This is a genomic window from Neptunomonas sp. ABH4_499, assembly GCF_056160565.1.
Genome location: NZ_JBSWXK010000010.1, coordinates 1 through 54,657, shown reverse-complemented (window position 1 = coordinate 54,657; position 54,657 = coordinate 1). Strand labels below are relative to the sequence as shown.

Here is a 54,657-nt window from a genome sequence, read left to right as displayed (position 1 = left end):
TCGGGTAGTGATTGCTCAGCATGATGAACAGCACAGGCAGCGTGGCGTAGTTGTTGTGGACAGAGCGCAATTTTGCGTTGTAACCAAACTTAGGATCGGGTGCCGTGCCGGCTTCGACGGCGCGCACCAGCTCGCGTTGGGATGGCATGATCACTGTCATCACATTGGCCGCCATGCAGGTACCGATTAAGGCGCCGATGTGGATGTAGGCTCCGCGATCACTGAACACCTGGCCAAGCCCCCACGCCAGTGCGGTCAGCAAGATGAGCATAACGATGCCGAACAGCAACGGCTTTTCCACCAGTGGGGATTTGCACGTAAGATCATACACAAACCAGCCAAGGACAAGCGTCCCTATGCCGATCATAATGGCAACACTTTGGCTGATCTGGGCCTTATTAGGATCGATTAGGTAGGCATCTGCACCGACGTAGTAGACTAACGTGAGCATCAAGAATCCGGTGATCCATGTACTGTAGGCCTCCCATTTAAACCAGTGTAAGGTGGTTGGTAAGGTCTCTGGGGCCAGCTTGTATTTCGCCACTTCGTAAAAGCCACCGCCGTGGACGGCCCATAAATCCCCCGAGATCCCTTTCTGTTTTTTCCAATCGGGCGGTGTTTGCAGCGTGTTGTCCAACCAGATGAAATAGAAGGATGCGCCAATCCACGCGATGGCAGTCACAACATGCAAAAAACGGATGATCAGGCTCAACCAGTCATTCAGGTATGGATCCATAAAGGTGCCTCTTTTTGAGCCATTTCGGATGGCTTTGTACGGTTACGGTGCGAAATCGTTTGTCATTGGGCAGGTTTTCGGCTGAAACCTGTCTTATTGGTCAACTTTTTATAGCATTGCACAAAGTTTGCCAAATGGTTTTGGTTTTTTGAAAAAAGAGGCGTGTAAAGGATGGCAGTCTAGGGCTAAAACACTGTCTGTTACTACGATCTGAAGTGTTACCCCGACTCCTTCGGAGCAATCACCGTGATCCACGGCAGGGGATGCTCGATGGTGATGGGCAATACTTGGGAGAGCATCGAGAGTGATTGTTGGGGTTTGGTCAGCGGGAATGCGCCAAATACGCGCGCGTCGAACAGAGTATCGTCCAAGTAAATGTAGCCCTTTTTAAACGGGCTCAGCTCATCGATCAGATCCTGAAGGCGGATGTCGTCGGCCACCAGCACGCCGTTGCGCCAAGAATCGCGGCGTTTATCGACCTGATGGCGTTGCGGCGTTTGATGGTGTTCTAAGTGGATCTGCTCACCGGCAGCAACGGTGACGCACTGGGCCTCTAAAGGCGTGGCCAGCACGTTGCCCTCAAACACCGACAGTTGGGTTTGATCATCCAGTTGGCGTACGCTGAACTCTGTTCCGATGGGGGTGAAGGTGCCTTGGGCGGTATCCACATGAAAGGGGCGATCATCCTGAGCGGTTTGGATAAACAGCTCCCCTTTGATCAGATGCACAGCGCGCTGAGTGGCATCGAAGTTTACATTGATGGCCGAATCGCTGTTAAGCCACAGGTGCGTGCCATCGGTGAGCGTAAGGGCTTTGATCTCCCCAGTTTGGCTTGCAAAATCCGCATCGCTTGCTGCACCGAGGGACGTTTCAGTAAAGCCATACCAGCTTAAAAGGCCTGCACCGGAAATACCCGCCAAGGCTCCGAGTGCCGCGCGTCGATTGACCCGACTGGAGCGTAAGCGGGTCAAGGCTTGCTCGCCCTGCTCTGGGTTGGCTTTGACGGGGTGAAAGCGCTGGCTGACTTGCTCGACCATACGCCAAGCGTGTTGGTGCTCTTCGCTTTCTTGCAGCCAGAGTTGCCAGCGTTGACGATCCTGATCCGTAGCCGAGGCGTCGTACAGCACCGAAAACCAGTTGGCCGCCTGAGTCAGCGCCTCTCGGTTAATGGGGTCATTCATGGTGGTGATCAAACGGGTTGGAGTTTCTGGGCTTCAAGCAGTAAGCATTCCAACATGGCGTTGGATAAGTAATTACGGACGCATCGTTCGCTGACCTGAAGTTCGTGGGCAATCTCTTTACCCGTTTTACCATACAGCATTGATAGGACAAATGTGCGAGCCACCGCTTCGGGCAGGCGCATTAGCATCTGATCTATCTCGTTTAAGGCTTCCAAGATGGCGACTTGATGCTCAGCCGACGGGACTTCCGCTTCCGGATGGTTGGCCAACGTATCCAGCCACGCTTGCTCAACTTGCCGACGTCGCCAAAGGTCAACGCACAAACCACGGGCGATCACACTTAAGTAGGCGCGGGTTTGTTGGTTGTTACCCAGAGCTTTGGGGCGGTTCCATAAGCGTAAAAAGGCATCCTGCGCCAAATCGGCCGCATCCTCACGGTTGCCTAAACGGCGAGTCAGCAAGCTGTGCAGCCAGTTATGATGGCTTTGGTACAGCTCTTTGAACTGATCGTGACTGATGGGAGTGGACGCGGACATGAAGAAACTGCCTAATTGTTCGCTTAGAGATAAAATGAAACTCGTAAACTAAACGATAATCGCTAGCATTTCAATGTTGGATTATTGATCAGTCCGCTTGGTTGCCCACTCAACCCCCTCGTCTTCCCATCACAAGGCCGGATAAGCGCCCGCCAAGCGCGATAGGTTATCGCGCGTCCACTCGATGGGATCTTGATGCGTCTCATCAGGTAAGGTGATCACCACAGGCGTTGCCCCGCCCTGCTCGATGGCTTGGGTGATGGCAGGCTCAGCAAAGCGTGGTTCCAGCAACACCACTTCGATCTCTTGATCGGTCAGCCACCGGCTTAACGTCTCAAGCCGTGATGCATCCCATTCACGGGTTGCCGCGGTTAAGGTGCCGACAAGCTCCAACCCAAGGTCCGAAGCCAAATAGCCAAAGTGTGGCCCCAAGGCTACGGTGGCTAAGGAGTCGGCATTGGCCAGTGCAAGGTCTGTCTCGGCTTTTTGCTGCATCAATTGATGCTTCAAGCTGCCCAAGTTGCTTTGGAGGGTATCCGCCGCCTCTGGCACCAGAGCGGATAAGTCCCGAGCAATCACATCGGCCATGCGTCCCAGTGCGGTTGGGGAGAGCCAAGGGGCGGATTGCTCACCATTGGCGGGCATGGGTTCGAGTTGGAATTGGGCGTACAAGTCTGGGTCGTTGTCCGGTGTCAGTAGCGCAATCCCCGCGAGCGCTTGATCCATCGGCTGTGTGGCATCAATGGGGACAATACGCAGGTTGATGCGGCGACTGTGTGGGTAGATGGGGTCCTCAGGCCATAAACCATTTAAGGTGATGACCGCTTCACTTTGGCTCGCCAACTGGGTCAGTGTTCGTTTGCCGCGGCCATTTAAGTAAGAGTACAAACGCGACGCCGGCAACTTTAACGAGGCAACCGGTGTGGCTTTGATGCTTGTCCCCTTTACCAAGGCTTCGGTGATCGCTTGCGTGGCGGGATGGGCCGTCAGTACTTGTGTGTCGGCACGGGCCGCTAAGGCGGTAAGCGCACAGCCTAGCAATAAACATAAGCGGAACAGCAGAGCGATACGCATTATTGGCCTCCTTTTAAGCTGGGCATCAAGGCGCGGGCCAGCACCGCGAATAGGAACAACACACCGGCACACAGAATAATGGCCGCGCCCGACGGTACGGGCAGTGCCATCTCCATCGGAATTAAGATGCCACTTAGGGTCGCCACTAAGGCAAACAGCACACTGAGCACCACAAACATGTGTAACGAGCGAGAGATGATCTTGGCTGCGGCAGCAGGGATCACCAACAAGGCCCCGACCAGCACCGCACCGATCACCTTCACCGAGGCAACGGTGACGATGGTGACCAGTAAGATGAATAGGTAATCCAGCGTTTTCACCCGCACTTGGCGCACCGTGGCTAACGCGGGGTTAAAGCTTGCCAGCATAAAGGCGTTATAGAGTGCCACCAGTGGTACCGTCACCAAGACCGCAACGCCCGCCAGCACCGCAAGGTCAGTGGTATTCACGGTCAGGATCGAGCCAAACAGCACGTTTTCCAGAATGTGGACGTTGATCTTCCCGGCCAGGATCAGCAATACACTCGCCCCAAGCGCCAAAGACAGGGATAGAAACACCCCAATCAGCGTATCGGCGGTTAAACCTGTGCGGTTTTTGAGGTAATTCAGCCCCAAACCAAACAGTATGCAGTAACCAAACAGCGCGCCGTACGGCCCTGTGTAGGGTTCGCCCAGCAAAATGCCGATCGCTACCCCGGTCAGAGCCGAGTGCCCGACCGCTTCTGAGAAAAACGCGTGGCGCTTGACCACCACCAAGGTGCCTAATAGCCCCAATACCGGGCCAATGATTAATCCTGCGAGCACGGCATTAAAGGCAAAACCGTATTCTAAGGAGCTTGGCAGATACCCCGCTAAAGCCCATTGCTGAACGGCCAATCGAAGAGACTCCATCATCACACTCCGTTAGCCACGTTAGAGGCATCAGACGCATTAGAATTAAAGTAGCTGTGGGTCAGCATCTGCATCGCTTTTTCGGGCGTAAGCTCCACCTTGGGGTCGCCATGAAAGAGCAAGCGTTGGTTGATCCCGACGACGGAATCGGCCATGCGCCGAACCGCCGCCAGATCATGCTCTACCCACAAGAGGGTCACACCGCTGGATTTAAGGGATTCGATCACCGACTGAAACACCTGAACACCGGCTTCATCGAGGGCGGCCATAGGCTCATCCAAAATCAGAAGGTCTGGCGATGGGATTAAGCTTTGCGCCATCAGCACACGCTGGCGCTCGCCACCGGAGAGATCCCCCATGCGACGATGCGCTTTTTGACTCAGCCCGACACGCTCCAAAGCTTCAAGCATCCGGCTTTTTTCGTCGCGGCTGAGTGGCCAAAAGGTAGGCTTTTTTGAGCTGAGCGCTCGCATAAAATCGAGCACGGTCATTGGCAAGGTGCGATCAAACTCCAACGCTTGCGGAACATAACCGATGACGCCGGGTTGATCGGGCCAGATCACCTTAATATCACCTTGGTGCGGCGCAAGCCCCAACAAACAGCGCAACAGCGACGATTTACCGCCCCCGTTGGGGCCGACAATCGAAAACAATGCGCCTTGGGGCACAGTAAAGGACAGATCGCTTAAAATTTGGTTGTTGCCGTACCGCAGCGAGACCTGATCAAACTGGATCAAAGGCCCGCATAAAGCGGTGGCCGGTGCTCTGGACTGTGTATTCATGGTGTCCCCTGCCCCGTCTGCGCGTTTGCGGACATCTCTTTGATCGCCCGCACCACTGTCTGGAAGTTGTCGGCCATCTCTTTTTCAAACTTTTCGGGGTAATACGCGCCGTAAATGATGTGCGAGAGCGGATAGAGCTGCACACCGGTTTCGTGGCGAATGGTATCGACGTAAGGAGATGGAAAATTCAGCTCCGAGAAGATGATGTCGACATCCAAGTTTTTGATCATATCGATGGTTTTGGCCAGCTGTGAGGGGCTTGGCTCGATACCGTGGGCCGGTTCCACCACGGCAGTGACCTCAATACCAAACTCTCGCAGCATGTAATCGTACGCACCGTGAATGGTCGCAACCCGTAGATCTTGCCCCGGAATGTCAGTCAGCTGCGCCAAAGCCGATGCGCGAATCTTACGCAGGGTTCGGGCGTAGTTGCGTGCGTTTTTCTGATAGAGCTTGGCGTTGTCCGGGTCCAGTTTACCGAGTGCTTTGGCAATGGTTTGGATCTGACGGATAGAGCCTGTGATCGATAAAAACGTATGCGGATTGACGATGTTGCCTGTGCCACTTCGAGACTGGTTCATCGCCCCAATGGCCGGCAGCAACGGGACGTTCTCGTTGGCTTCAATGACCGGGATATCGGGCTTTTCCGAGGCGGCGATCATCCGCTCAGCAAAATCATCATGACCAATGCCGTTCAGTACGACCACATCCAAGGTGCCAACCCGTTTGATCTCTTCGGCGCGTGGCTCGTAGGCGTGCGGGTTAAAGCCCTCGGGGATCATCGGGATCACCTCGGCGGCATCCCCCACAATGTTGGTGACGTAGCTGTAGTACGGGTGCAAGGTTACGCCAATTCGAAGGGGGGCGGCGTTGATGGCGGAACTGAACAGCGCCAGTATCAAGGCCAATGGCATCAGCAAAGTGGTTCGAAGTAGAGCGATGTTGAACAACACTTCGTTAGGTTCCAGGACGGGTCACACTGGCATCAAAGTGAGAGATCACCTCTTTCCAGTCATGAGCAAGCAGATGGGTTTCGATGTACGGATCAGCCTCTTGCGTAAACGGGGTTACCTCCCCTTTGTGATACCAGATCGATACCCTTGGGGCGGCTTCATCCTGATCATCCGTGCTGTTTTGGTGCGCGTGTGGCGTTGCTGTATTAGGCGCTGCGGTATTAGATGTGGCTATCACCGCCACAAAGCTGCCTGCGACCTCGCGCGCTTTTGTGTTCCCCCAAAAAAGCCAAGCGGTTGACGTTTTTTGTTCAGACCACTGATGACCGCCGCGCTCCTGGCTGACTGCATCCATGACAAAAGGCGGGATCAGATTGTCCGCTAACGTAGCCAGATCAATGGACTCATCGTCTTCAATGCGCCAGAGGATCTCCTCTGTGGCGGCCAGCAGATCCGCATAGAGGCCCTGTTCGGCGGGGTTCAGGTCGTATCGAGCATCGATTTGGTGATCGGCTTTCACAAAGGTGTCGGTGGTCGCCTCGCGATCAAAGTGGATGTAGATCGCCGCCAGTAATACGGTGACTAAAGCCACGATCAGGACACCGATGTTCTCATCGCGCACCCCTTTGGGCTTGATCAGCACCGTTGTGCTCATCGTTTAAGGCCTTCGATGTCGTGCCAATCCACTTCGACCGTGTGACCTGGGCCTGCATCCAGCAGAATGTAGAACTCCCCATCAAACGGGGTAAAGCGCACGGTGGATTGCTCGTTAAACGCTTGGGCTGTGATGATCTCCTCATCGTAGGAGATCAGATCCACCGAGACACCGGATGCGCTGGAACCATCGGAAAAGCCTGCCTCGCAGATGATCTCCTCACCTTTTAGGGCGCAGTTACAAAACGGATAGTGAGCAAACGATAACGGCGATACGGTCAAAAGCGCGACACCGGCCGCCAACGATAAACGACGAAGGGTAAAAGTAGCCATGTTATTGAGCCTGCTGATTTTTTAGGAATTCAACGGTGGCAGGTGAGGCTTCTGCCAACGACCAGGTGGTGTGATACACCGAGCCATCCCACCCCTCGGCGGTGAGCCAAAGGTCCGCATCCGGCGAGGTGTTTTCCGGCACAGGGATGTGCAGCATCATGCGATACGGCGTACCAAACCCTAGGGAGCCCGCTGTACGCAGGCTACGCGGTTTCCCGACGCGCAGGTACACCGCTTTTACCTCTTTGGTGCACGCTTCACAGACGGCTGCGTTAAAGAGCTTCATGTAGCCGGCCGGGCCGTTCATGGTGGGGCCGTATTCGAACTGCTCGGCCAAGGTGACCTCCCACGGGCCAACGGCTTTGGTACCGATGACGTGGGCACCTAGGCCGTTGTCACCACGGAACAGAGCCATGATCTCGATGTAATATGGGGCCAACACCACCGGGATTAAAATCAGCAAGCCACTTAAATGAAAACGCCAGCGAAACCACCAAGTGCTTTGCTTTTGACGTTTTTTCGCCGCTTTACTCAGTGGTGCGTCGGTTGCGGTTTGAGATGCACTGCTCATCAGGAGGCCTCCCCTTTGCTCATCAGCGTGGCGTTTTCATAACGCTCGGCTTTGCGTTCACGAATCACTGCTTGGGTGGATTTGTAGGTGCGTTTGGTCCAGATCATCATGCCGCTGAACACCATCATGGTGAGCAAGATGCCAAAGAAGAAGTACACCAGCTTCAGCGTTAAACCAACAAAGTCGCCGGTGTGGAGCGGGCGCATCGATTCGGTGACCAGCTCTAGGTTGCTGCGATCGGATAAGCGTCGTGCTTGGTCGATGGCGCCGGTGTATGGGTTCACATCAAAGTGCTCGATGATCAGCGGATAACTCTCGTTACGGGCGTTCACTGAATAGTGGTTGTAGGCACTGCCGGGTAACGAGACCTGCTCTGGGCGAAGCTCTGGATAGGTGTTAGCGACCACGGCCACCGCTTGGTCGGGCGATAACATTTGTGGGTCACCGTTGGTGACATTGGGCACCTCGTCACGGGCAATGTAGATCGGTGGTCCGTTGGTCGAGATGGAGATGGCGTTATCAAACAGCGCCGCTTGAATTAAGAACCAGATGCCGGTGACCGAGATGATTAGGATAAACGGGATCGACCAGATGCCCGCCAACCGGTGAAAATCGCCCCAAAACACACGAGCTCCGCGGTTAAAGCGCAAGCGAGGGCTAAAGAAACCGCGCCAGAATCGTTTATACACCACCAAGCCTGTAATCAGGGACATCAGCATCGGAATCCCGACAAAGCTTACGATGTACCAGCCAAAGCTGTAGAAGGTGAAGCCGTTATCAAACGGCAGCAGCAGCCAGCCATGGATGGCTCGGACAAACTGGCGAAAATCAAATCCAGCGGCCTTGCCTTGAATCTCCCCTGTGTAGGGGTTGATGTACACCGTCGCTTTGGTCGAATCGGGGTAGCTGACCACGGCGCTCAGTGCGAACTGGGATTTGACCGGGCGCGAGATACGTTCAATGTAGACCTCGGGCGAGTCTTTGTGGACGACGTCGATGATCTCGTCGTAGGTCAGAATGCGGGTCTTGCCTTCGGGCTGGTTGGCGCGAACGGCGGGGTCTGCCAGCCAGACAATCTCTTGGCTGACCGTCGCAATGGAGCCGGTTAAGCAGACAAAAAAGACGAAAAACCAGATGGGCATTGCCAGCCAGCTGTGCACCAAAAACCACAGTTTGGTGCGGCTTTTGGGCGGTTGGGCGTCATCGTGCGTCATAAAAGGAACCTGATATTGGGATGCATGCACTTAATGAAACGAATAACTCGGCAAAAAGGTGAAAGGCGAAGGCAAAAAAAATGAAAAAAATGTCACAAGCGCGTTTTGGAGGGCGTTTCGGTGAAAAAACCTATGTGTGTTGGGTCTGTGTTTGGGCGCTGATCGTGTAAAATGCACACTATCAGTGCGGTGATCCACACATCAGCCCTTCACAATGCGCCTTTCATCGAATCGTTAACACGGTCGGTGATGCTATAAACTTGACTGTGCAGTCAGGAATCATCGAGCGTACGCCCTCTTACCTGGGTGGTTGTCGTTCCAATCCTGACTTTTTGGCCAAGTTTTTGCTAACAACGGATGCATTCATCGCTGTATCGTGATCATCAGCAGCGCAACGATTACACAAAGGATACGAACAACGTATGTCTTCGATTGAAGTTAAGGCGTCCGAGACGGATCGGCTGTCTTTGCGAGGGATAACCAAGCAATATCCGGGCTGTTTGGCGAACGATCGAGTTGATCTGTCGATCAAACCCGGCGAGATCCACGCCCTGCTCGGTGAGAATGGTGCCGGTAAAAGTACCTTGATGAAGGTCATCTATGGGGTGGTGAAGCCCGATGCAGGCGAGATCATCTGGGAAGGCCAGCGCATCGAGGTCAAAGACCCAGCTCATGCCCGATCACTGGGCATTGGTATGGTGTTTCAGCACTTCTCTTTGTTTGAAACCCTGACGGTCACCGAGAACATCGCCCTAGCGCTTGGGGATCAAGCCAACGATTTAAAAGCGCTGGCAGACAAGATCCGCACGGTCTCTGAAAAGTACGGTATGGCGTTGAACCCCGATCGACATGTGCACTCACTGTCGGTGGGCGAGCGTCAGCGTGTTGAGATTGTGCGCTGTTTGGTGCAGAACATTAAGCTGCTGATTTTGGATGAGCCAACCTCCGTTTTAACCCCGCAGGAGGTCGACACCCTGTTTGTGACCTTGCGCCAGTTGGCCGCCGAAGGCTGCTCTATCTTGTTTATCTCCCATAAGCTCAACGAAGTAAAAGCTTTGTGTCATGCCGCTACGGTGTTGCGCGGTGGTCGAATCTCTGGTGATTGCATCCCTCAAGAGGAAGATGCCTCATCGATGGCGCGCATGATGGTCGGTGATGAGACGCCCATCACCATGGATTACGCCAAGCGCCAAGGCGATGCGGTGTTCTTGCAGGTACGTGGTTTATCCCGCACCAGCCATGATCCGTTTGGGGTGGATCTGAAAGGGGTCAATCTGGATGTTCACGCAGGTGAGATCGTCGGCATCGCCGGCGTTGCTGGTAATGGCCAAGAAGAGTTACTGGCTGCCCTATCCGGTGAAGATACGGTCGAAAACCACGATGCGATTCACTTCCCAAGTGGCCCTGTGGGGCATCTATGCCCGCAACAGCGCCGTGCACAAGGCTTAGCCTTTGTTCCTGAAGAGCGCTTAGGCCGTGGCGCTGTGCCGGATATGAGCTTAAAAGACAACGCGCTGCTGACCGGGTTTTTATCGGGCTTAGTGAAACGCGGCATGGTCGATGGTTGCTCGACGCAGAGCTTTGCGACCCGCATCATCGATACCTTTAAAGTCAAAACCCCAAGCAGCGAAACCCACGCGCGCAGCCTATCAGGCGGTAACCTGCAGAAATTCATCATCGGGCGCGAGATTCTGCAAAAACCACAGCTCTTGATTGCCGCGCACCCCACATGGGGCGTCGACATTGGTGCGGCGACGGCGATCCATCAAGCGCTGATCGAGTTGCGCGATCAAGGCGCTGCGATCTTGGTCGTGTCAGAAGACATCGACGAGCTGTTTTTGATCTCCGATCGACTGTGTGCCATCTGTGATGGCGAGCTTTCCCCGATCAAACCGACCGAAGACACCACCCTTGAAGAGGTTGGTCGTTGGATGGCGGGTATGTTTTCCACCGACGAAGCGCCGAAAAGCGCGTCGCTCGTTTAAGGAGTCCCTATGCTGAAGTTAGAACCTAGGGGTGAACACTCCAAAGCGATGGCGTATGGCTCGCCGGTGCTGGCTGGGGTGTTAACCCTGCTTACAGGCGCCATCTTTTTCTGGGCGCAGGGACACGATCCGCTGCATGCCTTGTACACCTTACTGGTGATGCCGATCTCCGATACTTATGGCTTGGCCGAATTGTGTGTGAAAGCCGCGCCGATTCTGCTGTGCGCGATTGGCCTTGCTGTGGTGTATCGCGCCAATGTCTGGAACATCGGCGCCGAAGGTCAACTGCTGATGGGTGGCCTTGTGGCCAGTGCGCTGGCTGTGAACATTCTAGAGGCCGAAGGCAGCTGGGTATTGCCAGCCGTTTTATTGGCCGGTGTGGTCGGCGGTGCGCTCTGGGCGCTGTTGGCCGCATGGTTGAAAACCCGTTTTAACGCCAACGAGATCCTAACCACCATCATGTTCAACTACATAGCCCTGAACCTGTTGGTGTATGCGGTGCATGGGCCGCTCAAAGACCCGCATGGGTTTAACTTCCCGGAATCAGCGATGTTCAGTGATGCGGCGATCTTACCCACGCTGGTGGATGGCACGCGTGTGCATGCCGGCATTCTGTTTGCGCTCTTGGCCGTTGCGGCGGTGTGGGTCATGTTAAGTCGCAGCTTTATCGGGTTCCAGATCAAAGTACTGGGTCTGGATGCGAGCGCAGCGCGTTTAGCGGGCTTTAAAGACAAAAAGCTGGTGTGGATCACCATGCTGATCAGCGGCGGTTTGGCAGGGCTTGCTGGGGCCTCTGAAGTTAGTGGCCCAATCGGCCAGTTGGTCCCGCAGATCTCCCCAGGTTACGGCTATGCCGCGATCATTGTGGCGTTCTTGGGGCGCCTGCATCCGGTCGGAATTCTCTTGGCTTCGCTTTTGATGGCGCTGATCTACATGGGCGGTGAGATGGCTCAGATGGAGCTCAATATGCCGCTTGCGATCACCGGTTTGTTCCAAGGGATGTTGCTGTTTTATCTGTTGGCGTGCGATGTGTTGATCACCTATCGCGTTAAATTTTCTTTCGCACGCAGCCGCGTTGCATCGTAGTTTGAGGTGAAACGATGGATCTGGATCTAATAACCAATGTGCTCTTTACGATGGTACGTATCGGCACGCCTTTATTGATTGTCGCCCTGGGCGAAATGGTCTGCGAGAAAAGCGGCGTTTTAAACTTGGGCCAAGAAGGCATGATGCTGATGGGCGCGGTGATCGGCTTTATCGCCGCTCTAACCACCGGCAGCCTGACCTTGGGCTTTATTGCCGCCATGGCCGCAGGCATCGTGATGTCGCAGCTCTTTGCAGTCATTGCACTTGGGTTAAACGCCAATCAAGTGGCCACTGGCCTTGCACTGACCATCTTCGGTACTGGTCTGTCGGCCTTTATTGGTGCGGGCTTTGTCGGCCAACCGATCAATGGTTTGGATGCGTATGCGATTCCGTTCTTAAGTGAGATTCCTGTGATCGGTAAGGTGCTCTTCTCCCAAGATTACATTGTGTATCTCTCTTTTGGTTTGTTTGCCGCCATTTGGTGGTTCTTCCGCTCATCACGTCCGGGTTTAGTTGTTAAAGCAGTGGGTGAGAACCCTCACGCCGCCACCGCGATTGGTCTGCCGGTGATGCGCACCCGCTATTTGGCGGTCGCCTTTGGTGGCGCGATGGCGGGGTTAGCGGGCGGTTATCTCTCCATCGCCTACACGCCGCTTTGGTCAGAAAACATGACTGCCGGTCGTGGCTGGATTGCCTTGGCACTTGTAGTGTTTGCCTCTTGGAAGGCGGAGCGTGTGCTGTTGGGGGCTTATCTGTTTGGCCTTGCCAGTATCTTGCACTTGGTGGCGCAGGGTATGAACGTTGAAGTCTCGCCTAATTTGATGGCCATGCTGCCGTACATCGCAACCGTATTGGTGCTGGTGATTCTCTCGAGCAATCAAGGCCGCAGCAAGCTGCATGCACCTGTGTCGCTGGGTAAACCCTTCCATCCTGCGGGGTAATTGAGATGAGTGAGCGTGTATGGCTTCAATCGCCGCTGGCGATTCTGTGTGCGGATGATCAGGACGCACGCGGCGGTGCGGTGGTCCAATCCGGTAAAATCGTTGAGCTGGTGGCGCACGGTCAGCAACCATCCACACCGGTGGATCGTATCTTTGATGCGAGCGCGCATGTGGTGCTGCCAGGCCTGATCAACACCCATCATCACTTTTACCAGACGCTCACGCGGGCGTATCCCGATGCGCTCAATAAAGAGCTGTTCCCTTGGCTTAAGACCCTCTACCCGCTATGGGCAGGGCTTGAACCGGAGATGCTAAAGCTGGCCACCACGTTGGCGATGGCCGAATTAATGCTTTCTGGTTGTACCTTGGCGGCGGATCATCATTACCTCTTCCCAGAGGGGATGGAAGAGGCGATCGACGCCCAAGTGGAAGCGACGAAAGCACTGGGGGTTCGGGCCATGCTGACGCGTGGTTCCATGAGCCTTGGCGAGAAAGACGGCGGCTTACCGCCACAAACCACGGTGCAAACTGAAGAAGCCATTCTGCGCGACAGCGAGCGCTTAATCGAGCGCTACCACGAGCGCGGTGACGGCGCGATGGTTCAGATTGCGCTTGCGCCCTGCTCCCCGTTTTCGGTCACGACCGAGATTATGAAAGCCAGCGCCGAGCTTGCTGAGCGGCTGGATGTTCGCCTACACACTCACCTTGCTGAAACCCTCGATGAGGAAGCGTTCTGCCAACAGCGTTTTGGTATGCGCACCGTCGATTACCTAGAAAGCGTTGGTTGGCTTAGCCAGCGTACTTGGCTGGCCCACGGCATCCACTTTGACGACGATGAGATCAAACGCCTCGGCGCGGCAGGCGTCGGTATTTGCCACTGCCCAACCTCCAACATGATGCTGGCCTCCGGCATTGCACGCGTAAAAGAACTCGAAGCCGCTGGTGCCCCAGTTGGTTTAGGTGTGGATGGTTCGGCATCGAATGATGGCTCCAATATGATCCAAGAAGTGCGCCAAGCGCTGTATCTGCAGCGTCTACGCTATGGATCATCCAACATGACGCACTTTGATGCGTACCGCTTAGCCACTGAAGGCTCGGCTAAGGTTCTCGGCCGTCACGATGTGGGCCGCATCGCGGTTGGGCAACAAGCGGATTTGGCCTTGTTCACACTCGATGAGATGCGCTTCTCCGGCAGTCATGACCCTTTGGCCGCCCTCTTACTGTGTGGCGCACACAAAGCGGATTACGTGATGGTTGCAGGAAACTGGACGGTCGAAAAAGGCGTGATTCCGGGGCTGGACACCGACAAACTGATCGCCGATCACTCGCAAATGGCGAGGAAGTTGGCGGGGAAACTGAGTTGATCAAGCGAGCTTGGCCATGCACCTTAAGTGCGATCGCACTGTTCGTGTTGCTGCTTAAGCTGTTCTCGACGGAAATTACCTTTCGTGATGATCCAACCCACATGCTGGCACTGAGGGCGGTGCCCTCTTTGGAAAATCATATACTGCTGGATGATATTAACAGCGGAGCCTACTACGTATTCTCTGTGGATGAGAATGATCTTCTCGAGAGTCCTTTTTACAGCTTCGTAGTGGATGATCTGGCTTACCTGCTGGTGTTTGTCTGTATTGGATTGTGGTTTATCTATTTTGAGCGGAAAAGACAACAGCCTATGCTTTAGAAGGATGTTGTCTTTTTGCGAAGAGGTTCGGTTATGTAAGCTCTGTAACTATAAGCAGGATTTAATTGTATCTTTATTTAAAAAACCGAAATAATTGACTGATTATTACATAAACGCTATTTTACTTTGATTTTTTATGTTTCTTTCCTAGTAAATAGCCAATTAATCCTAGAAAAATAATCAAGATTGAAGAAAAATAACCGTAAAGTATATAATTCTCCCCCATTTCAGAAATAAGAGGTTCAATAAAATATTTATCAGAGAAAAGGTTGTATCGAAGATATAATATTATTGTGGTCAATATTATTGAAACCCAAAGTCCTAATTTATGAAAGTAGGAAATAATTAGACAGACAATACCAAGTGTTAATCCCAGGGTCCACATGTTAAATACACTTGGAACTTTGTCTGAAATTTCTGCAAAGCACAATGAAGGTGAAGAAATAAAAATGATAGAAAATAATTTTTTCATTTTATAACCTGAACTAGAATATGATTTTTGCTAGACGAAATCATGTTAAGAATTGTATCAGTATTAGAATTACCCAATATCCCCCCTCCAATATCAATACAACCGGCGGAACCTTCAAGGCCACCACCATGAAGGAAAAAATTATCTCTACCAAATGTATTAGTCATTGGCTTGGGATGAAGCCTAACACGCCAATCGCCCCAGTCTCCTTGCGTGTTTCTGGCTAGGTCCTTTATGAAAGAAGGATCACTTATCTCACTAGGAACAATATAGTACTCACCTATAGGTAATGGCCCTTCGAACGGTGTCATCTGGCACGCAGCGGAAGGGTTATTCAAGCATCCCCCTCTACCACTAGAAGCAGGAATTGAAATTGACATGCATTTCGCCACTAGGCAAAGCATTTTGTTACTAATAGAAAATACTATTTTCATATAGTTATCCTTAAAGTTTTTATTGCACATGAATTAAACATACCAAATATACTAACCTTGTTTAAGCAGCTCAGCTATTTTTTCAAACATAACGGCTGGTTGCTTTGTAGTGATATCACACGAAGATCTTTCAAAAGCGCTTAGCGATTTTATAACCTGATACACCACCGATGACACAGCCTAAACCTAATAAGGCCATTGCGATTAAAAAGTTCCGATTCATTTGATCTTCTCCACCTGTAATCTCTATGGGAAAGTTCGATACATAGATCTCTATGACAAGGTAAATAAATAGCCCACCCAGTACAGATCCTAATAGTGTAGAGAGTAATGTCTTTGTCATTTTCATCAGTTACAGTGGCTATTGCGTCCAGTCACTGTACATCTCTTTTGCAGGCCAATATTTTTCATCAATGTTACTTCTGTATTGCTGTAATAGCACAACATCCAAATATCTCTTGATGTGAAGAATTCGTACTTGGATTCTCCATTTGGCCCTTCGGCATCCGGCTTGATCAGTCTTTTCTCATCGGGATGTCCATCCGTAAAGCCAACGGCTAATAGGTCATTGGGTAACACTCGGCTGTACTGATCGAAGCCTGCTTGCTCTTTGATCAAGCCTTGTTGGGTTTCTATGTGTTGTGGGCATGTAAACGGATCGGCTGACGATATATGCGGGTACAACACCGTAAATATCAGCAGCGTCTTGAGTGTATTTGCCAGTTTAGATCGCATTACCACACCCCCTCCCGTTGTCTTATCCACTGTTTTAAAAACACATAACGCCGTGTTCTGCATCTAAACTAAGATCTTTATGAACCCAAAAATTAAAGCTGAACGGCGATGGCCCAGTTTCTTTTCGCTGTGTGTCATAGGAATCGAACACTATCGAGCAGCTGAAGCCGATACCTTGCCAATGACAACTTTTGAGCATGAGTAGGCTCCTAGGTTCCATCATCATGTTGTTATGCAATTGATCAAACAGAGCTTTAAAACTGACGTTGCTATTTTGAGTCGAATCGACACAGCCATCTTGAAAAGTTTGTACTTGAGCATTGGACACAACTAAACCATAAGCATCCGGAGTAGGTGGATTGGCATGTGCTGCAATGGGAAGCGCGATAAAAGTAAGGATTTGAAGTGCTTTTTTCATATTCCATCCTTGTAAGCATAAGCTCATCCTGAGCTTGAATGGTTCAAGCTTAAACGCACGTTAGATTGTGATCAATCAAAACACCCCACCCTAATCAGTCCTTCCAGCCGCGTGGTGTATTGGTGGGACAGCCACTCTCGGCGCATCGCAAAGGTTTTTAAGCCGCTCTCTCGGGCGACGAAGGCGGTGTGTTTGCCAAATCGGCCGTTGATTTTATCCAGGCAGTGCATCACTTCGGGGTGTTCTTGGCGGGTGATGAATAGATCGGATTGATCTGGTCTGTCCTCCACCAGATCAACCAGTCCAACGCCGCATTTATAAAAGCGAACGTCCTCTCGGTAGATGCGCTCGATGGCTTGTGAAGCCGCGTGTGTCAGGGTACGAGTGTCGGCGGTGGGATGATCAAACTTCACCAGATGAGAGCGTCGGTAATACGGGGCGGTGTCGTGAGGTGAATTGTGAGCAAAGACAATCATGGCGCGTGCTTTGCCGTTTTGTCGGCGCAGTTTTTCGGCGGCGATGCCTACGTGTTGTGCGGCCGCTTGCTGTAAAGGGCCCAGCGTACTGACCCGCTCGCCAAAGCTTCGGGTACTGTAGATCTCTTTTTTGGGGGCTTGTACGGCATCCCACGTAAGGCGCTGCTCGCCGTTCAGCTCGTACACTAAGTTCGAAATTTTGATCGAGTAGTGTTTGCGCATTAACGCGGGGTTCGCGTTGGCCAGATCCCAGCCGGTGTGGATTCCGCTGGCTAAAAATTGCTTGGTTAAGCGTCGCCCAACGCCCCAGACCTTATCAATCGGGATCTGCTTTAAGATCTGCTCGCGTTTGATTTCGGAATCGATCACCGCAACACCACGAAAGCCCGGTAAACGCTTAGCGGCATGATTGGCGATTTTGGCCAGCGATAGTGTGGGGGCGATACCGACGCCCACCGGTAAGCGCACCTCTTTCCATAAGGTTCGGCGGATCTGCCATGCGTAGGGTTCAAACCCTTCGCTTGGGGTAAAGTGCAGAAAACTTAAAAAGCACTCATCGATGCTGTACACGTGAAGGTCTGGCGCAAAGCGCGCGCAGGTATCCATCATGCGCGCGCTGATGTCCGCGTACAGCTCGTAATTGCTGGAGCGAATCACCACCCCATGATTGGCCAAGTGGTCTTTGATCTGAAAGTAGGCTCCAAACATCGGGATATTGAGCTTTTTCGCCATCGGGCAAGCAGCCACCACACAGCCATCGTTATTACTGAGCACCACCACGGGCCGCTTACGTATGCTGGGGTCGAAGATCTTCTCGCACGATGCATACATGCCTGTCGCATCGACAAGCGCGAACATCAGCGCAGCTCCTTCGTGAGGGGTCTGAACAGCCGAATCGAGCGGGTGACCACGCCCTCCACCGAGAACTCATCCCCTTCGCGCAGTTGATAGTCACGAAACAGTTGGGAGGAGGACAGCAAGCGCTTGTTGCGGGTATCAGCAATTTTGCAGACGAATGCGCCGTTTAAGGTAGCAACGATCACATCGCCATCGCGTACGGTTTCTGCGCGGGACACGACCAGAATATCGCCTGGGAAGATGCCGACGCCGGTCATGGATTCCCCTTCGACAATACCAAGGTAGGTTGCACTGGGGTGATCAATCAGAATGTTATCAAGCGACAAGGCAAGCTCGGCATATTCTGCCGCAGGCGACTCAAAACCGCTGATGCCTGCTTGTGCTCTAAGAGGAATGAATGGCAGCATAGTGACACCAGATACTGTTTATATATACAGCATTCTAGGTTGATTTTTAGAAAGATCAAGCACTGTGCTGTGAGGAGGCCCATCCATGGAAGATTTAGGGGTGGCAGCATAAAAAAAGGCGCCGAAGCGCCCTTTTATATCGATCAAACGATCAGTTCATTTCCATCACGATACGGCCGGTGATCTCACCTTTCTCCATATCCGCGAAGATCTCGTTGATGTCTTCAAGTTTCTTCGTTTCGATGGTCGCGCGCACTTTACCTTCGGCGGCAAACTGCAGGCACTCTTTTAGATCTTTACGGGTACCGACAATGGAGCCGATGATGCGCACACCGTTCAGCACGGTATCGAAGATTGGCACTGGCATCTCTTCAGGTGGCAGACCAACCAAGACGCAAGCGCCGCCACGACGGATCGATTTGTATGCTTCTGAGAACGCAGGCTTAGACACCGCCGTGCAGACAACGCCGTGTACGCCACCGTTGGTGAGTTCGGCGATTTTCTCGGATGGGCTCTCTTTCATAAAGTCGATGCAGTGCGCTGCACCCAGCTCTTTTGCCAGAGCCATTTTGGCATCACCGGTATCAACCGCAATCACGTTCATACCCATCGCAACCGCGTACTGAATGGCCAAGTGACCCAAGCCACCTACGCCCACAATCGCCATCCACTGACCGGGTTTCACTTCAGACACTTTCAGCGCCTTGTACGTAGTCACGCCCGCACAGAACAGAGGTGCCGCTTCGACATAGCTTAAACCGTCTGGGATTTTAACTGTGTAGTCACCGTTAGCTAGGCAGTATTCCGCAAAGCCACCGTCAACCGAGTAGCCTGCGTTGTGCTGTTCCAGACACAGGGTCTCTTTACCTTCGAGGCAGTAATCGCAGTGACCGCAGGCGCTGTACAACCAAGGAATACCCACGCGATCGCCTTTTTTCAGGTGGCTGATTTCACTGCCAACCTCAACAATTTCGCCCACACCTTCGTGCCCAGGTACCAGAGGCATCTTTGGTTTGACCGGCCAGTCTCCGTGGCAGGCGTGTAAATCGGTATGGCAGACGCCGCACGCATGAATCTTTACCAATACATCGTGTGCTTTTACCTCAGGTAGCGGCATCTCTTTGATTTCTAAAGGACCTTTAAATTCGCTAACAACAGCAGCTTTCATATCAATCTCTCCTTGATACGCTGTAAACAAAAATCATTATCATGTGTTATGCGATCTATTAGACCCGATGTGAGCAGATAGTTTTTAGACGCAGGTCAGCAATAGGTCGTGATTTTGTAGTACTAAAGTACTGTTTTTTTACTGAAATTGATCGAGGGCAAAAGAAAAAGAGGTAAAGAAGAGTGAGGAGGGCTCCTCACTCTTAGATCAAGAGAGGTTACTTCACGAGGGCTTTGGATAGATCCAAAAGCTCTTTTTTCTCTAGAGTAGACTGATCTAGATAATGCGATAGCCCATTCAGATCTGCGCAATATAACCTACACGGCGCTCAGTGGGAGTGTTCCTAAGGTGGGCATAACGACCCGCAATTTTTCATGTAAAAATCTTTAATGTCCTGTGGTAAAGGTATTTTCAGATATCCGTAGGAAGATAAATCATCGGTTTCTTTTAATTTGTCGGTAATTCTAAGAATGGGTTGAACACCTACGGGTACGTCTGTACCGGTATAAAGATATACGGCTTCCACATCTGGTCCAGGAATGGCTACTTCAATGAGGGTATATCCCGGAAGAATAGTATTAGAGTAACGTAAAAAAGATGCCGTACCTGCTAGGTTCTTTGAGTAAGTAAGCACTCGACCAGCGTATTCATCACTTTGGCGTTTTTCTTCAATATTATGCTTTTTCAGTTTTTCTTTATCTGAAAACCCCCTAGCTTGGGAGAAACTTAAGAAACCATACGTTGAACTTTCATAAGCCAGAAATGTTTTATCAGGTTCGGTAAAGTTTAGATTAATAGGGTCTGTAATAAATAATTGAAGGTTAAACTTTTCTGCATGCAGTGTGTGAGATTTAAATGCTTTAACTGCATGTATACCGTCAGGTAAGTCAACAGGAGTCCCACTCACTGTTTTCAAGGTTTGACTAAAGTTTTCATCATAAGCAAAGGCATAGTCTTGATCGGTTTTATTACTAGTGCTTTGATCACTGCCTGATGAACAACCAATAAAAAATAAAGTAGATAAAATTATATATTTTTTAAGCATTACTAAATCGTTTTGTTCTTATATATAATATGAACAGTTATTTATCTATAAATAACTGTTCATAAATATCCTCAAGGGCATACCGTTCCACAATTTTCCATGTAGAAATCCTGAATTTCTTGCGGAAGCGGTATTTTTAAGTACCCATCGGAAGATATATCATCCGTTTCCTTAAGTTTTCCTGTAATTTTTAGAAGGTTTTTGATTCCCGTCACTGGTTTATCGCCAGTGAATAAGTAAACAGCAGTATCTTCTGGGCCGGGAATAGCAACCTCGATCAAGGTGTGATTTGGTATTACGTTTTTAGTATAACGAAGAAAGATAGCTGTTCCAGCCATAAGTTCTGAATATGACAAGACTCTTGTACCATATTCATCACTTTGCTGTTTTTCGAGCCTATTCTCTTGTTCCTGAAGGGAATCGTTGGTGTAGGATACCACTCCTTCAAAGTGAGCAAACCCATAGGTTGCATTTTCATAAGACAACAATGTCTTTTCTTCTTCCTTAAAGCCTAAGTCTATATCGTTACTGACATAGATTTGTAGAATGAAGCCCTCAGCTAACCCCGATTTTGACTTAAAAGCTCTAAGCGCATGAATTCCATCTGGTAGTTCTACTGGAGATCCTTTCATGTTATACGTTTTTTCAAAACCTTTACTATAAACAAAGGCGTAGTCTTTTTTATCATCAGCATTAATGTTTAATGAGGTGATTGATAAAAGTACCGCTATTAAAAAATATATATTATTCATACCATTGAATCTCATCGTTCAGTTCTGTAATACTAGCAAGAACGTTAGCTAACTTTGATATTTCATGAGCACAAAGTGTTCTCAAAGCAGCACGTTTTGCTCTGGTTATAGATAATAGGGAATAATCAGTCTCGCAACTTTTATTTTCTAGGGTAATAGAGTTTTTTACTATTTTAGGGCCGGCCCCTATTGAAACGATATCCCATTCGCTGCGAATGTGTAATACATTTCTATATGAATCCATATAAGTTCTGATGCCATTTTTATTTTTTATATAATTTGTGATATTAGATATTGTGCTGGAAAATACAGAGGTAAATAAAATGTTTCTATCAGAGGCTAGTGCTGTTCTTCTCATTCCGGGCGCATTAAAGGTAACAACAGGATAGTTTTTCCTAGATGAAAGTAATGCAGCTAATCCACCACCCAAAGAATGTCCTGTAAGTGTAAGCTTGTTTCTACTTTTTAATTGCAATTTATATAAAACAGAGTTTAAAGTTCTCTCTGCTGATTTATATTGGTCAGGTGTTATACCTAAAGTTAATTGGATATCGCTTTTTACATCACCTGTTATGGCATCCGTTCCTCTAAAAACAACAACATATTCATCTCCCTTTTTTAATAAGGCAGCAAAAAAGCCTTTTGTACTAAAAAAATCATATGTAGGTTGTACTAATTCCCAACCATCGACATGCGGGTGGTCATCATATGAGGCTTCGCAAATTTTAGCCAGTTCGTATACGGAAGGCATAATATTTCCTTTTACTATTGATTGATTTACTCATCCTGAGCAAACGCGACTATACAAGACTGAGCATTCTTTAGCCAGTACGCAAAAAAGAGCGCCGAAACGCTCTTTTCCGTGATCAACGGGGTCAATTACCCCAGTTTCTGGGTGACTTCGGCGATGCGTTTGCCGTATTCGACGGCGGTATCCAAGTCCCCCTGCGGGATCTCGTCGGTGCTGGCATCCGATGGGGATTGCACCAAAAGGCCAACCGAGCCGCCCAAGTTGTTGATGTCTTGGCGAGTGGCCGCTTTGGTGTTGCTTGGCGGTAAGCCCAAGCTCACCCAGATGCCGCCGTGTTGAGAGGCCAAGGTTTGTATCGCAATCAAAGAGACTTGCTTATCGCCATTTAGGCTTGCGCTGTTGGTAAAGCCGCCAAATACCTTGTCTTTCCAGCCTTGGGTAAACCAAATTTTAGAGGTGGCATCGGCAAACTTTTTAAACTGCCAGCTCGGTGTGCCCATGTAGGTCGGGGCGCCAAAGACGATGGCTTTAGCGGCGTTTAGAGTATCCCAATCGCTGTCGGCGATGTCGCCGTTTTCATCAATGGCGATCAGAGCACCGTTTGCGCCTTTGGCAACGTGTTCGGCCACGACTTTGGTGTGTCCGTACCCAGAATGATAAATCACGATAACGTCAGACATTCGCTTTCTCCTTGTCGGTTTTCTGTGTAGAGCGTTTTGAAAAGCATCGGTTCACTGTTATTGGCTTAGCGCGTCGCGCACGCTCTGCTTCATTGACGTGGTTGGGCGTCTCAGTAGCGTTGAAAGCGTCTGGCTATCATCAAACAGCGCACCGTGAGAGGCACCTACGTCGGAGTCAGCCAGAATGTGCGCAAAGCCCTCCGGCAGTCCGGCTTTAACGAGTAGCTCGCGGTACTCCGCTTCGGATAGGTTGTTAAAGGTGACGGTTTTGCCGCTAAATTCGCTGATCCATGCCGCAAAATCCGCCAAGGTGTAAGCGCTATCACCTGCCAGTTCAAACACTTGGCCAGATGCGATGCTCTTATCCAAAAGGACGTTGGCTGCTGCTTCGGCGTAATCGGCTCTTGGAGCTGAGGCGATCTTGCCTTCGCCGGTCGCGCCAAACAGCACGCCGTGCTCCAATGCTGTTGGTACGTTGCCCAGATAGTTTTCGCTGTACCAGCCGTTTCGAAGGATCACATACTCAAGGCCTGACGCTTTTAGCGCCGCTTCGGTGGTCTTGTGCTCATCGGCCAAGGTTAATGGGGATTGATCCCCGTGCAGTAAGCTGGTGTAGACCACACGACGAACGCCAGCGGCTTTGGCGGCATCGATGACCGCCTGATGCTGAGCGGCGCGCTGGCCCACTTCGCTGGAGGAGATCAACAACACCTGATCCACCCCTTCAAATGCGGTGGCCAGAGTGGCTGGTTGATTGTAGTCGGCTTGACGCACACGCACGCCTTTGGCTTTTAAGTCGGCGGCTTTCTCAGGGGAGCGTACGGCTGCTACTAAAGCGTGAGCGTCGGTTTTGTTGAGCAATGATTGGATGACGAAAGCACCGAGTTGTCCGGTTGCGCCTGTAATGGCCAGCATGGTGAATCTCCTAAAGTAGGTTGAAAGATGAGGGATCAATCGTGCTCGTTGATCCGTTAAAACCATGCTAAGCTTTAAGCTAACTAAAAGTAAGTACATACAAAAAGGTAAGTATGGATAAAAAAGCGACTAATTCAGGATCAAATCGTTCCGATTCTGCATCAGCCGGCTTGCCGACCTCGTTACATCAGGGCACGCCGCTGTCGATTCAGATGGATCGGGGGAATGTGTTTGCCGAAAAATGCCCCTCTAGGGAGATCCTCAAACACATGACCAGCCGATGGGCGGTGCTGGTGTTTGTGGCTTTATCCAAAGGCACGCATCGGTTCAGCGATCTGCGCCGTTGCATTGGGGGCGTGAGTGAAAAGATGTTGTCACAAACCTTGCAAGCGTTAGAAGCCGATGGGTTTGTAGATCGGATCGCCTATCCTGTGGTGCCGCCGCATGTGGAATACAGCCTTACCCCGCTGGGGTCGCAGGCGGCTGAACATGTGGTGGCGATGGCAGATTGGATCGAATTGCACCTCGGTGAGATCTTAGAAGCGCAAACCCTCTTTGAGCAGAACAACGCGCGCTAGAGGGGAAAACAGTGCAAACGAGGCTCCCGTTGCTCATTTGCACTGCGGTGCTCCATCCAGTCCATTATTAAGCGAGAAGCCGACATAAGCGATGTGGCACGTTGTCGCAGAGCTTTACAGTGACCTGTCTACGGCAGTGGGTACTGCTAAAAACCTGACTTTTGGGTTATGATTTCGCCATTCCGTTAGGGTGATGCGCCTTAACGCCTCTGATTGAAAGGAAAGACTATGTCCCAACACCCTTATAACCGTGATTTTCCCGTATCGTGGGAAGAGCTGCATCGTAACTGCCGTGCCCTGTCGTGGCGTTTGCTGGATAAAGGTCCTTGGAAAGGGATCATTGCGATCACGCGTGGTGGTTTGGTGCCTGCGGCCATCTTGGCGCGTGAGTTGGATATTCGCTTGATCGATACGATCTGCGTCACCAGCTACGGCAAGTCCAAAGCCGGTGAAGCGGCGATGAAACAAGGCGAGCTGAACATCCTAAAAGGCGTGGAAGGCGATGGCGACGGCTTTCTGTTGGTGGATGATCTGGTCGATACCGGTAAGACCGCCAAAGTGGTGCGTGACCTGCTGCCCAAAGCGCACTTTGCGACCATCTATGCCAAACCGGCCGGTTGCCCGTTGGTGGATACCTTTATTACGGAAGTGAGCCAAGATACCTGGATCCGCTTCCCGTGGGATATGGAGTACACCTTCTCGACGCCATTGGCGGAACGCTCCCTCCCCTAGCTTGTATCTTCGTCATCTTAAGGATGCGCTAATGCCCTCTTTTAGCGCATAATGGCGATCGTAACGCGCTGCTTGGGTGCGATGTCGGTGTCCGACATGGTGCGGTGACCACTGAACCCTGCAAAGCGGCGTACCAAAAAGCTGACCGTCCGTAAGTTTTGGCGCGAGTGTGCGTTTAATCTTGTCTTTCTGGTCAGCTTTTTGCATTCTGATTTCGACAAAATGATCGGTCAGGACAATAACGACGAACGCCTGATCGCCCAATATCAGACCAATGAGGACTCTATCCATGAAAAAACCCGCGCTGAAATCACTCCTGACGGGCATCGTTGCCGGCCTTGGTTTGGCCGCTTCCATGACAGTCGCAGCGGATGATCCGATGAAAGTGGGCTTTGTCTATGTAGGACCAACCGGGGATTTTGGTTGGAGCTACCAGCACGATCAAGGTCGTAAGGCCGTTGAAGAGCACTTTGGCGACAAAGTTGAGACCACCTTTGTTGAAAACGTTCCTGAAGGCGCGGACGCTGAGCGTGTGATTCGTAACTTGGCCAAGTCCGGCCATGAACTGATCTTCACGACCTCCTTTGGTTTCATGAACCCAACGCTGAAAGTGGCTAAGCAGTTCCCGAAAGTGACGTTTGAACACGCCACCGGTTACAAGCGCGCTAAAAACGTCGGTACGTACATCTCTAATACTTACGAAGGTCGTTACATCGCAGGTTTCGTAGCGGCGAAGATGACCAAGTCCAACAAAGTGGGCTACATCGCCTCTTTCCCGATCCCAGAAGTCATCCGCGATATTAACTCTGTGCAATTGGCGCTGAACAAGTACAACCCCGATGCCGAGCTGAAAATCGTGTGGGTCAATACCTGGTTTGATCCGGGTAAAGAAGCCGATGCCGCCAATGCGATGATCGACCAAGGCGTTGATGTGATTCTGCAGCACACCGACTCTCCTGCAGCGATGCAAGCGGCGGATCGTCGTGGTGTCTTTGCGGCCGGTCAAGCGTCTGATATGTCCCGTTTTGGCCCTAAATCGCACCTGTTCTCAGTCGTGGATAACTGGAATCCGTACTACATCAAACGTGTACAAGAAGTGATGGATGGCAAATGGACCTCCGAAGATCACTGGGGCGGTATGGCTGAAGAAGAGATCGTGATCCCTGAATTCAGCGCGACGGTTCCGGCTGAGGTCGCGAGCGAAGCGCAAGCTCTGATCGATGGTATCAAAGCCGGTACGGTTCATCCGTTTGCTGGCCCAATCAAGAACCAAGCCGGTGAGCTGATGGTGAAGGACGGTGAAATCCTGCCTCACGAGCAGATCGCAGGCATGAACTGGTACGTTGAAGGCGTGAAAGGCGATATCCCTAAATAAGCTGACACCCCCAACGTCTGGGCTGTGGTGCGGCCCAAACAAATAACACACTGGGCCTTGCGCATGGCGTAAGGCTCCCTCTTTTAACCCAATAAAGGAGGTGTGTTATGACACCCGAACGCCCTTTTGAACACGCCGTTGAATCCAACGCGCACTCGACTCATCCTACCCAAACGCAATCTGGCATCGCCGAGATCCCGTTGATCGACATCGCGCCTTTGTTCAGTGATGAACCAAAGGACTGGACCGCGGTGGCGGAACAGATCGATCAAGCGTGCCAAGGCAGTGGGTTTTTCTACATCAAAGGACACGGTGTTTCACACGAAACCATGCAATCGGTCATGAACATGGCCAAAACCCTGTTTGATAGCCCGATGGCGCTGAAAAAAGCGATCGATATCACCCAAAGCGATCATCACCGCGGCTACGGCTCCATTGCCACAGAGCAACTGGACCCAGAGCGCCCAGGGGACTTTAAAGAAACCTTCGATATGGCGCGCAATCTGGGGGCTGATCATCCCGATGTAATGGCCAACAAACCATTGCACGGACCCAATCGCTACCCTGAAATTGAGGGATTTCAAGCGATGATGGAAACCCATTATTGGCGCATGCTGGAGGTGGGTAAAACCGTGTTGCGCGGTATCGCCATAGCGTTAAAGATTGAGCCGGACTTTTTTGATCAGCGCTTTGCTGAGCCGATCTCCGTGCTACGCTTTATACATTACCCGCCCGACAGCGGTCGGACCGATGAGGCGCAGATTGGCGCAGGTGCACATACCGATTATGGTTGCATCACAGTGCTCTACCAAGACGCCGCTGGTGGTCTTCAAGTGCGCAATCGCCAAGGTGAATGGATTGATGCCCCACCGATTGAGGGTACGTTTGTGATCAACATTGGCGATATGATGGCGCGTTGGAGTAACGATCGCTACACCTCGACACCGCACCGCGTGGTCAATCCAGAGGCTGGGCACCGTTACTCATCGCCGTTCTTTGTTGAACCCAACTTTGATACGGACATCTATTGCTTACCCGGCTGCAGCGATGACGCACACCCAGCCAAATACCCCGCCATTTCAGCGGGTGAGTATCTGTTGTCGCGCTTTCGAGATACGTACGCCTATCGCAAAGAGAAATAACGCATCTGTGTGATCTGTGATCAGAAGGAGCCTCTTATGAGTATGCAGGATTTTATCCACACCTTACCCAAAGCTGAGTTGCACTTGCACCTTGAGGGCAGTTTGGAGCCGGAGCTGATGTTTGCCTTGGCCAAACGCAATGGCATTGAACTGCCCTATGAGTCGGTCGATCAGATTCGCTCGGCGTACCAGTTCAGTAATTTGCAGGACTTTTTGGACATCTACTACCAAGGCGCGGGCGTGCTGCAAACCGAGCAGGACTTCTATGATCTGACCTTTGCCTACCTAAAACGCTGCCACGAGCAAGGTGTGGTGCATGTGGAGCCGTTTTTCGACCCGCAAACCCACACCGATCGGGGCATTGCGTTCGAGGTAGTGATCAATGGCATTGATGCCGCGTTAAAGGACGGCATGCGGGATTTTGGCATCACCAGCTACCTGATCCTGTCCTTTTTGCGCCATTTAAGCGAAGAAGCGGCGTTTGACACCCTTGAACAAGCGATGCCGTTTCAGGATCGCTTTATCGCGGTGGGACTCGATAGCTCCGAGCTGGGTAACCCGCCCGAGAAGTTTGCTCGTGTGTTTGATAAAGCCCGAGCCGAAGGGTTTAAAGCCGTTGCGCATGCCGGTGAAGAAGGCCCGCCTGAGTACATTTGGGACGCTTTGAACCTATTAAAGGTGGATCGGATTGATCACGGCGTGGCGGCTTTTAAAGACCCGCGCTTGATGGAGCACCTGGCCGAAACGGGTACTACGTTAACCGTGTGCCCGCTCTCCAATACCAAGCTTTGCGTCTATAAGGATATGCGTGAGCACCCCATTCTGACCATGATGGATCAGGGGGTACGTGTGACCGTCAACTCCGATGATCCGGCCTATTTTGGTGGTTACGTCGGTGAGAACTTTATGGCACTCTATGACGCCCTAGGCCTCACCAAGGTGCAAGCACGTAAGCTTGCGATGAACAGCATTGAAGGCAGCTTCCTACCGCCTAACGAACAGCAAGCGCTGATAACCTTGATCGAGAGCCGATAGTTTACTCACAGTAAGTAAGGACTCACTTTGATCTATCTGGTTGGCGTTACCCTGCTTTGGGCTTTTTCGTTTAGTTTGATTGGGGTGTATCTGGCAGGCCAGGTCGACAGTTACTTTGCGGTGTTAACCCGCATCGTACTGGCAGGCTTGCTGTTTTTACCGTTTCTGCGCTTCTCGGGACTCAAACCTACATTCGTATTGGGCGTAATGGGCGTTGGCGCGCTGCAATTTGGCGTGACCTATGTGTGTTTGTATCGCTCGTTTGAGTTTTTATCCGTCCCTGAGGTGCTGCTCTTTACGATCTTCACGCCTTTGTATGTGTCGTTGATCAATGATCTTTTGGTACGTCGCTTCTCTAGTGCGGCGTTAGTGTCCACCGCCATTGCCGTGATCGGTGCGGCGATTATCCGCTACGATTCGGTCAGTGACGATTTTGTGCTGGGCTTTTTGATCTTACAGTTGGCCAACCTCACCTTTGCGATGGGTCAAGTGGGTTACGCACGCTTGGTGGATCGCTTTAAGCCGAATGCACCGCTCTACAAGAGCTTTGCGCTGTTCTTTTTAGGCGCATTGCTGGTGGTGCTTCCCGCGTTTGTGCTGCTCGGTAACCCCGAAAAACTCCCGTCGACGCCAACGCATTGGGGCGTATTAGCATGGCTTGGTATCGCCGCATCGGGTCTTGGTTTCTATTTCTGGAATGTGGGGGCCACTAAGGTGGATGCAGGCACCTTAGGCATTATGAACAATGCGCTGATACCGGCCGGTTTGATCATTAATGTTTTGATTTGGAACCGCGATGCCGACCTTGTGCGCCTGTTGATTGGCGGTGCCGTGATTATGGCATCCCTTTGGGTAAACAGCGCGTGGCAGCGCAAAGAGAAACAGGCCGCTCAATCCGCGGCCTAATCGGAATCAGCCTTCCCAGCGTTTGAAGATCAACGAGGTGTTGATCCCGCCAAAGGCGAAGTTGTTGCTCATCACATAATCGGTCGTGATGTGGCGGCCTTCGTGCTGAATGTAGTCCAGATCTCCACACGCCTCGTCAACCGTTTCTAGGTTGGCGGTGGCGTGGAACCAGCCCTCTCGCATCATCTCGATCGCGACCCATGCCTCTAACGCGCCGCACGCTCCAAGCGTGTGGCCTGTGAAGCTTTTGAAGGAGCTGATCGGTGTCGTGTTGCCAAAGACATTGGCCGTTGCGGTGGATTCTGCGACATCGCCTCGTGCGGTTGCCGTGCCGTGGGCGCTCACGTAGCCGATCTGATCGGCCGATACGCCCGCGTCTTCCAAGGATAAACGGATCGCTTGCTCCATGGTTGCCGCCGAAGGCTGAGTCACATGCGTACCGTCGGAGTTGGAGCCATAGCCCACCAGTTCCGCATAGATATGAGCGCCACGGGCTTTAGCGTGCTCAAGTTCCTCTAAAATCAGAGTCCCTGCGCCTTCACCGATTACCAAACCATCCCGTGCGGCATCAAACGGACGTGGCGAGCGCTCTGGGTGCTCGTTCATCACACTGGTCGCATACAGGGTATCAAACACCGCGGCTTGGGTTGCACACAGGGCTTCACAGCCACCTGCGACCATCACGGTTTGTTTGCCAAAGCGGATCAACTCATAGGCCGAACCAATCCCCTGACTGCCCGATGTACAGGCACTGGAGGTGGTCACAACACGTCCTGTCAGACCAAAGTGGACGCCAATATTCACCGGGGCCGTATGCGCCATCATGCGGATGTAGGAGTTGGCGTTTAGCCCATCGGACGACTCGTTCAGAATCATGTTGCCAAACTCCCCAAAGGACTTGGTATCGCCCGAGGAGGAGCCATAGGACACGCCGGTCTTGCCGCTGGTTAAGATCGGGTGATCCAGCAGATTGGCATCCGCCAGCGCGCGCTCGGTGGCGGCAACGGCGTACTGCGCCACCAGTCCCATGCTGCGCAGCGCTTTACGTGAGTAATGCTTAGGCATCACAAAGTCGTTTACTGGCGCACCCAAGCGGGTGTTAAGGCCGTCGTAGGCGTCCCATTCTTGGATGTATTCAACGCCCGTATCAAGGCGGCTTAGACGATCACGGATGGTGGGCCAGTCGTGGCCGATCGGCGAGTAGCCCGCCATCCCTGTAACTACAACTCGTTTCATAAGCTTCTATCGTGTTGGATCAGAACATGCCGCCGTTTACGGAAATCACCTGACGAGTGATGTAAGCGGCATCGTCTGACATTAAAAAACTCACTGTACCGGCGACTTCACTCGCCTGCCCTGCGCGCTGCATCGGGATCATCTTCATCGCTTCCTCCATGATCAGATGCTCGGTCATGTCGGTTTCGATAAACCCAGGGGCCACACAGTTAACGGTGATCTTGCGTTTGGCCAACTCCACTGCCAGCGCTTTGGTCGCGCCGATGATGCCTGCTTTGGCGGCACTGTAGTTGACCTGCCCACGGTTACCCATCTCACCAGACACGGAAGACAGGGTCACAATGCGGCCGGGTTTGCGACGGCGCACCATCGGCATGATCACGGGGTGCAGCACATTATAGAAGCCATCCAGATTGGTGCGCAGTACCGCGTCCCAATCTTCGGCAGGCATCGCAGGGAAGGCGTTATCACGGCTGATGCCGGCGTTACACACCACCCCGTAATAGGCGCCGTGGGTTTCGATGTCCTCTTCGATGATCGCTTGCGCGGTGTCTCTCTCCGCAACGTCAAATTGCAGAATGCGTGCGGTACGCCCAAGCGCCGCGATCTCTTGCGCGGTCTGCTCGGCTTCGTCGTGGCCAGAGCGGCAATGCAATACCAAATCAAAGCCATCGTTGGCCAAGCGCAGTGCGATGGCTTTGCCGATGCCTCGGCTGGAACCTGTGACCAGCACGGTTCCTTTTGTCGATGCGTCCATAAAGATCTCTATCGTTGGCGCTTACTGCGCTTTTACACTGTTCATATACTCGGCAACGTCATCGGGTTGATAGACGTTAAGCCGAGCACTGGCGTGGATACTTGGTTCGGTGTCCTCGGGCAGTCGCCCGCTTAATTCGCACTGAAAGACGCTCAGGCCGTTATCGGCGATCATCTCGCGCTCGGCGCGGATGCGAAGCTCAGCCCCTTTGGGAAACCACTCCACGTTGCAATCGTACTTGCGGGTACCCACCAAAAAACCGATTTTAGGCTCACCGCCCTTAAGGCGCTCTTGAAGCCCCGCAAACGCCCCAATCGCTTGGGCAAGATACTCGATGCCAATCCACGCAGGGACGCCCTGTTCTGTAACAAACACGGTGTCATTGTGGATGGTAAGGCCCGCTTCTAGGTGCTCGTCACCGTAACCTAGTAATTGCTCGAGCAGACTCATGCGCCCGCTGTGCGGGACTAATTGATCAATCGTGTAGCTCATTGTACACGCCCCAAGAGTAAGGCGATGTTGTTGCCACCAAACGCATAGGAGTTACTGAGCACTGTATCGACGCTCTGTGTCGGCAGATGCGTTTGTACCCAGTTGAGCGTTGGCAACTCAGGGTCGGGCGTATCGAGCTTCGCTTGTTGAGGCACTTCGCGCAGTTGATCGGTCAGGAGTAAATAACACAGCGCAGCCTCTAGAGCGCCTGCCGCACCCAAGGTATGGCCTGTGTAGGGCTTTGTAGAGCTACAAGGGGTGCTTGGCGGAAACACCGCCGCCATCGCGCGCGCTTCCATCTGATCATTCAGGGGTGTGGCGGTGCCGTGTAAATTAACATACCCGACCTCATCGGCACGGCAGTTGGCATCCGCTAGCGCCTGTTCCATACAGGTGCGCGCGCCGTGCCCTTGTGGGTCTGGGGCGGAGATATGATGCGCATCGCTGCTCTCGCCAACGCCCAAAATGGCGACCCCGTGTGGCTCTTTGGACACGATAAAGAGCGCCGCGGCTTCACCAATGTTGATGCCGCATCGATCTTGATCGAACGGACGGCAAGGCGCATCGCTGACCGCCTCTAATGAGGAAAACCCTTGAACGGTCAGCTGGCACAAGGTATCGACGCCCCCTGCGATCACCACATCGCACAGGTTAGCTCGGATCAGACGGCGCGCACTGGCAATCGCTTTGGCACCGGATGAACACGCGGTGGAGATGCCAAACACAGGGCCTTTGACCCCAAGCTCCTGAGCAATGAACTGCGCCGTCGCGCCCATCTCTTGTGTGGAGTAATGGAAAGAGGCTGGGAAAGAGCCCTCTTTTGCCAGAGCTGCATGCCCTTCTTCACTTTCGGCAATGCCCGAGGTACTGGTACCGATTACCACACCGATGCGATGCGCACCCAATCGCTCAATTAAGCCATCAAGGTCGGCTCTTAACGGCGCTAGGGCATGGAAAGCCGCACGGTTATTGCGGGTATCCCATTTGGCATCGTGAGTGGGCAACGCCGGCAGTGGCTCTGGCATACGGCCAAGCGGTAAAGGGTGATCTTTCAGGTATTCGCACTGTGGTAACGAAGGCTCCAACAAGAGCGTATCGGCAAACGCCGCTGCATCGGCACCTGCTGAACAGATCATCCCCATGTTATTCAGGTAACAAGGCGTGCTCATTGTGAAGACTCCAACGGTTCAATACGGACGGTATAGCCCGCGCTTAGGTGATCGATCTCGATGCGCTCGGCATTGATCTGGCGCATGCGAAGGATGGCTTGTCCTTGATACGACAGGTTTCGGCTCCCCTTATCGATCATCACAGCCCAGCCTGAGTTGGCTGGATAAGCGTCGTAAAGCGCGTGCTCAGGCCATAAGGCCCACTGCAAAAGCGAAAGTATAGCGTCACTTGGCAACTGGGGCGATGCTGCTGGGGTGGAAGCAAAGCCATTGGCATCGTAACGTATCTGCACCAAGGTTTGCCCCGTGGGCGTTAAGCCCGCCATCGTGACGGCCGAAGCGGTTAATCGGGTGATGGCGATCATCTCTTTTTGCTGGCCGTGTACACTGAGCGTCAGTTTTTGCTTCAAAAGCGCTGGGTGCGGCCCATCGGCGGGCGATAACCACGCCAATGGAGGCACGGGCTTGGTTGGGCCTTTAAGCACGCTGCAGCCAGCAAGCGTTGCCAGCATTAGGATCGCCAGAAACGCTCGAATCACGCCGTAACCTCGGCTTGTTCACACAGTCGTGCCAAGGTGGCTAACCGCTTGGGCGAGGCAACATACGGGTTGCCGGTGTCCCACGCATAGCCTGCCAAGATAGAGCTGATCATGCGTTTGATCTGCTCGCTTTTGTCTTGGGTAAAGATCACGGTTTGCAGATCTTGGTTGTACCAGCCTTCCACAAAGGCGCGGAAAGTGTTCACACCCAGCTTCAATTGCTCGGCGTACTCCTGCTCCCAATTTACAGCTTCGCCTTTTAGGTTTTTATCCAAGGCTTGGCTGGCCAAGTGCGCCGATTTTAAGGCGATGGTGACACCGGATGAGAACACCGGGTCCAAAAACTCGCCGGCGTTGCCGAGCAGTGCAAAGCGCTCGCCGTAGAGCTGAGTCACATCGCACGAGTAGCTTTCAAGCTTGCCGACGCGGGTATCAAACACAGCATCGGCCAGTACCTCGGCCTTCCAACCGGCGGCTTTGATCAAGGCTTTGAGTTGATCGGCCTCGTCCCCCTCCATGTTGGCCAGATGCTCGCGCGGCACGACAACACCGACAGAGGCACGACCGTTACTGAACGGGATCAGCCAGTACCAGATCTCTGGGTGTTCTGGGTGGACGGTAATCAGAATCTTATCCCGATCAAAGTCGGGGTGGCTGATGCGGTCTTCCACATGGGTGAAGAGCGATGCGCGTGATGCCAGAGTAGAATTACGCTCAAGGCCTAAGAGTTTTGGCAGTACGCGGCCAAAGCCGCTGGCATCCAGCACAAAGCGTGCGCTGACGGTACGCTCAAGGCCGGCTTCATCCTGTACTGTTAAGCTTACGCCCTGTTCGGTCTCTTGGTAGGCGGTGACGGTTTGGCCGTATTCGATCACGGCGCCAAAGCGTGCGGCTTCATCGGCCAGAATTTGATCAAACCGGTTGCGTTGCACTTGGAAGGTAGTGCCCCAGCCTTCGGAGAATTTCTCCCGAAAATCAAAGTAATCGTAGCGCTCTTTGTGACTGAACGCGGCGCCATTTTTGAACTGGAAGCCTTCTTTGATCACGGCATCCAACATACCGGCTTCTTCAAGAAACTGCATCGATTGCGGCAGTAAGCTTTCACCGATCGAAAAGCGCGGAAAGTGCTGTCGCTCCAGCACCAGAACCGAATGGCCTGCTTGCACTAAGCGCGCCGCCGAGAGTGCCCCAGAAGGCCCTGCGCCAATGATGATGACATCCGCTGCGAGGTCCGCGTGCGGTTGTGTTAAATCCTTATGTGGGGTCACGGATAGATCTCCTTAATCATGACGCCGTAAAAGCAATCCAAAGCACCACACGGCCAATAAGCCCAGCAGTACCGTTTGGCCAAAGGCCGCTAACATGGGGGTCGCGCTAAACGCTAACAGACCAAAGGCCAGTACGCTGGTCATGACCGACAGTGTGACGGCCAGCCAAGTGTAGGCGTTCTGCTGCGTTTCGGTGAGTAAAATGCCCATATCCAATCCAATACCCAGCACCAAGACGAGCGCCATTAGGTGGAACAGATTAATGTGTCCAAGCCACCAGCTGAGTAGGGTCAGTGTGGTACAGACTGATAACACCACCGGAATCAGCACCTGCGGGCTGGCGGTGCGATAACGGCCCACTAAAACACAGGTGATCAGTATCGCACCCACCAAAAGCCCTAGGCTGAACTCGGTACGGTAGTGGCTTAGGAGCTGACTGATCCGGTCCACCCGGTCCACCCAAACCACGCCCTCAGGCAGATGCGGGGCGACCGCTTGTTGTGTCAGCGGTGTGGTCGCTTGCAATTTGATTAAGCTGATAAAGCCCAGTTCGGTTTCGATCAACAGCGGCCGAAACGCCTCGCTACTGGGAAGTGTTTTCCAGATATCGAGCGTTAAGTAAGGTGCCTCATTCAAGGCTGCCATCGCTTCGCTTTGTTGTTGATCGGTCAGTTTTAGGGCTAAGGCAAGCTTAGGCAGTGCCTGAACATACAAGGCAGCGGTTGCGATTTTTAACGCCGCTTGGTGCGATTGAGAGGGCAATGATTGGCTAAGGCTCTGGTAACCGGTCAATGCGCCTTCTCGCTGTGCCTTATCCAGCATCGGGACGACCGACTCTTCGCGTTGCAACAGGGTCTCGATGTCGGGGGCTTCCACCAATAAAAATTGCGCTTCGGAGCTTAACCCCAACCATCGGGCAATCGTTTGGTCATTCTCGATCAAGGATGCGGGCGAGGTTTGCAGTGCGCGTAAGTCATCTTTGGCCGGATGCATCGCCAACGTGATCGCCGTAACAATCATCATCGCAATGCTGATCAACCCCATCGTTTTAACCGAGAGCCTTGGCATACGCCCTACCGCCCGAAGCAAGGCCGCTGGGCTGTTCAGAGGCTGCCAGCGTCCCCATTGAGTCAGGTATGGATACCACAGCACCACCGTTAACCAAGCGCCGATTAAGCCAAACACGCACAAAAGCGCCATCTGCTTAAGGCCTGGAAACGGCGCAACGCCGAGCGTTGAATAGGCCAGCACACTGGTGATCAAACCCAAGAGCAGCCCAGGCAATAAGCGCGCACGGGTGTGTGCCGGTGTGTGTTGATGCCGATCGGTCAGAAAATGCAGGGCGTAGTCGATCGATACGCCGATTAAGCCTGCGGCAAACGCCAGCGTGACAAGGTGGATCTCGCCTAAGATCAGCGCGGTCACACCGATGCCAAATACCGTACCTGCGGCTGTCGGCACCAGCGAGAGCAAAAACGGCCGTATTGAGCGAAATGCCCACACACTCAGAATCAGAATCCCCACCAAGGAGCCAACGCCGATGCTGCTGATCTCCGATTTAGCTTGCTCGGTTCCGGCGGCGGTATGCAGCAATAGGCCTGATACTCGCAAAGCCCCACCTACCTGATCGGCTTGGGCTTTGGCCTCGGTGATAAGGCGCATAAGCGTGGCTTGGGTCGCAGCGTCAAACGCAGAGCCAGAAAGCCGGGTTTGCATCACATAATGACGAGCCCCCTCCGCATTTACGCTCAGTAAGCCGTTGTGTATTTGAAGATGCGTAAGCGTTGGCGGCGTCGTGCTTGAGAGTAGAAACGGGTCTTGAATGGGGTCAAAGCCACCGGTGGGCATCCAGCCAAACAGACGTTGCAGGGCGCGCTCTTGAAGTGTTTCCCACTCTTGAGTCATCAAGGGCGCAAGGGCATCTCGACTGATGCGTGCGTATCGGTATTGCTGCTCCGCCGCTTGTGCTTTGGCAAGGTCCACATCGGGTGCATATCGGATCTGATCCACCAGGCCTGTGGCGGTTAATTGAGCTTCAAGGCTCTGCCAAAACGCCGTGACCTCGGCAGTGGTGTGCTCCGTCGCAGGGCTCAGAACCCAGATCAGATTATTCGCATAACGCTTGGCCGTCTGCTCAGTCGCCCGTTCGATGGCTGGATTTTGATGGTCACTTGGTAACAGCGCCATCAATTGCGTGTTGAACGCAGGTGGCCTGATCAGCGCGGCTGCCAAGACGCCGCACCAAAGGACTAACCACACAAGGGCCAGTACGTGAGAGGTAGGACTTAGGTTAGAACGGGGTTGGTTCAAGGTGATGTGGCCTCACTTTGGACCTCACTGGGTGTCAGATCCATAAAGCGGATGGCGGTGCTGTCACCGTTGACCTCGTTTAGGGTGACCTGATCCACATACGCGCCGCCCGATAAAGAGAGTGTGCTGAACACCTGCGCGAATACCGGGTCCTTAGGCGTTAAGGTCGCATGCCATTGCGGGCCTTCGGTGGTGCCGCTTAGCTCAAAAGTGCTTTCCAATACCTGCCAGTTGGAAGTCATCAGAGCAAAGAACAGCTCAGTAAACACCGCCACCTGGGGCGTTTGAATGGCGGGGTCCGTAACATCTTGGCCTTGGCTGTTGAAGGTGGTTAGTCCCTGTGGGGTCAGCTCAACTCGGCTTTGGATCGGGGTTTGAGTGACCCAGTTCAGCGTCTTTCCTTTGGTGTAGTCAAACTCCCCGGTGCTGGTCAGCTCTGTTTCTAGAGCCGCTAAGTGTTTGGTTTGCTCAAACTGGCCACTGAGTGTGGCAGGTCGTGCGGTGAGCGAGGCCAACTGCGCGTAGGTTAGGTTATCCGCCAACGCGTTAAGGCTAAACAGGCTGCAAGTCAGCGCAACCCAAACCGCGCGCGTGAAGATCAGTGTACTGACAACCCCTTTCATCGCTGTGCTTCCTCTGGCACCGCTAATCCGAGCTTCTCGAACAGTACCGGTGGTGACATAAACAGCATCTCTTGAGTGCTCATGTCCACCGCGACCTGCACCGTGTGCGCTTTGGTTAAGCGCTTGCCGCTTGCGGTATCTAGAATTTGATAATCCACTTTTAAGCGGTTTTCCCACTCTTTCAGGGTGGCACGAACCGTCACTTGCTGCTGAAAGCGCAGCGGTTTGGCGTAACGCACATGTAACTCAATAACCGGCCATGCAAAGCCGGAGGCTTTCATTTGCGGGTAGTTGTAATCGAGCTTATCCAACAGCGCGCAACGAGCGATCTCTAGGTATTTTACGTAGTGACCATGCCATGCCACTTCCATCATATCCACGTCGTGGAATGGGACTTCCATTGTTATTTCGGTGCTGATCATGATCGTTCGTTATCCTTAGATGCGCGGGCCGAGTTCGGTGATTGATGACGCCAAAAATCGTAAAAGTTAAACCACTGTAACGGCGCTTTCTTGCAGTAATACGCCAGTCGGTTGGCGTAGTCTTGCACCACATTATCCAGCGCTTGTTGTCGCTCCTGTCGCTTGAGCGTGACCTTCTCGGCAAAGGTTTCTACATAGATGTGGTAACGGCTGGACTGCTTTAAACAGAACATCAGGTACACAGGGCATTTGAGTAAGCTTGCCAAGATAAACGCCCCTTGCGGCATCGGCGCTTGCTCGCCTAAAAAGTCCACGTAACTGATTCGGGCATCGCCTGTGACCGGGGTTCGATCCCCCGCGATGACGATCAACTCGCCCTGCTCGACTCGCTCGTTCAGCAGCATCGCGGTAGCCGGCGACATATCGGTGACCTGTAAAAAGTTGATCTGCGCATCGGGGCTGACCCGCTTCATCATCGAGTTAAACTTATCCGCATGTTGGGTATAGACCAGCAAGGTTAAGCGGATATTGGGGAGCTGGTGGGCCAGCGCACTGCAGATCTCGGTGTTGCCAAGGTGCGAGATCACAATGATACCGCCCTGCCCGGTTTGGTCGATGTGATTGAGAAGCTCACGGTTTTCGAAGATCACATCTTCGCGGGCGATGTGCCCCATCCAAGCCAAAAACTTATCCAAGAGGGTTTCCCCAAAGGACATAAAGTGGGCAAAAGGCGTCAGGCGGGGCTGTCCTTGAGTGTTCGAGGGTGAGTCCAGTTGTGTTTGAATGCGATCCAGATACTGTTGAGACGCCGCTTTTGCAGAGGGCTTCACCGTCACGTAATAGAGCATCACCGGAGCCAGCACCCAGCGAAAGACGCGGCGGCCCAACAAACGATACACCCACAGCAGTATCTGCATGCCAAGCACGGTGCCGGACTCGCCGATGTTGGACCAGTGGGAGCTACGCGACTGACTCATGAGCCGCACTGCTTGCACTTGTGTGCCAAGAGTTTTGGCAGACGAATCAACATGCCAAAGAACAAGCGCGTATGCATCCATGAGATCAACACATTGTCTTTAAACACATCAAAATGGGACACGCCATCCAATGGGTAATGCACCTTGGTGGGCAAGTTGATGACCGGATGTCCGCGCCAAAACCAGCGCACCAGCACCTCGGGGTCAAAATCCATCCGATCCCCCATGGATTCGGAGCGGATCAGCTCAACAACCGGCGTTAGCGGGTACACGCGAAACCCACACATGGTGTCCTTGATGTGGAACGACAGCGTGTTGATCCATACCCACACATGGGTCAGGTATCGGCTGTACAGGCGCACTTTGGGCACCGAATTGTCATACACTGGATAACCGGTCACCAGCGCATCAGGGGCCGCTTTGGCGTGCGACAGCAGGGTCGGTAAGTCGTCTAAGTTATGCTGACCATCGGCATCGACTTGGATGGCATGGGTAAAACCTTTGGCGAACAAGGCTTCAAATCCTGCTTTGACCGCGCCACCTTTGCCGCGATTTTCCGGCAAGGTGACCAAGTGCACATCGTCGTTTTGATTGGCCAGGGCGTTAAGCACGGCCGCACAGTCGGCATCGGAGCCATCATCAACAAGACAGATGGGTAAACCAAAGGCGTTTAGGTGCTCTACGGTAATGCCAATCGCTTCGGCATGGTTGTAAACCGGCACTAAAATGGCGGGGTTGAACGCATCAGTCGACATAACAGATTCTTCCACTTGAGTGCTCACCGGCCTTTGATTGATATTTAAAGGTCAGCTTTTGCTTATCAAGGTTGTAACTCAGTGCCAAGGTGATCTGCTCGTTGGGCGTGATGATCCGCTGAAATTTGATCACCTCCAAGTGCGAGAAGCGTCCCGTTACGCCAAGGAGCGCCCGCCCGTAGTGTTCGGCCCAGTGCGTTTGAACCACACCTGGCAACACCGGATTGCCCTCGAAGTGGCCCTCGAAATAGAGCAGATCCTCTGGGATCTCGATCTGAAGGTTCGCCTCGTGCTCGTTCACCTTTTGGGAGGTAACCACGGGCCAAGTACGGGAGTGGTCAGGGGCTAAGTCGGTCATAGGGCCTCGCGTAATTGGGGTTCGGCTGGCGTCTCGCCATCAAACAGTGCCTCTAAGGCGTGCTGGGTGATCTTACCCTGCTCGTTTGTGGGAAGCGATGTCACAAAACGCCAGCGCCTTGGTCGAGCGATCGCTTCAAACTGATCCATCAAGGGGCGCATCAAGTGCTGGGTAAACGCGCGTCGGCTCTGGCCGTTCAGTGCGACCAAGCCGCTTGCGGTCAGTTGTGCGACGATGGCGATCTCGTCCCGCTTGCGTTTTAGGATCAGGGCTTTGACCTCAGCGATCTCAGGGTGTGCCAGTAAGGTGCGCTCAATCGCGGTGAGCGAGATCCGCTTCCCTTCCAATTTAACGATTCGGTCTGCGCGCCCTTGCAGGGTAAAGGCGTGCGGTCTGTCTTCGCAGAACGCAATCTGATCGGCCAAACTCAATACCCCTTCGCGAATGAAGGGGGCGCGCACACGTAAACGACCATCGTCCTCTTGATCAATGAGGCTGCCTGGGGTCGGTTGCCACGGTTGGTCGGCGCGCTCTTCCTGTTGCACACGCCATGCGATGGCACCGGTTTCGGAGCTGCCGTAGATCTCATTGACCGGACACCCAAGGTAGCGCGCCGCACTTAAGCTGTCTTCCCGAGTAAGCGGAGCCGCGGCCGAGACAATCATGGAGCAACGCCCTTGGCGTGAGGGCCAATCCAGCTCTGGGTTGATGCGACTTAGGTGGGTTGGGCTTGAGACCAGATGGTACTCATCGTAAAGCCCAGACCACTGAAAGATATCCTCGGTAAAAGTGCACATCGCCCGTTCGATCGGTCGGCTAGAGCACAAAGGCCACAGCACACGGAACATTAAGCCATAAAAGTGATGATGGCTGACGCTGCCAAGCACTACCGTCCCTTCGTGTGTGGGCCAAAGGGTCTCAAGCGCTTTGATCTCATCAAAGAGCTGCCCTAAGGTTTTTTGGATCGGTTTCGGTGCGCCAGTCGAGCCGGAGGTGTAGATCTCAATTGCTGGGTACTCAGGCGGCCAAGCGTGATTCAGCGGCTCGCAAGCGTCGCCCGCGTTGGGCGCTGCGCTTGGGTGTTCGCTGAACGTCCCCACAAAGTGATCCACCGTTTGGCTTAAACGCTGCTGAGTCACTTCGCAGGCATCCCCTGGTATGCACGCGGTGGCATGGCTTGCCCAGACGGCCATCAAGATGGCCAAGCATTCAAAAAGATCGGTGTGGTAGACCGCAACCCGTGCGCCGGGCGTTAATGCCATCGCCTTTGCCCAATCAGCCGCGCGTTGGCGAAGCTGATCTGCAGTGATCGGCTGGCCTTTGTCCATCAATACAGGGTGGGTGGCGTGTTCGGCCCATTGCCACAACGGGATCAATAGGGGCTTGGCCAAATGCGAAGTATCCATACGTGCGAAACCGTTCTTGATTAAACGCGGGCGTTGCGCTGCTTAACTTTGCGGCGTACCAGCCACTCAGCGCTCATCAAGGTGCCCATCAAACCGTAGGCGATCAAGCCGTTGTACAGCGCCCACGTCGCCTGATCGGCGTACAGCGCTGTCCATGCTGAGATGGCAGCGTTCACGATGAAAAAAACGCACCACACCTGTGTAACGGTGCGGGTATAGCGCACCCCGCTTTCGGGCAGATCCGGCTCTTGAAGGCGCGCCAAGCGCTCCACCACGGTGGGTGGGCGTATTAAACTGAACGCGAACAACCCCAAAAAGCCAAGGTTCATCAGTACAGGGTACGCCTTGATGCCCAGTAGCGTATTGGTAAACACGCTCACCATCAGCAAACCTGCGATCACCCCGAGCATCAAAAGACGCTCTGGTACGGTTGCTTTCAGTGCTAAACGCACGCACAGCACCATCACAACGGCGCACAATACCCACAATGGGTCCCATACCGTTAATCCGGCATAGACCAAAAATGGATAAAGAATCAGGGCGATCATCATGATGATCTTAAGCGCAGCTTTCATCGCTTAGGCCATCAGTTTCTCAACTTCGTTCACGACATCGGAGACGGTGCGAACGTTTTTGAAATCTTCCGGCTTGATCTTCTTACCGGTCATCTTCTTGAGTTCAACCACTAAGTCGACCGCATCGATGCTGTCGATGTCGAGGTCTTGATACAGGTTGGCCTCGGGCGTGACCTCGGATGGGTCGATCTCAAACAACTCTTCTAACAGGGCCACCACACGGGTGTAAATTTCAGTATTCATATCGGCTCAACGGGGGTTAGGCGCTTTTGTGCGCATGTACAAGCTCGGCCAAGGCATTGATGCTGGCAAAGTGTTGTCGGGTCTCTTCCGAGTCGGCTTTAAGTTTGATGCCGTACGCTTTTTGCAGCGCAAGGCCAATCTCCAAAGCATCGATGGAATCCAACCCTAATCCTTCAACAAACAGCGGCTCGGCATCGTCGATGTCGTCCGGTGTGATGTCTTCCAGATCAAGAGAGTCGATAATGAGTTGTTTCAATTCGGTATTCAGGCTGCTCATGCCTTGATAGCTCCTTGGTAAAGTAACCCTGCAGATCGGACGTTAAGCGACGTGCCTGAATCGGTGCGGCGGCTTGGCTGTTTAGATACGGTGACACGGGCAGCGTTTTGTTCACGCATAAGTGCATGTGAACGCGCTCTTTGGGCACGTGATACCAGCGATCCTGCTTGGTCAGGGTGGTTGGGGTACAGGAGATGATCACAGGGGTGATATCAGCGCCTGTTCTCAGTGCAATTTGGGCCGCACCGCGTTTGAATGCGAGGTCTTCACCCGGTGTTGTGCGGGTGCCCTCAGGGAAAATAATCAGAGACTGGCCTTCCTCAAATAAACGCGAGGCCGCGCCGATCACATCTTCGCCTTCCTCGTTCAGGATGTAGCCTGCGGCCTTGACGGGGCCTCGTGTGAACGGGTTTTTCAGTAAGCGACCCTTCACAACGCAACTGGAGTTAGGGATCAAGGCCAACAAAAACACCACATCGATCAAACACGGGTGGTTGGCCAGAATCAGCTTGGCGCCTTTGAGGTTATCGATCTGATCAATATCGTAGGTCAGAACCCCAAGGCCTTTCATGATGCGAATGTAGGTACGAAACGCATGATGGATCAAGGTGCGGCCGCGTTTGCGACGGCATTGATCGTTGCCAGGTAGTAGATAAATAACGGGTAAAATCAGCGGGATGATTAAGCCGCCGATACCGAAAATCAAAAAGCTCAACGCTGTGCCAACAAAACGCCAAGCACGGCCTATTTTATTCATGATATCCATCAGTGGAGTGCCTCGAACCGTACCGTCCATGTGTGTTGGTTGATGCAGGTGGTATGTGATCCACCGTTGAGCAGCAGTTGTGCAAATGCCATCAGAGACAGCTCTTGTGTGGCTGCTGCTTCATTATCGCGATCCTCGCTCTGGATCGATAATACGCCCTCGCCGTCACCGAGGGTACTGTCATCAGCACGAGCCAGCTCAAATGCGATCGCCATTGGGCGCTCAATGCTTTGGGCGTACGCTTGGTATGGCTCTGGCAGCGGGTGGTCGTAGACGACGCAGATGACCCGCTCGGTTTCCGTTAATTGCCCCGCCGCCTCGAACAGCGCTTGTAACGGCATGGCCTCCATGGCCGCGATGGCGGTCATTGGCGCTGTGTTCTTTTGTGCAATCGAGATCACGCCACCAATGGCGTTGTGCACCGCTAAGCTGAACTGCGTCGGGGACATCGGCTCCTCTTGGGCGATGCCATTAAGAAGGCTTGACGACAGATGCGTATCGCCATGTCGAGATGCGTAGATGATCGGGCTTGGGGTGTGCTGCGTAGGTAGACTCAGAAAGGCCGCCGCCGCACAGCGTCCTAACGCGCCAAGTCGGCGCCTTAGCATCGCAGGGATCGGTTTGAGTAAGGCCGTGTCCAGCGTATCACTGACGGGCAATTGACCGTTAAACACCCCTTGCCATTGTTCGCGGGTGTGGATACCCGGCGACACGCAAGCAACGGAGACTACGTTAAACGAGATCATCAGTGTTCATATCCTTGGCATAGCCATCACAAAGTCCATCTCTCTTTTTCGGTCAGACAGGGAACTTTCTTGAGTCTTTTTGATCTTCGGGTGATTTTACTGTCTGCGAAAAGGTATGCAACCTTACGTTGTGAACGTTTGTTTGGCTCTTTATAATCGCGCGTAACCAAAATCGAACCTAAAAAGGATTTTTACGATGCGTTTACTCCCTTGTCTATTGGCTCTATCGTTCACATTGGCTGCACCGAATGCCTTCAGTCGTGACACAAAACACCTGTTATCCATCGACGAAGCGATGGCTTCGAACACCTTCCAAGAGCGTTTGGACCCTTCCATTAAGCTCTATTTCGGCGATCAACGCAGCGGCGGCGGTAAAAGCCTAGGCGTGTTCACCACCAACAAAAAAACCAACGCTTTTAACAAGTCTGACGAAGACGCTTGTCGTTGGGTGTTCCTATCTGCGCTGTTAAGCCTGCAAGAGCGTGCCCGTACAGAAGGCGCGACCAAGGTGGCTAACATCACCAGCTATTACAAAAAGAACACCTACAAAAGCAATACTCAGTACGAATGCCACGCTGGCGCTATTATGGCGGGTGTTGCGCTGCAAGGCGAGATGCTGAAATAAACGATGTTATGCGTCTGGAGTGTTGAATCCAGCGCATGGGAAGCGCACGACGATGATTGTGTGCTTCCTTATCTCTCGGCCAGCGAACATCACCAGCTGACCAAACGAACCCACCCGACCAAGCACCGCGAATACCTAAGAAGCCGTTTCTTTATGCGCTATGCGTTGGCCAACACCCAAGAGGCCGGTTGCTCAAGCGATTGGCGTACTTTAAGGCTGTATGACGAGGGAAAAGGCCCATCTCTGCCAGAGCGTGAGGTGTATCTGTCATTATCCCACACCCGGTCTGGCTGGATGGCGTTGGCGATCAGCGATCAGCCGGTAGGCATTGATATCGAGGCGCATCGTTCGGGTATCCGCGTCAGAGAGCGTCTTGAGATGATCCTAAGCGATGATGAGATCGCCGCGTTAACGCCCGAAGCCCTAAACGATGAGCGCTTTTTTTATCGCCAATGGTGTTCAAAAGAGTCTGAGTTTAAGTGGGCCAGTCACAAAAGTGCTGTAGAAACAGAACCGAAGATCTGCCCCCCTCTTACGGGTGTGTGGCAGCACGAGGGGTACTGGTTGGCAGTAACGGCGAGAGAAGCGCCTCACCCTACAATCAGACACATCAATGCCTTTTCAAAGGGCGCGGCTAGGTTCAACGATGAATCTAGGGCCGCGCAACCTTACTGGCAGCCCTCTTAACGCCAGATGTCTCAAGCTGAATAAGCTAAGGGGCTAGGCGCTAAGGGATTAGGCGACCGTGAAGTTTGAGATACGACGCTCTGCAATGTAGAAGAGCACATCGCCTCTGAAGACATCGGCGTCTAACGGTGGGTTTAGCGTAATCTCTTTTTGGTTTTCCGTACGAACCCCAATCAGCGTCGCGTTATGATCCTTTTTGATCTGATTAAACAGGTGCCCAAACTTGATGGTTTGACCTAGGTATTCCGTACTGAATTGGGTCATACCGTCGGTGCTGTCGAGCAGCTGTTTGTGTAACTGACTGGAACCTGGGTCTGTCGTTGATTTGGCCAGCATCTCGACCGAGACTGACGGGATAATTTCGATCCCTGGGCAGTGAGTCAGTAGAAGGTCACCTAATGACTCGTCTTGGAAGTAAGCGGTCTTGTGGCTTTTAGGGCTGACTTTCTGGCAGTACAGAGCCGTTGTCAGAGTGACGTCATCCAAGGGTGTATCGATGATGATGCGGGCCGCGTCTTTCAGGTTAGCGCGTGCCATGGTCTCTTCATGGGAAAAAGACTCAACTTTCACAAAACCAATGCGGTCGGGCATCGGGTTTTCGATGTCTTTCGCCACGCATAACACGACATCACGCTGTTGACCGTTTTGCTTGTTCAACAGTAATTCAATCAAACGAACCGTACGTTGGTCGTTCCAACCGATGATCACGGTGTGATTGCTGTCTGTCACTTTCCTAAGCCCTCTTCTTCCTTTAAATGCCCATTCGGATAAGTAGAAACTGACCCGGGCGATTAAAAACGCAAAAATACTCAATCCAACAGGGATGACCCAAAGGCTGACGACCATTTTCCCCATAAAGGTGGTTGGGGAGTAGTCGCCATAGCCTACCGTAGAGGCGGTAACGATCATCCAATAGAAAAAGTTATCGAGATGGGTGATGTCATCCTCTTGGGCGGCTGATAGCAATGCATAGCTGATCAGCATGTAAGCCAGCGTTACGACAATGGTCGTGAAAAAGTTGGCTTTGAAGAACAGCGAAAAGAGGATACGTTGTATTTTATGAATAACCATAAGGCGTTAGCTTATCCCAAAATGATATGAGGTAGGTATCGACTCATGTCTTGTGTGATGGCGCCTTCGTCTTCGCGAACCGAGATACCGGCGGCTTCACCATCCACAAGCCAGCTGCCGATCAAGGTGTAGTTGTCGCCAAATTTGGGCAACATGCTCGCCTGTTGATAGATAAAGCCTTCCTCGCCGTACGGGCCATCCGATGCCATCAAGGCCTGATTGCCCTTGATGATAGAAACGTTAGCACCTTCTCGGGAAAAGATCGGTTTCTTGACCCACGTTTGCTGAGGGTCGGCTGTGTGAAACTCATCCTCAAAGTAGGAGGCCAGCAAATTCGGGTGGTTTGGAAACTCTTTCCAGAGCATCGGCAACAGCGCTTTATTGGAGATCAAACTCTTCCAAGGCGGCTCGATAAAGCTGACCGGATGCTTGCCTAGTAGATCACCGTAATCCTCATCAAACATGAACTCCCAAGGGTAGAGTTTGAAGATCCAAGTGATGACCTGATCTTTCAGGTCGGTGAACTGGCCATCAGCATCACGACCTATGTCCTCGACAAACACAAATTCGGTGGCGATGCCGGCTTCGGCCGCACAATCTTCAAGGTACTGAACGGTACCTCGATCCTCAATGGTGCCTTTGCAGCAGGCAAAGTGGAGAAGCGCATGTCCTGGGTTCAGCGTTTTGAGTTCGGCAAAACGTCGGATCAGCTTTTCCTGAAGGCTGTTGAATTGGTCACTTTGACGGCTTAACTTGCCTGAGTTTACGTTGTGCTCAAGCCAAAGCCATTGCCAAAACCCCGTTTCGTACAGGCTGGTAGGGGTGTCCGCGTTGTTTTCATACAGCTTAGCGGGGGTTTTCCCGTTGTAGGCAAAATCCAGACGTGAATAGAGGCTCGGGTCCCGATTGAGCCAAGAGCGGCGAATAAAATCCCAGTGCTGTTCGGGGATTCTAAAGCGCTGCATGAGTTGTTCATCTTGGACGACCTTCTCGACAACGTGAAGGCACATCTGATGAATCTCTTCGGTTGGGTCTTCCAGATCTTCTTCGATCTGTTTAAGGGAAAACTGGTAGTAAGCCGACTCGTCCCAATAACGCTCGCCATACATGGTATGGAAGTGAAACCCATACTCTTTTGCCAGTGTTTCCCAGTGTACCCTTTGCTCAATCGGGACGCGTAACATCTTAGCCTCCCCAGCTACCGCTTGAGCGGCTGGAGCCCCAGCTGGATTTGGCCGACGCCTTAGAGCCAAAGCCACCACGTGAGATGGTCTTAGTCACTTTCGGTTTAGAGCTTTTCATCGTGTCTTTTGGCACGGTGTACATCGCACCATCACGGTAAAGTGGCGTACCATCGGATAAGACGCGTGACGACCCGTAAGAGGAGCGATACGTATACACCGGGTGGTAGTAGTGGCTGCGATCAAAGCTGTTTAAGGCCGAGCTGACCAAAAAGCCCGTCATAAACGGCACAAACATGCCTTGTGTGGTTTGATGGCACCCATTGACACCAAACTCGCCTTCGCAATCGCGAAGAGAGCTGTATTTAGGCGATGTGGTTTCGGCCTCTTCAAGCGCTTTTTGGTACGCCAACTCACACGATTGTTGATCCAAGGACGTGTTACGAAGACAGTCATCCACATCGGTGACAAATTTCACTTGTTCTGAGCTGTCCGAGCAGCCAGTCAGAGCGGCTCCGATGGCCAGTGACAGTGGGGCTAAGGCCCATGTTTTGGCTTTTCGGAAACGGGGTAAATCGACCAGTTTAGAGCGTTTCATGCCGCCTCCTTAGTACGTCATGCAGGCAGCGTTCAACAAGCCTACAGAGATACTAACCGCCGCTAACATAACCCCTGCACTGATTTCGCCCTCTTCGATGCGTTTAACGATGCGCGGCATAAAGAGAAAGCGAACCACCGCGAACGCAACGCTTTGTGCAACCAAAGCAACCACGGCCCAGATACCGAAATCGACTAACGACACAGAGTTGCTGATAACGCCGCTTAACGCTAAGGAGAAGCCGACAATGCCGCCACCAAAGCCGATGGCGGCTGCGGTATTTTTGTGGTTTTTAATCAAGTCCCACTCGTCGTGCGGTGTGATGAGTGTGTAGATGACTTTGAAGACAACCAGCGCAACTAACGCTAGGCCAAAATAAAGAGAAAAATGGACCATGCCATTAAGAGTTTGCTCAAACATAAAATTCCCTAATACAGTAATGTTGAATTAACCGTGAATGGTCAATTGGGCTGGTGACAAGGTAATTCCGGTGCTGATGACTAGGCAGCGGGTTAAATCCCCGTTATCTAAGGTCTCTTCAGCTGACAGAAAGAGGGATTCCGTGTAGCCATCCTTAATGGGACGCTCAAACAGCATGGTAAATTGATCCGTTTGGTCTACGCCAACCGTCTCTTCACTGTAGGTGCGCTCCTGCATTGCTACGGGAGGGTGATACTCTTCAACGGAGGTCCACACGCGCTCATATTGATAGCCTTCCAGTTCATAGCTTGGGCGGCCCATCTCTTGGACCAACAAACGTGTCCATTGCGCATCACTGTTGATGTTCAAGGTATCGTAGAAATGGAACAACTTAACGTCCACCACGTCTTCATCGTTCTTGCTGTTGGAGACAACCTGCAGAAAGGCTTCGTCGTCCGTGTAAAAACGATAGATCCAAACGCCGTCAAGATTAACAAGACCAACCGCTTGAATCAGTTGTGTGGGGGATATCTTATGAGTGACGAGTTGATCATCCAACAGGCGCAACATTAACGAATCGACTTCGAAGCTGCAGCCCAGTCGCAAGCCAAGAATGCTTGGCGCGTCATTTTTGGGCGATTTATCATCTCGTTTGAAGAGTTTTTTGAACACGTAAAAATCCCTTTTTTTACCCTGAGGTATGTTCGAGGCGTAATATACAAAAAAACGCGCACATCCACACCCCTAATGGGTTGCAGATGTGCAACGATGTGTCGGGATTAAGCGTTTTTCTTAGCTAGGATCTGCGCCAGCTTATCCTGACCGGAGGCCGCTCCACCAGGAACGATGCCAGACGCTTTTAGGCGTGCTTCCAAGTCACTGCCGTTTTCGGCGGCGGCCATCTCTTCAGCGGCTTCAAGTTCAGCGGCCTTTTCTTGCTGCTTCTGCTTGATGCGATCTAAGCTGTCCAGCGCCGTTTTCACTTTGCTGTTAGCGCCCATGTGGCGGGAAGAAACAGCCACTTGCGCTTTCTGAACGGACTCAGTCGCTTTGATCTGGTCAATCTGCTGTTCCATGCGGCGCACGTTTGTTTTCGCCTTCAGGATGTTTTCCTTCAGGGTCTTCTCTGACTGAATAAAGCCATCAAAAATGCTTTGCTCGGTTGCCAATGTGGTTTCCAAGTCGGCAACGCGTTCGGCGCATTCTAACGCCAGCGCGTCATCGCCTTTCTCGGAGGCAGCGATCGCATGGTTGGTGTAGGTTTCAACTTCGCTTTTCAGAGAGTTGATCTTGTTCTCAGCCAGCTTGCGCTTAGCCATGATTTTCGCCAAGTTCTGGTCGCAGGCGATCAGCTCGTCTTTCGCTTCACGCAGTTCTTGGTCCAGAATTCGAATCGATTGTGTGTCAGCGACGGCTTCAGTTGCCTCATTGACGCCGCCCTTAATCGCTGTCCATAGTTTTTTAAGACTCATATTAAGCCTCCGTATTTAAAAATTGGGCATAAAGTTCGATAAATTCGCCGACGTTCAGGAACAGAGTTTCTACCTCTTCTACTAGAACGGTATCTTTACTGTCTGCTGATAGCGAACCAAACGCGATGTAAAAATCTTCCCCGTTGATCTCTTTGATACCGATGGTCGTCAAAGGAAGCAGTTGGTGCGTTCGTAAAATGAGATCGTTCAGTTCAGCAGGGTTAGTGACATCCTGCTTCGCGAATAATGGGGTCTCGACAATGATTTGCTGCTCACCTGCGTATAAAAACGCATCGACACCTTCATCGTTCGAGATGCTTAGGCAGTCACCTTCGGCCTCTACAACCCAAAGGCTTTGTGATTCCAGCAATGTCTTGATTCCATCAAAAGTCCAGGCCATGTTCTACTCCTTGGCGTGATTTATAAGTCACAATTTAGATTATTTTGAGTTAATGTCAACAAATAAGTAACTATTTTATTCAGATTTCTTTGTGTATGATCGCCCTATTAAAGAGGATGACCCGATGAAGCCAGAGCAAAGCATTCACAATAAATCCCATCTAACGGCTTATAGAACCGCGTTATCTCGATACGTTCGATCAACGATGGTACTTAAAGGAATTAAGTACGATGACTTATCCAAAGATCTTGCCGAATGTGGGGTGTACCTTACACCAGAAAACTTACGAAGTAAGGTGAGCAAGGGGATGTTCTCGGCCGACTTGCTGCTCTTGTTGTTCAGAGTGCTGAAGGTGGAAGACACCGCCTGTAAAGAGATACTACTGTTGGTAGACCAAGAGAGCTAACCAATAGGCCTTTGGTCTGTGCTCAAGCGACGGGGATTTTGGTAGAATGGCTTAACTCCTCATAAAAGAGCCCTATCTTGAATAATCACGAATTTTACCAACTGACCCCAGAAACCATCATGGACGCCGTGGAATCGGTTGGCTTATACGTCGATGGACGTGTGTTGGCCTTAAACAGCTACGAGAACCGCGTCTACCAAGTGGGGATTGATCAATCAGAACCGGTAATCGCCAAGTTTTATCGCCCCAATCGCTGGAGCGATGAAGCGATCCTCGAAGAGCACGGCTACTTGGCTGAGCTTAACGAGCAAGCCGTGTCGGCGGTAGCGCCATTGGTTTTATCGGCACACAAGGCCGAGCCCACTACCCTGTTTCGACACGAAGGCTACCGCTTTGCTTTGTTCCCGCGCCGTGGCGGCCGAGCGCCAGAACTCGATAACCCTGACCACCTGTTTCATTTAGGCAATACCTTAGGGCGCATCCATCTGATTGGTCAGGCCAGACCGTTTCTTCATCGCCCTAGCCTGAACTTAGACTCCTTTGGTCTAAGCAGCATCGATTACTTACTCGAACACGCCATCCCCAAGACACTGAAAGCGGATTATCAAACGCTTGCTCGCGCGCTGGTAGATGAGATGCAACGAGCGTACGAGCGTGCCGGAGACGTCGTTGTGCAGCGCGTACACGGCGATTGCCACCCAGGCAACATCTTATGGCGTGATGACAAACCACACTTTGTCGACTTTGACGACGCGCGGATGGCACCTGCTATTCAAGATATCTGGATGTGGTTATCCGGGGATCGTCACCAACAAGAGCTTCAATTGGCCGAAATTGTTGATGGATACAACGAGTTTGCGAGCCTTGATCCGCGAGAAGTGCACCTGATCGAGACGTTCAGAACCCTTCGCATGATGCATTATGCAGCGTGGTTAGCCCGTCGCTGGGAAGACCCCGCATTTCCCGCGGCGTTTCCTTGGTTCAACACCGACGCCTACTGGGCAGAGCACCTAACTGAACTCAGCGGCCAACTTAAGGCGTTAAAAGAGCCCGTACTGCGTTTGCTGTAACGTTACATCGGCGCTTTGTTGGTAAACAGTTTGTTGTGAGAAAGACGGTTTTTAAGCGTCTTTCTCTGTGTCACTGTGCGGCTATTCGCTTATTAAGGAGGCCGCATAATGTCAGATCCAACTTACACGCCACCGAACGTCTGGACATGGGATGCCGAAAGCGGCGGCCAGTTTGCCAGCATCAATCGCCCTATCTCGGGCGCGACCCACGAAAAAGCCTTGCCCAAGGGTGAGCACCCTATTCAGTTGTATTCGATGGCGACTCCAAATGGTGTAAAAGTCACCATTATGCTTGAAGAGCTTCTAGCCCTTGGCCACAGCGGTGCCGAATACGATGCGTGGCTGATCAAAATTGGTGATGGTGATCAGTTTGGTAGCGGCTTTGTCGAGATTAACCCAAACTCAAAAATCCCCGCATTAGTCGATCACTCGGGCGACGCACCGATCCGCGTGTTTGAGTCCGGCTCCATCCTGACCTATCTTGCCGATACGTTTGGTGAGCTTCTGCCCAAAGACCCAGCAAAGCGCGCCGAAGTTATGAACTGGCTGTTTTGGCAGATGGGTGCTGCCCCTTATCTTGGCGGCGGGTTTGGCCACTTTTACGCCTATGCCCCTGAAAAGTACGAATACCCGATCAACCGCTTTACGATGGAAGTGAAGCGTCAGTTAGATGTGCTCGACAAAACGCTGGCCGAACGCGAGTACATCGCAGGTGATGACTACAGCATCGCTGATATAGCGATCTGGCCGTGGTACGGCGCGTTGGTGTTAGGTCGTCTATACGATGCGGCCGAGTTTCTATCGGTGGATGAATACACACACGTGATCCGCTGGGCAAAACAGATCGACGCCCGCCCTGCGGTAATTCGCGGCCGCAAGGTGAACCGCACGTGGGGCGATACATCCGAGCAAGTACCTGAGCGGCACAGTGCTGCGGATTTAGGATAAATAGGAGGGCTGCTGCCCTCCTATTTATAAGCAGTGATTAGACTCTAGCTAGCTCGAGCAACCCCTTCCATGGAGTATGGAAGGCGAATGAATCGTTTGATAATCCTAGTTGAGCGCACTTTTCTAGCAACTTCTTTTCCCTCACGGCTGCCAGCACTATTAGTATTGCCCTCGATGGTTGTAACCTTATTACCGTTTACACTTTCTACAATACCGATATGAGAAAATGTAAAAACTACTATATCCCCAGGAAGAGGCTGCAAAGTTACGCTGTCAGGCGAAAAAATAGTACACCCCTTTGTTTTGGCCCAAACATTGAGAAATCGCCATACAGATGCTTCTCTTGGTGCTGTTAGTGATGTGTAATAGGATGACTGTCTGCAAAGCTTTTGTACGCATAAGGATACAAATGCGGCGCACCAAGGGTAGCCGTCGGTTTTGCCTGCTACTGTCAAATCATCAGCGTCAAATATCTCTTTTAATTTAGTGCTATCGCCAGCAAGGTTATTTCCCGTTTCTGTAACACCGATATATTTAGTCGTCCCTGAAAAACACCCTTTACGCACGGACCAAACTCAGGCTCTGTGCGTTCATTTCTCTTCTTTCCAATAACCCGATCAAATACACTGCCAAAAATCGGTACTTTTTCGGGCCAAAATAAAGCCACCGCAGCAGCTTTCGCAGATTTTGGCCGCAGGCGGTCAGCAGAACATTAACCGCATCACCCAGCTTACCTTTCAAATAACACCGACGCATTTTCCCGTCAGATTTCAAGTGGCCAATGATCGGTTCTACGCTATTACGCCTGGCCAACCAACGTTTCTCTTTCTCAGGCAATCCGCGTTTTTGACCCGCAACATAAACCGCGACCTCTTTCACGCCTGAGCCACGATAACCTCGGTCTACATAACATGCTTGAGGTTTACGTCCCGTCAACGTTTCGACTTGCTGAAGCTGATCTGCCAGCGTATGGCCATCATACGGATTCCCCGGATAACTGCGGGCGCCCACGATAAACGACTCTCGGGCTGTCACGGCTATACTCGCCTTGACACCAAACTCATAGCGTTTATGAGCTTTACCTTTCGCAATGCAGTCAACCTCAGGTTCATGCAGGCTGTAAATCTTGTTTTTACTTTTCCGCGTCTGTTCCAGTAACCGCTTAGCCTGAAGCACGTGCGAACGTTCAACTTCACTCAATCGGATGCCTAATGCCTTAACTTGGCGCTCCAGATCCCGGACCACGCGACCCAAGAAGCCTTTAACCTGTTTGATCGCCTTGCGCATCCGCTTGAACTGTCGCGCATGGCCATATCGACCAATTTTGGGCATCAGATCCTGACAGGCTTTATCGTACGTCT

65 protein-coding genes and 1 pseudogene (1 of these 66 only partly in view) are annotated in these 54,657 nt (G+C 52.2%); 16 read left to right on the top strand and 50 right to left on the bottom strand.

The window, feature by feature from the left end; genetic code table 11:
- From ACXAF9_RS11675 to ACXAF9_RS11625, 11 genes are all read right to left on the bottom strand, one after another.
- A protein-coding gene (locus ACXAF9_RS11675) for a urate hydroxylase PuuD (protein ID WP_475074297.1) crosses the window boundary here: on the bottom strand, positions 1-736 show its 5' portion. 461 nt of this gene lie to the left of the window's left edge; the window shows 736 of its 1,197 coding nt (coding positions 1-736); it begins with the start codon at positions 734-736; its stop codon lies off the left edge, out of view.
- A gap of 218 nt (positions 737-954) precedes the next feature.
- On the bottom strand, positions 955-1,917 hold the full coding sequence (locus tag ACXAF9_RS11670; RefSeq protein ID WP_475074295.1) for a FecR domain-containing protein: 963 nt from the start codon (positions 1,915-1,917) through the stop codon (positions 955-957).
- An 8-nt stretch (positions 1,918-1,925) separates the two neighbouring features.
- Complete coding sequence (locus ACXAF9_RS11665) at positions 1,926-2,453, bottom strand: sigma-70 family RNA polymerase sigma factor (RefSeq protein WP_475074293.1); 528 nt, start codon at positions 2,451-2,453, stop codon at positions 1,926-1,928.
- Between the two features lie 129 nt (positions 2,454-2,582).
- Entirely contained in the window at positions 2,583-3,527 is a 945-nt protein-coding gene (locus ACXAF9_RS11660; protein WP_475074291.1) for a metal ABC transporter solute-binding protein, Zn/Mn family, read from the bottom strand.
- Entirely contained in the window at positions 3,527-4,420 is an 894-nt protein-coding gene (locus tag ACXAF9_RS11655; protein ID WP_475074289.1) for a metal ABC transporter permease, read from the bottom strand. The genes ACXAF9_RS11660 and ACXAF9_RS11655 overlap by 1 nt, the downstream gene beginning before the upstream one ends.
- Positions 4,420-5,199: a metal ABC transporter ATP-binding protein gene (locus tag ACXAF9_RS11650; protein WP_475074286.1), complete on the bottom strand. Its 780-nt coding sequence runs from the start codon at positions 5,197-5,199 to the stop codon at positions 4,420-4,422. The genes ACXAF9_RS11655 and ACXAF9_RS11650 overlap by 1 nt, the downstream gene beginning before the upstream one ends.
- On the bottom strand, positions 5,196-6,152 hold the full coding sequence (locus ACXAF9_RS11645) for a metal ABC transporter solute-binding protein, Zn/Mn family (RefSeq protein ID WP_475074284.1): 957 nt from the start codon (positions 6,150-6,152) through the stop codon (positions 5,196-5,198). The genes ACXAF9_RS11650 and ACXAF9_RS11645 overlap by 4 nt, the downstream gene beginning before the upstream one ends.
- 4 nt (positions 6,153-6,156) lie before the next feature.
- Entirely contained in the window at positions 6,157-6,807 is a 651-nt protein-coding gene (locus tag ACXAF9_RS11640; RefSeq protein WP_475074281.1) for a DUF6162 family protein, read from the bottom strand.
- Positions 6,804-7,139 carry a hypothetical protein gene (locus ACXAF9_RS11635; RefSeq protein WP_475074279.1) on the bottom strand — a complete coding sequence of 112 codons (336 nt, stop codon included), beginning with the start codon at positions 7,137-7,139 and terminating at the stop codon, positions 6,804-6,806. Before ACXAF9_RS11635 ends, ACXAF9_RS11640 begins: the two co-directional genes overlap by 4 nt.
- 1 nt (position 7,140) lies before the next feature.
- A complete protein-coding gene (locus ACXAF9_RS11630) occupies positions 7,141-7,710 on the bottom strand; it encodes a hypothetical protein (protein ID WP_475074277.1) in 570 nt (189 codons plus the stop codon).
- A complete protein-coding gene (locus ACXAF9_RS11625; RefSeq protein ID WP_475074275.1) occupies positions 7,710-8,924 on the bottom strand; it encodes a PepSY-associated TM helix domain-containing protein in 1,215 nt (404 codons plus the stop codon). Before ACXAF9_RS11625 ends, ACXAF9_RS11630 begins: the two co-directional genes overlap by 1 nt.
- Before the next feature lie 422 nt (positions 8,925-9,346).
- Here ACXAF9_RS11625 and ACXAF9_RS11620 point away from each other — a divergent pair, with 422 nt between their 5' ends.
- The 5 genes from ACXAF9_RS11620 to ACXAF9_RS11600 are packed head-to-tail and all read left to right on the top strand — an operon-like array spanning position 9,347 to position 14,620.
- Positions 9,347-10,909, top strand: a complete 1,563-nt coding sequence (locus tag ACXAF9_RS11620; protein WP_475074273.1) for an ABC transporter ATP-binding protein — start codon at positions 9,347-9,349, stop codon at positions 10,907-10,909.
- Between the two features lie 9 nt (positions 10,910-10,918).
- On the top strand, positions 10,919-11,995 hold the full coding sequence (locus tag ACXAF9_RS11615; protein WP_475074271.1) for an ABC transporter permease: 1,077 nt from the start codon (positions 10,919-10,921) through the stop codon (positions 11,993-11,995).
- A 14-nt stretch (positions 11,996-12,009) separates the two neighbouring features.
- Complete coding sequence (locus ACXAF9_RS11610; protein WP_475074269.1) at positions 12,010-12,936, top strand: ABC transporter permease; 927 nt, start codon at positions 12,010-12,012, stop codon at positions 12,934-12,936.
- Positions 12,937-12,941: 5 nt separating this feature from the next.
- Positions 12,942-14,300, top strand: coding sequence for an 8-oxoguanine deaminase (locus ACXAF9_RS11605; RefSeq protein WP_475074267.1), 1,359 nt, complete (start codon positions 12,942-12,944; stop codon positions 14,298-14,300).
- Positions 14,297-14,620 (top strand): hypothetical protein, encoded by a 324-nt coding sequence (locus ACXAF9_RS11600; protein WP_475074266.1) that lies wholly within the window; start codon positions 14,297-14,299, stop codon positions 14,618-14,620. Before ACXAF9_RS11605 ends, ACXAF9_RS11600 begins: the two co-directional genes overlap by 4 nt.
- A 468-nt stretch (positions 14,621-15,088) precedes the next feature.
- Here ACXAF9_RS11600 and ACXAF9_RS11595 read toward each other — a convergent pair whose 3' ends face one another.
- The 11 genes from ACXAF9_RS11595 to ACXAF9_RS11545 form a co-directional block, all read right to left on the bottom strand.
- Positions 15,089-15,526, bottom strand: a complete 438-nt coding sequence (locus ACXAF9_RS11595) for a tlde1 domain-containing protein (protein ID WP_475074264.1) — start codon at positions 15,524-15,526, stop codon at positions 15,089-15,091.
- 348 nt (positions 15,527-15,874) lie between these two features.
- Positions 15,875-16,261 (bottom strand): STY0301 family protein, encoded by a 387-nt coding sequence (locus tag ACXAF9_RS11590; RefSeq protein WP_475074262.1) that lies wholly within the window; start codon positions 16,259-16,261, stop codon positions 15,875-15,877.
- A 34-nt stretch (positions 16,262-16,295) separates the two neighbouring features.
- Positions 16,296-16,679, bottom strand: coding sequence for a hypothetical protein (locus ACXAF9_RS11585; protein ID WP_475074260.1), 384 nt, complete (start codon positions 16,677-16,679; stop codon positions 16,296-16,298).
- Positions 16,680-16,750: 71 nt separating this feature from the next.
- Positions 16,751-18,013, bottom strand: a complete 1,263-nt coding sequence (locus tag ACXAF9_RS11580; protein ID WP_475074258.1) for a Y-family DNA polymerase — start codon at positions 18,011-18,013, stop codon at positions 16,751-16,753.
- Positions 18,013-18,420: a LexA family protein gene (locus ACXAF9_RS11575; protein ID WP_475074256.1), complete on the bottom strand. Its 408-nt coding sequence runs from the start codon at positions 18,418-18,420 to the stop codon at positions 18,013-18,015. The genes ACXAF9_RS11580 and ACXAF9_RS11575 overlap by 1 nt, the downstream gene beginning before the upstream one ends.
- A gap of 151 nt (positions 18,421-18,571) precedes the next feature.
- On the bottom strand, positions 18,572-19,588 hold the full coding sequence (gene adhP / locus ACXAF9_RS11570) for an alcohol dehydrogenase AdhP (RefSeq protein WP_475074254.1): 1,017 nt from the start codon (positions 19,586-19,588) through the stop codon (positions 18,572-18,574).
- A 343-nt stretch (positions 19,589-19,931) separates the two neighbouring features.
- Positions 19,932-20,633 carry a hypothetical protein gene (locus ACXAF9_RS11565; protein WP_475074252.1) on the bottom strand — a complete coding sequence of 234 codons (702 nt, stop codon included), beginning with the start codon at positions 20,631-20,633 and terminating at the stop codon, positions 19,932-19,934.
- Between the two features lie 71 nt (positions 20,634-20,704).
- A complete protein-coding gene (locus tag ACXAF9_RS11560) occupies positions 20,705-21,385 on the bottom strand; it encodes a hypothetical protein (protein WP_475074250.1) in 681 nt (226 codons plus the stop codon).
- Positions 21,378-22,136, bottom strand: a complete 759-nt coding sequence (locus ACXAF9_RS11555) for a Tle-like phospholipase domain-containing protein (protein ID WP_475074248.1) — start codon at positions 22,134-22,136, stop codon at positions 21,378-21,380. The genes ACXAF9_RS11560 and ACXAF9_RS11555 overlap by 8 nt, the downstream gene beginning before the upstream one ends.
- 128 nt (positions 22,137-22,264) lie before the next feature.
- Entirely contained in the window at positions 22,265-22,816 is a 552-nt protein-coding gene (locus ACXAF9_RS11550; RefSeq protein WP_475074246.1) for a flavodoxin family protein, read from the bottom strand.
- Between the two features lie 57 nt (positions 22,817-22,873).
- On the bottom strand, positions 22,874-23,731 hold the full coding sequence (locus ACXAF9_RS11545) for an SDR family oxidoreductase (protein ID WP_475074244.1): 858 nt from the start codon (positions 23,729-23,731) through the stop codon (positions 22,874-22,876).
- Between the two features lie 113 nt (positions 23,732-23,844).
- Between ACXAF9_RS11545 and ACXAF9_RS11540 the strand changes: the two genes are divergently transcribed.
- Both ACXAF9_RS11540 and gpt read left to right on the top strand, forming a co-directional pair.
- Positions 23,845-24,309 (top strand): winged helix-turn-helix transcriptional regulator, encoded by a 465-nt coding sequence (locus tag ACXAF9_RS11540; RefSeq protein WP_475074242.1) that lies wholly within the window; start codon positions 23,845-23,847, stop codon positions 24,307-24,309.
- A 228-nt stretch (positions 24,310-24,537) separates the two neighbouring features.
- Positions 24,538-25,041: a xanthine phosphoribosyltransferase gene (gene gpt, locus ACXAF9_RS11535; RefSeq protein ID WP_475074240.1), complete on the top strand. Its 504-nt coding sequence runs from the start codon at positions 24,538-24,540 to the stop codon at positions 25,039-25,041.
- Positions 25,042-25,053: 12 nt separating this feature from the next.
- Here gpt and ACXAF9_RS11530 read toward each other — a convergent pair whose 3' ends face one another.
- Positions 25,054-25,332, bottom strand: a complete 279-nt coding sequence (locus ACXAF9_RS11530; protein ID WP_475074238.1) for a hypothetical protein — start codon at positions 25,330-25,332, stop codon at positions 25,054-25,056.
- On the opposite strand from ACXAF9_RS11530, the gene ACXAF9_RS11525 reads away from it, so the two are divergent.
- The 4 genes from ACXAF9_RS11525 to ACXAF9_RS11510 all read left to right on the top strand — a co-directional run bounded on the left by ACXAF9_RS11525 (position 25,331) and on the right by ACXAF9_RS11510 (position 29,499).
- On the top strand, positions 25,331-26,416 hold the full coding sequence (locus tag ACXAF9_RS11525; RefSeq protein WP_475074236.1) for a BMP family ABC transporter substrate-binding protein: 1,086 nt from the start codon (positions 25,331-25,333) through the stop codon (positions 26,414-26,416). The two genes, ACXAF9_RS11530 and ACXAF9_RS11525, sit on opposite strands and share 2 nt — an antisense overlap.
- A gap of 107 nt (positions 26,417-26,523) precedes the next feature.
- Complete coding sequence (locus ACXAF9_RS11520) at positions 26,524-27,558, top strand: isopenicillin N synthase family dioxygenase (protein ID WP_475074234.1); 1,035 nt, start codon at positions 26,524-26,526, stop codon at positions 27,556-27,558.
- A gap of 42 nt (positions 27,559-27,600) precedes the next feature.
- Positions 27,601-28,593 carry an adenosine deaminase gene (locus ACXAF9_RS11515; RefSeq protein ID WP_475074511.1) on the top strand — a complete coding sequence of 331 codons (993 nt, stop codon included), beginning with the start codon at positions 27,601-27,603 and terminating at the stop codon, positions 28,591-28,593.
- 27 nt (positions 28,594-28,620) lie between these two features.
- A complete protein-coding gene (locus ACXAF9_RS11510) occupies positions 28,621-29,499 on the top strand; it encodes an EamA family transporter (protein WP_475074231.1) in 879 nt (292 codons plus the stop codon).
- A gap of 6 nt (positions 29,500-29,505) precedes the next feature.
- On the opposite strand, the gene ACXAF9_RS11505 is transcribed toward ACXAF9_RS11510, so the two are convergent.
- From ACXAF9_RS11505 to ACXAF9_RS11420, 18 genes are read right to left on the bottom strand one after another with little or no spacing between them, the layout of a single operon-like run.
- On the bottom strand, positions 29,506-30,735 hold the full coding sequence (locus ACXAF9_RS11505) for a beta-ketoacyl-ACP synthase (protein WP_475074229.1): 1,230 nt from the start codon (positions 30,733-30,735) through the stop codon (positions 29,506-29,508).
- 19 nt (positions 30,736-30,754) lie between these two features.
- Positions 30,755-31,492 carry a 3-ketoacyl-ACP reductase FabG2 gene (locus ACXAF9_RS11500; RefSeq protein WP_475074227.1) on the bottom strand — a complete coding sequence of 246 codons (738 nt, stop codon included), beginning with the start codon at positions 31,490-31,492 and terminating at the stop codon, positions 30,755-30,757.
- Between the two features lie 21 nt (positions 31,493-31,513).
- Entirely contained in the window at positions 31,514-31,984 is a 471-nt protein-coding gene (locus ACXAF9_RS11495) for a hotdog family protein (RefSeq protein ID WP_475074224.1), read from the bottom strand.
- Complete coding sequence (locus ACXAF9_RS11490) at positions 31,981-33,153, bottom strand: beta-ketoacyl-ACP synthase (protein WP_475074222.1); 1,173 nt, start codon at positions 33,151-33,153, stop codon at positions 31,981-31,983. The genes ACXAF9_RS11495 and ACXAF9_RS11490 overlap by 4 nt, the downstream gene beginning before the upstream one ends.
- Positions 33,150-33,692 carry a DUF3261 domain-containing protein gene (locus ACXAF9_RS11485; RefSeq protein WP_475074220.1) on the bottom strand — a complete coding sequence of 181 codons (543 nt, stop codon included), beginning with the start codon at positions 33,690-33,692 and terminating at the stop codon, positions 33,150-33,152. The genes ACXAF9_RS11490 and ACXAF9_RS11485 overlap by 4 nt, the downstream gene beginning before the upstream one ends.
- Entirely contained in the window at positions 33,689-34,960 is a 1,272-nt protein-coding gene (locus ACXAF9_RS11480; protein WP_475074218.1) for an NAD(P)/FAD-dependent oxidoreductase, read from the bottom strand. Before ACXAF9_RS11480 ends, ACXAF9_RS11485 begins: the two co-directional genes overlap by 4 nt.
- Before the next feature lie 12 nt (positions 34,961-34,972).
- Positions 34,973-37,270 carry an MMPL family transporter gene (locus tag ACXAF9_RS11475; RefSeq protein WP_475074216.1) on the bottom strand — a complete coding sequence of 766 codons (2,298 nt, stop codon included), beginning with the start codon at positions 37,268-37,270 and terminating at the stop codon, positions 34,973-34,975.
- A complete protein-coding gene (locus ACXAF9_RS11470; protein ID WP_475074214.1) occupies positions 37,267-37,893 on the bottom strand; it encodes an outer membrane lipoprotein carrier protein LolA in 627 nt (208 codons plus the stop codon). The genes ACXAF9_RS11475 and ACXAF9_RS11470 overlap by 4 nt, the downstream gene beginning before the upstream one ends.
- Positions 37,890-38,315 carry an acyl-CoA thioesterase gene (locus tag ACXAF9_RS11465; protein ID WP_475074212.1) on the bottom strand — a complete coding sequence of 142 codons (426 nt, stop codon included), beginning with the start codon at positions 38,313-38,315 and terminating at the stop codon, positions 37,890-37,892. The genes ACXAF9_RS11470 and ACXAF9_RS11465 overlap by 4 nt, the downstream gene beginning before the upstream one ends.
- Positions 38,312-39,292: an LpxL/LpxP family acyltransferase gene (locus tag ACXAF9_RS11460; protein ID WP_475074210.1), complete on the bottom strand. Its 981-nt coding sequence runs from the start codon at positions 39,290-39,292 to the stop codon at positions 38,312-38,314. The genes ACXAF9_RS11465 and ACXAF9_RS11460 overlap by 4 nt, the downstream gene beginning before the upstream one ends.
- Positions 39,289-40,047 carry a glycosyltransferase family 2 protein gene (locus ACXAF9_RS11455; RefSeq protein ID WP_475074208.1) on the bottom strand — a complete coding sequence of 253 codons (759 nt, stop codon included), beginning with the start codon at positions 40,045-40,047 and terminating at the stop codon, positions 39,289-39,291. Before ACXAF9_RS11455 ends, ACXAF9_RS11460 begins: the two co-directional genes overlap by 4 nt.
- Positions 40,037-40,405 carry an ApeI family dehydratase gene (locus ACXAF9_RS11450; RefSeq protein ID WP_475074206.1) on the bottom strand — a complete coding sequence of 123 codons (369 nt, stop codon included), beginning with the start codon at positions 40,403-40,405 and terminating at the stop codon, positions 40,037-40,039. The genes ACXAF9_RS11455 and ACXAF9_RS11450 overlap by 11 nt, the downstream gene beginning before the upstream one ends.
- Positions 40,402-41,811: an AMP-binding protein gene (locus ACXAF9_RS11445; protein ID WP_475074204.1), complete on the bottom strand. Its 1,410-nt coding sequence runs from the start codon at positions 41,809-41,811 to the stop codon at positions 40,402-40,404. The genes ACXAF9_RS11450 and ACXAF9_RS11445 overlap by 4 nt, the downstream gene beginning before the upstream one ends.
- 20 nt (positions 41,812-41,831) lie before the next feature.
- Entirely contained in the window at positions 41,832-42,386 is a 555-nt protein-coding gene (locus ACXAF9_RS11440; protein ID WP_475074202.1) for a COG4648 family protein, read from the bottom strand.
- Between the two features lie 3 nt (positions 42,387-42,389).
- The gene (locus ACXAF9_RS11435; protein ID WP_475074200.1) at positions 42,390-42,629 is read right to left on the bottom strand and encodes an acyl carrier protein; all 240 of its coding nucleotides are present in this window, start codon (positions 42,627-42,629) and stop codon (positions 42,390-42,392) included.
- Between the two features lie 16 nt (positions 42,630-42,645).
- Positions 42,646-42,906 carry a phosphopantetheine-binding protein gene (locus ACXAF9_RS11430; protein ID WP_475074199.1) on the bottom strand — a complete coding sequence of 87 codons (261 nt, stop codon included), beginning with the start codon at positions 42,904-42,906 and terminating at the stop codon, positions 42,646-42,648.
- Entirely contained in the window at positions 42,857-43,672 is an 816-nt protein-coding gene (locus tag ACXAF9_RS11425; RefSeq protein WP_475074196.1) for a lysophospholipid acyltransferase family protein, read from the bottom strand. The genes ACXAF9_RS11430 and ACXAF9_RS11425 overlap by 50 nt, the downstream gene beginning before the upstream one ends.
- Positions 43,672-44,418 (bottom strand): beta-ketoacyl synthase chain length factor, encoded by a 747-nt coding sequence (locus ACXAF9_RS11420; protein ID WP_475074194.1) that lies wholly within the window; start codon positions 44,416-44,418, stop codon positions 43,672-43,674. Before ACXAF9_RS11420 ends, ACXAF9_RS11425 begins: the two co-directional genes overlap by 1 nt.
- 196 nt (positions 44,419-44,614) lie before the next feature.
- On the opposite strand from ACXAF9_RS11420, the gene ACXAF9_RS11415 reads away from it, so the two are divergent.
- A complete protein-coding gene (locus ACXAF9_RS11415) occupies positions 44,615-45,043 on the top strand; it encodes an excinuclease ATPase subunit (RefSeq protein WP_475074192.1) in 429 nt (142 codons plus the stop codon).
- A 3-nt stretch (positions 45,044-45,046) separates the two neighbouring features.
- Complete coding sequence (locus ACXAF9_RS11410) at positions 45,047-45,730, top strand: 4'-phosphopantetheinyl transferase family protein (RefSeq protein WP_475074190.1); 684 nt, start codon at positions 45,047-45,049, stop codon at positions 45,728-45,730.
- Between the two features lie 48 nt (positions 45,731-45,778).
- Here ACXAF9_RS11410 and ACXAF9_RS11405 read toward each other — a convergent pair whose 3' ends face one another.
- The 7 genes from ACXAF9_RS11405 to ACXAF9_RS11375 form a co-directional block, all read right to left on the bottom strand.
- Positions 45,779-46,801 (bottom strand): ion channel, encoded by a 1,023-nt coding sequence (locus ACXAF9_RS11405; RefSeq protein ID WP_475074188.1) that lies wholly within the window; start codon positions 46,799-46,801, stop codon positions 45,779-45,781.
- Between the two features lie 11 nt (positions 46,802-46,812).
- Complete coding sequence (locus ACXAF9_RS11400; RefSeq protein ID WP_475074186.1) at positions 46,813-47,985, bottom strand: glutathionylspermidine synthase family protein; 1,173 nt, start codon at positions 47,983-47,985, stop codon at positions 46,813-46,815.
- A gap of 1 nt (position 47,986) precedes the next feature.
- Entirely contained in the window at positions 47,987-48,580 is a 594-nt protein-coding gene (locus ACXAF9_RS11395) for a DUF1190 domain-containing protein (RefSeq protein ID WP_475074183.1), read from the bottom strand.
- A gap of 9 nt (positions 48,581-48,589) precedes the next feature.
- Positions 48,590-49,000 carry a DUF350 domain-containing protein gene (locus ACXAF9_RS11390; RefSeq protein WP_475074180.1) on the bottom strand — a complete coding sequence of 137 codons (411 nt, stop codon included), beginning with the start codon at positions 48,998-49,000 and terminating at the stop codon, positions 48,590-48,592.
- A gap of 27 nt (positions 49,001-49,027) precedes the next feature.
- On the bottom strand, positions 49,028-49,672 hold the full coding sequence (locus ACXAF9_RS11385) for a YjfK family protein (protein ID WP_475074177.1): 645 nt from the start codon (positions 49,670-49,672) through the stop codon (positions 49,028-49,030).
- A 107-nt stretch (positions 49,673-49,779) separates the two neighbouring features.
- Positions 49,780-50,472, bottom strand: coding sequence for a PspA/IM30 family protein (locus ACXAF9_RS11380; RefSeq protein WP_475074174.1), 693 nt, complete (start codon positions 50,470-50,472; stop codon positions 49,780-49,782).
- A 1-nt stretch (position 50,473) separates the two neighbouring features.
- Positions 50,474-50,872 carry a DUF2170 family protein gene (locus ACXAF9_RS11375; protein ID WP_475074172.1) on the bottom strand — a complete coding sequence of 133 codons (399 nt, stop codon included), beginning with the start codon at positions 50,870-50,872 and terminating at the stop codon, positions 50,474-50,476.
- A gap of 91 nt (positions 50,873-50,963) precedes the next feature.
- Between ACXAF9_RS11375 and ACXAF9_RS11370 the strand changes: the two genes are divergently transcribed.
- The 3 genes from ACXAF9_RS11370 (at position 50,964) to yghU (ending at position 53,296) form a co-directional block, all read left to right on the top strand.
- The gene (locus tag ACXAF9_RS11370) at positions 50,964-51,278 is read left to right on the top strand and encodes a DUF6471 domain-containing protein (RefSeq protein ID WP_475074170.1); all 315 of its coding nucleotides are present in this window, start codon (positions 50,964-50,966) and stop codon (positions 51,276-51,278) included.
- Between the two features lie 77 nt (positions 51,279-51,355).
- Positions 51,356-52,348 carry a serine/threonine protein kinase gene (locus ACXAF9_RS11365; protein ID WP_475074168.1) on the top strand — a complete coding sequence of 331 codons (993 nt, stop codon included), beginning with the start codon at positions 51,356-51,358 and terminating at the stop codon, positions 52,346-52,348.
- A gap of 108 nt (positions 52,349-52,456) precedes the next feature.
- The gene (gene yghU, locus ACXAF9_RS11360; RefSeq protein ID WP_475074165.1) at positions 52,457-53,296 is read left to right on the top strand and encodes a glutathione-dependent disulfide-bond oxidoreductase; all 840 of its coding nucleotides are present in this window, start codon (positions 52,457-52,459) and stop codon (positions 53,294-53,296) included.
- Positions 53,297-53,340: 44 nt separating this feature from the next.
- Here yghU and ACXAF9_RS11355 read toward each other — a convergent pair whose 3' ends face one another.
- Both ACXAF9_RS11355 and ACXAF9_RS11350 read right to left on the bottom strand, forming a co-directional pair.
- A complete protein-coding gene (locus ACXAF9_RS11355; protein ID WP_475074161.1) occupies positions 53,341-53,862 on the bottom strand; it encodes a CHAP domain-containing protein in 522 nt (173 codons plus the stop codon).
- An 81-nt stretch (positions 53,863-53,943) separates the two neighbouring features.
- Positions 53,944-54,657 (bottom strand): annotated as a pseudogene (locus ACXAF9_RS11350) (IS5 family transposase); the annotation flags it as partial.

Coding starts and splice junctions, on each gene's coding strand:
- ACXAF9_RS11610 (WP_475074269.1), top strand. CDS start 12,010: ATGGATCTGGATCTAATAACCAATGTGCTCTTTACGATGGTACGTATC.
- ACXAF9_RS11625 (WP_475074275.1), bottom strand. CDS start 8,924: ATGACGCACGATGACGCCCAACCGCCCAAAAGCCGCACCAAACTGTGG.
- ACXAF9_RS11515 (WP_475074511.1), top strand. CDS start 27,601: ATGCAGGATTTTATCCACACCTTACCCAAAGCTGAGTTGCACTTGCAC.
- ACXAF9_RS11580 (WP_475074258.1), bottom strand. CDS start 18,013: ATGTTCGCGCTTGTCGATGCGACAGGCATGTATGCATCGTGCGAGAAG.
- ACXAF9_RS11500 (WP_475074227.1), bottom strand. CDS start 31,492: ATGGACGCATCGACAAAAGGAACCGTGCTGGTCACAGGTTCCAGCCGA.
- ACXAF9_RS11565 (WP_475074252.1), bottom strand. CDS start 20,633: ATGCTTAAAAAATATATAATTTTATCTACTTTATTTTTTATTGGTTGT.
- ACXAF9_RS11430 (WP_475074199.1), bottom strand. CDS start 42,906: ATGAGCAGCCTGAATACCGAATTGAAACAACTCATTATCGACTCTCTT.
- ACXAF9_RS11495 (WP_475074224.1), bottom strand. CDS start 31,984: ATGAGCTACACGATTGATCAATTAGTCCCGCACAGCGGGCGCATGAGT.
- ACXAF9_RS11425 (WP_475074196.1), bottom strand. CDS start 43,672: ATGGATATCATGAATAAAATAGGCCGTGCTTGGCGTTTTGTTGGCACA.
- ACXAF9_RS11655 (WP_475074289.1), bottom strand. CDS start 4,420: ATGATGGAGTCTCTTCGATTGGCCGTTCAGCAATGGGCTTTAGCGGGG.
- ACXAF9_RS11630 (WP_475074277.1), bottom strand. CDS start 7,710: ATGAGCAGTGCATCTCAAACCGCAACCGACGCACCACTGAGTAAAGCG.
- ACXAF9_RS11550 (WP_475074246.1), bottom strand. CDS start 22,816: ATGTCTGACGTTATCGTGATTTATCATTCTGGGTACGGACACACCAAA.
- adhP (WP_475074254.1), bottom strand. CDS start 19,588: ATGAAAGCTGCTGTTGTTAGCGAATTTAAAGGTCCTTTAGAAATCAAA.
- ACXAF9_RS11560 (WP_475074250.1), bottom strand. CDS start 21,385: ATGAATAATATATATTTTTTAATAGCGGTACTTTTATCAATCACCTCA.
- ACXAF9_RS11635 (WP_475074279.1), bottom strand. CDS start 7,139: ATGGCTACTTTTACCCTTCGTCGTTTATCGTTGGCGGCCGGTGTCGCG.
- ACXAF9_RS11395 (WP_475074183.1), bottom strand. CDS start 48,580: ATGAAACGCTCTAAACTGGTCGATTTACCCCGTTTCCGAAAAGCCAAA.
- ACXAF9_RS11620 (WP_475074273.1), top strand. CDS start 9,347: ATGTCTTCGATTGAAGTTAAGGCGTCCGAGACGGATCGGCTGTCTTTG.
- ACXAF9_RS11455 (WP_475074208.1), bottom strand. CDS start 40,047: ATGTCGACTGATGCGTTCAACCCCGCCATTTTAGTGCCGGTTTACAAC.
- ACXAF9_RS11415 (WP_475074192.1), top strand. CDS start 44,615: ATGCGTTTACTCCCTTGTCTATTGGCTCTATCGTTCACATTGGCTGCA.
- ACXAF9_RS11435 (WP_475074200.1), bottom strand. CDS start 42,629: ATGAATACTGAAATTTACACCCGTGTGGTGGCCCTGTTAGAAGAGTTG.
- ACXAF9_RS11615 (WP_475074271.1), top strand. CDS start 10,919: ATGCTGAAGTTAGAACCTAGGGGTGAACACTCCAAAGCGATGGCGTAT.
- ACXAF9_RS11420 (WP_475074194.1), bottom strand. CDS start 44,418: ATGATCTCGTTTAACGTAGTCTCCGTTGCTTGCGTGTCGCCGGGTATC.
- ACXAF9_RS11470 (WP_475074214.1), bottom strand. CDS start 37,893: ATGAAAGGGGTTGTCAGTACACTGATCTTCACGCGCGCGGTTTGGGTT.
- ACXAF9_RS11390 (WP_475074180.1), bottom strand. CDS start 49,000: ATGTTTGAGCAAACTCTTAATGGCATGGTCCATTTTTCTCTTTATTTT.
- ACXAF9_RS11650 (WP_475074286.1), bottom strand. CDS start 5,199: ATGAATACACAGTCCAGAGCACCGGCCACCGCTTTATGCGGGCCTTTG.
- ACXAF9_RS11555 (WP_475074248.1), bottom strand. CDS start 22,136: ATGCCTTCCGTATACGAACTGGCTAAAATTTGCGAAGCCTCATATGAT.
- ACXAF9_RS11585 (WP_475074260.1), bottom strand. CDS start 16,679: ATGAAAAAAGCACTTCAAATCCTTACTTTTATCGCGCTTCCCATTGCA.
- yghU (WP_475074165.1), top strand. CDS start 52,457: ATGTCAGATCCAACTTACACGCCACCGAACGTCTGGACATGGGATGCC.
- ACXAF9_RS11640 (WP_475074281.1), bottom strand. CDS start 6,807: ATGAGCACAACGGTGCTGATCAAGCCCAAAGGGGTGCGCGATGAGAAC.
- ACXAF9_RS11410 (WP_475074190.1), top strand. CDS start 45,047: ATGTTATGCGTCTGGAGTGTTGAATCCAGCGCATGGGAAGCGCACGAC.
- ACXAF9_RS11375 (WP_475074172.1), bottom strand. CDS start 50,872: ATGGCCTGGACTTTTGATGGAATCAAGACATTGCTGGAATCACAAAGC.
- ACXAF9_RS11660 (WP_475074291.1), bottom strand. CDS start 3,527: ATGCGTATCGCTCTGCTGTTCCGCTTATGTTTATTGCTAGGCTGTGCG.
- ACXAF9_RS11590 (WP_475074262.1), bottom strand. CDS start 16,261: ATGCGATCTAAACTGGCAAATACACTCAAGACGCTGCTGATATTTACG.
- ACXAF9_RS11520 (WP_475074234.1), top strand. CDS start 26,524: ATGACACCCGAACGCCCTTTTGAACACGCCGTTGAATCCAACGCGCAC.
- ACXAF9_RS11440 (WP_475074202.1), bottom strand. CDS start 42,386: ATGAAAGCTGCGCTTAAGATCATCATGATGATCGCCCTGATTCTTTAT.
- ACXAF9_RS11595 (WP_475074264.1), bottom strand. CDS start 15,526: ATGAAAATAGTATTTTCTATTAGTAACAAAATGCTTTGCCTAGTGGCG.
- ACXAF9_RS11380 (WP_475074174.1), bottom strand. CDS start 50,472: ATGAGTCTTAAAAAACTATGGACAGCGATTAAGGGCGGCGTCAATGAG.
- ACXAF9_RS11540 (WP_475074242.1), top strand. CDS start 23,845: ATGGATAAAAAAGCGACTAATTCAGGATCAAATCGTTCCGATTCTGCA.
- ACXAF9_RS11405 (WP_475074188.1), bottom strand. CDS start 46,801: ATGGTTATTCATAAAATACAACGTATCCTCTTTTCGCTGTTCTTCAAA.
- ACXAF9_RS11575 (WP_475074256.1), bottom strand. CDS start 18,420: ATGCTGCCATTCATTCCTCTTAGAGCACAAGCAGGCATCAGCGGTTTT.
- ACXAF9_RS11445 (WP_475074204.1), bottom strand. CDS start 41,811: ATGGATACTTCGCATTTGGCCAAGCCCCTATTGATCCCGTTGTGGCAA.
- ACXAF9_RS11545 (WP_475074244.1), bottom strand. CDS start 23,731: ATGCTGGCCATTACAGGCGCAACCGGACAACTCGGTGCTTTCGTCATC.
- ACXAF9_RS11525 (WP_475074236.1), top strand. CDS start 25,331: ATGAAAAAACCCGCGCTGAAATCACTCCTGACGGGCATCGTTGCCGGC.
- ACXAF9_RS11670 (WP_475074295.1), bottom strand. CDS start 1,917: ATGAATGACCCCATTAACCGAGAGGCGCTGACTCAGGCGGCCAACTGG.
- ACXAF9_RS11450 (WP_475074206.1), bottom strand. CDS start 40,405: ATGACCGACTTAGCCCCTGACCACTCCCGTACTTGGCCCGTGGTTACC.
- ACXAF9_RS11605 (WP_475074267.1), top strand. CDS start 12,942: ATGAGTGAGCGTGTATGGCTTCAATCGCCGCTGGCGATTCTGTGTGCG.
- ACXAF9_RS11460 (WP_475074210.1), bottom strand. CDS start 39,292: ATGAGTCAGTCGCGTAGCTCCCACTGGTCCAACATCGGCGAGTCCGGC.
- ACXAF9_RS11505 (WP_475074229.1), bottom strand. CDS start 30,735: ATGAAACGAGTTGTAGTTACAGGGATGGCGGGCTACTCGCCGATCGGC.
- gpt (WP_475074240.1), top strand. CDS start 24,538: ATGTCCCAACACCCTTATAACCGTGATTTTCCCGTATCGTGGGAAGAG.
- ACXAF9_RS11400 (WP_475074186.1), bottom strand. CDS start 47,985: ATGTTACGCGTCCCGATTGAGCAAAGGGTACACTGGGAAACACTGGCA.
- ACXAF9_RS11530 (WP_475074238.1), bottom strand. CDS start 25,332: ATGGATAGAGTCCTCATTGGTCTGATATTGGGCGATCAGGCGTTCGTC.
- ACXAF9_RS11465 (WP_475074212.1), bottom strand. CDS start 38,315: ATGATCAGCACCGAAATAACAATGGAAGTCCCATTCCACGACGTGGAT.
- ACXAF9_RS11490 (WP_475074222.1), bottom strand. CDS start 33,153: ATGAGCACGCCTTGTTACCTGAATAACATGGGGATGATCTGTTCAGCA.
- ACXAF9_RS11665 (WP_475074293.1), bottom strand. CDS start 2,453: ATGTCCGCGTCCACTCCCATCAGTCACGATCAGTTCAAAGAGCTGTAC.